Annotated in this window: 41 protein-coding genes, 1 tRNA gene and 1 pseudogene (1 of these 43 only partly in view); 31 read left to right on the plus strand and 12 right to left on the minus strand. The window is 45.2% G+C overall.

Annotated elements, in window-relative coordinates:
• A protein-coding gene (gene sixA / locus F0229_RS12245) for a phosphohistidine phosphatase SixA (RefSeq protein ID WP_019824826.1) crosses the window boundary here: on the plus strand, positions 1–362 show its 3' portion. 103 nt of this gene lie to the left of the window's left edge; 362 of the gene's 465 nt are visible here — the last part of the coding sequence; its start codon lies beyond the left edge, outside the window; its stop codon occupies positions 360–362.
• Positions 363–470: 108 nt separating this feature from the next.
• Here the strand turns inward: sixA and smrB are convergent, their stop codons facing one another.
• Entirely contained in the window at positions 471–1,001 is a 531-nt protein-coding gene (gene smrB, locus F0229_RS12250) for an endonuclease SmrB (protein ID WP_048661493.1), read from the minus strand.
• 62 nt (positions 1,002–1,063) lie between these two features.
• Between smrB and prmB the strand changes: the two genes are divergently transcribed.
• From prmB to F0229_RS12315, 13 genes are all read left to right on the plus strand, one after another.
• Positions 1,064–1,996, plus strand: a complete 933-nt coding sequence (gene prmB / locus F0229_RS12255; RefSeq protein ID WP_171732949.1) for a 50S ribosomal protein L3 N(5)-glutamine methyltransferase — start codon at positions 1,064–1,066, stop codon at positions 1,994–1,996.
• Between the two features lie 226 nt (positions 1,997–2,222).
• On the plus strand, positions 2,223–2,864 hold the full coding sequence (locus F0229_RS12260) for a LysE family translocator (RefSeq protein ID WP_017060639.1): 642 nt from the start codon (positions 2,223–2,225) through the stop codon (positions 2,862–2,864).
• A 535-nt stretch (positions 2,865–3,399) separates the two neighbouring features.
• Entirely contained in the window at positions 3,400–4,857 is a 1,458-nt protein-coding gene (locus F0229_RS12265) for a protein adenylyltransferase SelO (protein ID WP_065583674.1), read from the plus strand.
• Between the two features lie 159 nt (positions 4,858–5,016).
• Complete coding sequence (locus F0229_RS12270; protein WP_017060637.1) at positions 5,017–5,745, plus strand: response regulator; 729 nt, start codon at positions 5,017–5,019, stop codon at positions 5,743–5,745.
• 45 nt (positions 5,746–5,790) lie between these two features.
• Complete coding sequence (locus F0229_RS12275; RefSeq protein WP_017064094.1) at positions 5,791–7,236, plus strand: ATP-binding protein; 1,446 nt, start codon at positions 5,791–5,793, stop codon at positions 7,234–7,236.
• Positions 7,237–7,347: 111 nt separating this feature from the next.
• Positions 7,348–8,595 (plus strand): ABC transporter substrate-binding protein, encoded by a 1,248-nt coding sequence (locus tag F0229_RS12280; protein WP_171732950.1) that lies wholly within the window; start codon positions 7,348–7,350, stop codon positions 8,593–8,595.
• A gap of 143 nt (positions 8,596–8,738) precedes the next feature.
• Complete coding sequence (locus F0229_RS12285; RefSeq protein WP_171732951.1) at positions 8,739–9,677, plus strand: carbohydrate ABC transporter permease; 939 nt, start codon at positions 8,739–8,741, stop codon at positions 9,675–9,677.
• On the plus strand, positions 9,674–10,531 hold the full coding sequence (locus F0229_RS12290) for a carbohydrate ABC transporter permease (RefSeq protein ID WP_009848502.1): 858 nt from the start codon (positions 9,674–9,676) through the stop codon (positions 10,529–10,531). The genes F0229_RS12285 and F0229_RS12290 overlap by 4 nt, the downstream gene beginning before the upstream one ends.
• A 6-nt stretch (positions 10,532–10,537) precedes the next feature.
• A complete protein-coding gene (locus tag F0229_RS12295) occupies positions 10,538–11,650 on the plus strand; it encodes an ABC transporter ATP-binding protein (RefSeq protein WP_017068959.1) in 1,113 nt (370 codons plus the stop codon).
• Positions 11,651–11,920: 270 nt separating this feature from the next.
• On the plus strand, positions 11,921–13,288 hold the full coding sequence (gene hflX, locus F0229_RS12300; protein WP_171732952.1) for a GTPase HflX: 1,368 nt from the start codon (positions 11,921–11,923) through the stop codon (positions 13,286–13,288).
• Between the two features lie 366 nt (positions 13,289–13,654).
• Positions 13,655–14,650, plus strand: a complete 996-nt coding sequence (locus F0229_RS12305) for a TRAP transporter substrate-binding protein (RefSeq protein WP_128161586.1) — start codon at positions 13,655–13,657, stop codon at positions 14,648–14,650.
• Between the two features lie 66 nt (positions 14,651–14,716).
• A complete protein-coding gene (locus tag F0229_RS12310; RefSeq protein ID WP_171732953.1) occupies positions 14,717–15,442 on the plus strand; it encodes a TRAP transporter small permease in 726 nt (241 codons plus the stop codon).
• A 2-nt stretch (positions 15,443–15,444) separates the two neighbouring features.
• Entirely contained in the window at positions 15,445–16,806 is a 1,362-nt protein-coding gene (locus tag F0229_RS12315) for a TRAP transporter large permease (RefSeq protein WP_008218377.1), read from the plus strand.
• Between the two features lie 54 nt (positions 16,807–16,860).
• On the opposite strand, the gene F0229_RS12320 is transcribed toward F0229_RS12315, so the two are convergent.
• The 3 genes from F0229_RS12320 to F0229_RS12330 all read right to left on the minus strand — a co-directional run bounded on the left by F0229_RS12320 (position 16,861) and on the right by F0229_RS12330 (position 20,312).
• Positions 16,861–17,034: a hypothetical protein gene (locus F0229_RS12320; protein WP_171732954.1), complete on the minus strand. Its 174-nt coding sequence runs from the start codon at positions 17,032–17,034 to the stop codon at positions 16,861–16,863.
• Between the two features lie 78 nt (positions 17,035–17,112).
• Entirely contained in the window at positions 17,113–18,462 is a 1,350-nt protein-coding gene (locus F0229_RS12325; RefSeq protein ID WP_019824789.1) for a sigma-54 dependent transcriptional regulator, read from the minus strand.
• Positions 18,463–18,491: 29 nt separating this feature from the next.
• Positions 18,492–20,312, minus strand: coding sequence for an ATP-binding protein (locus F0229_RS12330; protein ID WP_171732955.1), 1,821 nt, complete (start codon positions 20,310–20,312; stop codon positions 18,492–18,494).
• Between the two features lie 175 nt (positions 20,313–20,487).
• On the opposite strand from F0229_RS12330, the pseudogene F0229_RS22065 reads away from it, so the two are divergent.
• From F0229_RS22065 to F0229_RS12370, 8 genes and pseudogenes are all read left to right on the plus strand, one after another.
• Positions 20,488–20,670, plus strand: a pseudogene (locus F0229_RS22065) (hypothetical protein); the annotation flags it as partial.
• Between the two features lie 294 nt (positions 20,671–20,964).
• The gene (gene tig / locus F0229_RS12340) at positions 20,965–22,263 is read left to right on the plus strand and encodes a trigger factor (RefSeq protein WP_017060621.1); all 1,299 of its coding nucleotides are present in this window, start codon (positions 20,965–20,967) and stop codon (positions 22,261–22,263) included.
• Positions 22,264–22,368: 105 nt separating this feature from the next.
• Complete coding sequence (gene clpP, locus F0229_RS12345; protein ID WP_004736080.1) at positions 22,369–22,995, plus strand: ATP-dependent Clp endopeptidase proteolytic subunit ClpP; 627 nt, start codon at positions 22,369–22,371, stop codon at positions 22,993–22,995.
• Positions 22,996–23,076: 81 nt separating this feature from the next.
• Positions 23,077–24,357 carry an ATP-dependent protease ATP-binding subunit ClpX gene (gene clpX, locus F0229_RS12350; RefSeq protein ID WP_009847283.1) on the plus strand — a complete coding sequence of 427 codons (1,281 nt, stop codon included), beginning with the start codon at positions 23,077–23,079 and terminating at the stop codon, positions 24,355–24,357.
• Positions 24,358–24,489: 132 nt separating this feature from the next.
• Positions 24,490–26,841, plus strand: a complete 2,352-nt coding sequence (lon, locus tag F0229_RS12355; protein ID WP_017060619.1) for an endopeptidase La — start codon at positions 24,490–24,492, stop codon at positions 26,839–26,841.
• Between the two features lie 168 nt (positions 26,842–27,009).
• The gene (locus tag F0229_RS12360; protein WP_012604504.1) at positions 27,010–27,303 is read left to right on the plus strand and encodes an HU family DNA-binding protein; all 294 of its coding nucleotides are present in this window, start codon (positions 27,010–27,012) and stop codon (positions 27,301–27,303) included.
• Positions 27,304–27,521: 218 nt separating this feature from the next.
• Positions 27,522–29,387, plus strand: coding sequence for a peptidylprolyl isomerase (gene ppiD, locus F0229_RS12365; protein WP_017060618.1), 1,866 nt, complete (start codon positions 27,522–27,524; stop codon positions 29,385–29,387).
• A gap of 224 nt (positions 29,388–29,611) precedes the next feature.
• Complete coding sequence (locus F0229_RS12370) at positions 29,612–29,911, plus strand: helix-hairpin-helix domain-containing protein (RefSeq protein ID WP_017060617.1); 300 nt, start codon at positions 29,612–29,614, stop codon at positions 29,909–29,911.
• On the opposite strand, the gene rrtA is transcribed toward F0229_RS12370, so the two are convergent.
• On the minus strand, positions 29,902–30,450 hold the full coding sequence (gene rrtA / locus F0229_RS12375) for a rhombosortase (RefSeq protein ID WP_017060616.1): 549 nt from the start codon (positions 30,448–30,450) through the stop codon (positions 29,902–29,904). The genes F0229_RS12370 and rrtA overlap by 10 nt on opposite strands.
• A 9-nt stretch (positions 30,451–30,459) precedes the next feature.
• Between rrtA and F0229_RS12380 the strand changes: the two genes are divergently transcribed.
• A complete protein-coding gene (locus tag F0229_RS12380; RefSeq protein ID WP_017060615.1) occupies positions 30,460–31,059 on the plus strand; it encodes a tRNA-uridine aminocarboxypropyltransferase in 600 nt (199 codons plus the stop codon).
• A gap of 26 nt (positions 31,060–31,085) precedes the next feature.
• Here the strand turns inward: F0229_RS12380 and F0229_RS12385 are convergent, their stop codons facing one another.
• The 3 genes from F0229_RS12385 to F0229_RS12395 form a co-directional block, all read right to left on the minus strand.
• Entirely contained in the window at positions 31,086–32,429 is a 1,344-nt protein-coding gene (locus F0229_RS12385; RefSeq protein WP_171732956.1) for an anti-phage deoxyguanosine triphosphatase, read from the minus strand.
• A gap of 55 nt (positions 32,430–32,484) precedes the next feature.
• Positions 32,485–33,069, minus strand: a complete 585-nt coding sequence (gene yfbR, locus F0229_RS12390; RefSeq protein ID WP_017060613.1) for a 5'-deoxynucleotidase — start codon at positions 33,067–33,069, stop codon at positions 32,485–32,487.
• Between the two features lie 169 nt (positions 33,070–33,238).
• A complete protein-coding gene (locus F0229_RS12395) occupies positions 33,239–34,471 on the minus strand; it encodes a pyridoxal phosphate-dependent aminotransferase (protein WP_017060166.1) in 1,233 nt (410 codons plus the stop codon).
• Between the two features lie 296 nt (positions 34,472–34,767).
• On the opposite strand from F0229_RS12395, the gene F0229_RS12400 reads away from it, so the two are divergent.
• From F0229_RS12400 to F0229_RS12430, 7 genes are all read left to right on the plus strand, one after another.
• On the plus strand, positions 34,768–36,075 hold the full coding sequence (locus F0229_RS12400; protein ID WP_065583685.1) for an isochorismate synthase MenF: 1,308 nt from the start codon (positions 34,768–34,770) through the stop codon (positions 36,073–36,075).
• Entirely contained in the window at positions 36,072–37,796 is a 1,725-nt protein-coding gene (menD, locus tag F0229_RS12405; RefSeq protein ID WP_171732957.1) for a 2-succinyl-5-enolpyruvyl-6-hydroxy-3-cyclohexene-1-carboxylic-acid synthase, read from the plus strand. The genes F0229_RS12400 and menD overlap by 4 nt, the downstream gene beginning before the upstream one ends.
• 9 nt (positions 37,797–37,805) lie before the next feature.
• Positions 37,806–38,603, plus strand: a complete 798-nt coding sequence (gene menH / locus F0229_RS12410; RefSeq protein WP_017065885.1) for a 2-succinyl-6-hydroxy-2,4-cyclohexadiene-1-carboxylate synthase — start codon at positions 37,806–37,808, stop codon at positions 38,601–38,603.
• A gap of 105 nt (positions 38,604–38,708) precedes the next feature.
• On the plus strand, positions 38,709–39,575 hold the full coding sequence (gene menB, locus F0229_RS12415) for a 1,4-dihydroxy-2-naphthoyl-CoA synthase (RefSeq protein WP_017064079.1): 867 nt from the start codon (positions 38,709–38,711) through the stop codon (positions 39,573–39,575).
• A gap of 75 nt (positions 39,576–39,650) precedes the next feature.
• Entirely contained in the window at positions 39,651–40,658 is a 1,008-nt protein-coding gene (gene menC / locus F0229_RS12420; RefSeq protein WP_004736101.1) for an o-succinylbenzoate synthase, read from the plus strand.
• A 64-nt stretch (positions 40,659–40,722) separates the two neighbouring features.
• Entirely contained in the window at positions 40,723–42,162 is a 1,440-nt protein-coding gene (gene menE, locus F0229_RS12425; protein ID WP_171732958.1) for an o-succinylbenzoate--CoA ligase, read from the plus strand.
• Positions 42,163–42,303: 141 nt separating this feature from the next.
• Positions 42,304–42,471: a hypothetical protein gene (locus F0229_RS12430; protein ID WP_017060175.1), complete on the plus strand. Its 168-nt coding sequence runs from the start codon at positions 42,304–42,306 to the stop codon at positions 42,469–42,471.
• A 133-nt stretch (positions 42,472–42,604) separates the two neighbouring features.
• Here F0229_RS12430 and F0229_RS12435 read toward each other — a convergent pair whose 3' ends face one another.
• From F0229_RS12435 to F0229_RS12445, 3 genes are all read right to left on the minus strand, one after another.
• Positions 42,605–43,525, minus strand: coding sequence for a YeiH family protein (locus F0229_RS12435; RefSeq protein WP_017060176.1), 921 nt, complete (start codon positions 43,523–43,525; stop codon positions 42,605–42,607).
• A gap of 146 nt (positions 43,526–43,671) precedes the next feature.
• A complete protein-coding gene (locus F0229_RS12440) occupies positions 43,672–45,546 on the minus strand; it encodes an MFS transporter (protein WP_171732959.1) in 1,875 nt (624 codons plus the stop codon).
• 17 nt (positions 45,547–45,563) lie between these two features.
• Entirely contained in the window at positions 45,564–46,154 is a 591-nt protein-coding gene (locus tag F0229_RS12445; RefSeq protein ID WP_171732960.1) for a TetR/AcrR family transcriptional regulator, read from the minus strand.
• Between the two features lie 200 nt (positions 46,155–46,354).
• On the opposite strand from F0229_RS12445, the gene F0229_RS12450 reads away from it, so the two are divergent.
• Complete coding sequence (locus F0229_RS12450) at positions 46,355–47,263, plus strand: Tim44 domain-containing protein (protein WP_017068945.1); 909 nt, start codon at positions 46,355–46,357, stop codon at positions 47,261–47,263.
• A gap of 491 nt (positions 47,264–47,754) precedes the next feature.
• Here F0229_RS12450 and F0229_RS12455 read toward each other — a convergent pair.
• A tRNA-Tyr gene (locus F0229_RS12455) sits at positions 47,755–47,839 on the minus strand.
• Positions 47,840–47,852: the final 13 nt, after the last annotated feature.

Consider the following 47,852-nt stretch of genomic DNA (forward strand, 5'->3'; position numbering starts at 1 on the left):
CACAAGCTGCAAATGAGCAGGGGATTAGTCAATTCGATAAAGTGCTGGTGAGTCCATATTTAAGGGCACAAGAAACGTGGTTAGAGATATCTCAGGCATTTTCTGGAAAGAAAGTCGAAACCTGTGATGATATTACGCCTTATGGTATGTCCGACGATGTGTTTGATTTGACCTTAGCAATGGCTGAAGTAGAAAAACTAGAGACCATTTTATTTGTTTCTCATTTACCTCTAGTGGGCTACCTAACAGCAGAGTTTGCAACGGGCATGGCACCGCCTATGTTTCCCACTTCGGGCTTAGCGTGTATCGACTTCAATCTTGAGACACAAAAAGGTGAGTTACTTTGGAACATCAATCCATAGTGAAAGTGAAGACAACCTTTCAATTGGAATACTAAAGTGAAAAGGGCATCTCAATGATTTGAGATGCCCTTTTTTGTTTTTGGTGATGGAGCGATTCGCAAGCCAGCATTACTTCTCAGGAATCGAAAGCAGTACCAACAACGCACCGTTACCGCCAAATTCTAATGGCGCTTGGTGAAAAGCCATCACATCAGGGTGTTGTGCTAACCACAACGGCACTTTCTGTTTAAGGATGTGTTTACCGATACCATGCTGAACACAGGCACACGCCACGCTCTCTTTTACGCAGTGCGCAATCATAGCGCCAAGTTCACGTTTGGCTTCTTGTTGAGTCATACCATGCATATCGAGATACACATCAGGAACGTAGACACCGCGACGTAGACGCTTTACCTCATATTTCGAGACATCATCACGCGCATAGCGTGTCGGACCCTCTTCGCTAAGGTGTGGAATGAACTCATCCGAGAAATAAAACTCGCTATCACTGGCTTGTCTTGCCGTTCGAGTAATTTCTTTTTGCTTGGCATTTCTTTTTGGCTGCTGGACTATGGTATCCTGTTGCAACTTTTTAACGCCCTTTACTGCATCGTTGAACAGGGCGAAATCGTCATCGAAGTCGGTGTCTTTTTTGCTCATCAGGTTATGAATTCTAATTAGAAACGTAATTAGCAGTATTGTAGCGCTTTTCGGAGACAATTTTGGATAAGATTTTTGTAGAAGAAGCGGTATCAGAACTACACACGCTTCAAGATGTGATTCGTTGGACTGTTAGCCGCTTTAACGCAGCGGGCCTATTTTATGGTCACGGCACTGATAACGCGTGGGATGAGGCAGTACAACTTATCTTACCTACTCTTTATCTGCCGATTGATGTTCCTTCGCATGTGATGAACTCTCGTCTAACGAGCAGCGAGCGTCTGCGTATTGTTGAGCGCGTAATTAAGCGTATTAATGATCGTACACCAACGGCTTACCTAACCAACAAAGCTTGGTTCTGTGGTCTTGAGTTCTTCGTTGATGAGCGTGTTCTCGTACCTCGTTCTCCAATTGGTGAGCTGATCGAAGCTCAATTCCAACCTTGGTTAACTGAAGAACCAGCTCGCATCATGGATATGTGTACGGGTAGTGGTTGTATTGCTATTGCTTGTGCTCACGCATTCCCTGAAGCAGAAGTTGACGCAATTGACATCTCTACTGATGCATTGCAAGTTGCAGAGCAGAACGTTCAAGATCACGGCATGGAGCAACAAGTGTTCCCAATCCGTTCTGATCTGTTCCGTGATCTGCCAAAAGAGAAATACAACCTGATCGTATCTAACCCGCCTTATGTGGACGAAGAAGATATGAATAGCCTGCCGGATGAGTTTACTCATGAACCAGAACTTGGCTTAGCTGCGGGTACAGATGGTCTGAAATTGGTTCGCCGTATCCTAGCTAACGCACCAGACTACCTAACTGACGACGGTATTCTTATCTGTGAAGTAGGTAACTCAATGGTTCACATGATGGATCAGTACCCTGAGATTCCATTCACTTGGATTGAATTCTCTAACGGTGGTCACGGCGTATTCATGATCACTCGCGAACAGCTCGTTGCTTGTGCTGATGAGTTCTCTATCTACAAAGACTAGTTAATAACGGCTAGTTTTTAGCTTCGTACTTGGTAAGACGTTCTATTTGAAACGTTTTAATTTAAACGCCATGCAGCAATGCATGGCGTTTTTTATTGCCGCCATTTTGGGATTAAGTAATCAACGCAGAATAAATAATGTTCAATATTTAGTTGCCTAATATGCATAGCTATTACATATTGGTGACTAATGTTTAGCCGATTTAGTGAGTTAAGGAGAATTCGCGATGAGCTTTGATACATGGATTTATTATTTGTTGGCAGTACTGATTTTAACGGCATCGCCGGGCCCAAGTTCTTTATTGTGTATGACCAAAGGTGTGCAATCGGGCTTTAAATTATCAATATTTACTGCCTTGGGGAGCTTAACTGCGATTACTGGTATTTTAACTTTATCGTTTACCGGGCTAGGGGTAATTATTGCTTCGTCTGAAGTGGTATTTAATGTCATAAAATGGACTGGTGCAGCTTATCTGATCTTCCTCGGTTGGAAGTCTCTGCGCTCTAGCCAACAAGATTATGACAAGTTATCGGATCAACAAGGCGGTGCTCAATCTGTCAAAGAAAGCGCTGCGCAGCATTACTTAAGTGGCTTTATTGTTGGCGCGAGTAACCCCAAAGCTATCTTGTTTTTTACTGCACTTTTCCCACAGTTTATTGATCCCTCAATTGCGCTATTACCACAGTTTACCGTGTTTGCTTTTACCTTCGCAGTGATGGAATTGTCTTGGTTATTGGTGTATGCCTACTTGGGGGCGAAGTCGTCAAATTGGTTGTTTGCGAAAGGTCGAGCCAAGGTCTTTAATCGTGTCACTGGAGGTGTCTTTATTGGGGCTGGCGCACTGCTTTCGACGACCAGTCGAGCATAACTTTCTGTTTTATCAGAGAGGTGAATGGTTACAGAATATTCTTGATGCTGTCATAAAAGGTTAATATTAATGTGCTTGCTGCTTTTGGCGAAAAGCCGATATATTGTAGTTACACCATCACGTTCTCAAGGAGAGACATATGCAGCATCAAGAAATGATTCAACACAGTAACTTTGGCGTAATCAGTCGTACTTGGATTTTCTCTACCCTTTCTCTAGTGGGTATTCTTGCTCTAATGTAGTCAGCTTCATGGCTCTATAGTTTTAGTTTTTATTATGAAATCACTTGTTAAAAAGTCTTCAAAGTCAGAACTCTTTCTCTTATAAATGTGGCTTTTCTCATCAGGCTAGCCACTTAACTTTTTCTTAGTCATCTTCTTCTAGCAAGCATCCCCCAGTAATTTACTCCTAGTCACCACTTTCTTCTTGTGGAATGGTTTATCACCTTACCTCTATAAACAAGCGCCATCGCACTTCTGAAGTTGTTACGAAACTGTGATAATCTTAAGTTATCTTTTATCTACAGTGTATCTCTCATGTCTGTCTGGGATTCTATTTCATTTAACAATCGATTTACTGCATTACCTCGACTGTTCTATACCCCAATTCAACCTACACCGCTCAGCAATGTCCAATGGCTCGCATGGAATCATAAGCTTGCGGATGAACTCGGTTTTTTGTCATTTGATGATGCTTCCGAGGAATTGCTTGAAACGTTATCTGGCAATGTTGAACCTGAGCAGTTTTCGCCTGTAGCAATGAAATACGCAGGCCACCAGTTTGGTTCTTATAACCCGGATTTAGGTGATGGAAGAGGGCTGTTATTAGCTCAAATTGTCGCGAAAAGTGGCGAAACGTTCGATTTACACCTTAAAGGTGCCGGTAAAACGCCCTATTCACGTATGGGCGATGGACGCGCTGTTATTCGATCAACCGTTCGTGAGTACTTATGTAGCGAAGCGATGGCAGGGCTCAATATCCCAACCACTCGCGCGTTGGCTATGATGACCAGCGACACACCGGTATATCGAGAGAAGCAAGAGTGGGGCGCATTGTTGGTGCGTGCTGCCGAATCACACATCCGTTTCGGTCACTTTGAACATCTGTTTTATACCAATCAGTTGGCTGAGCATAAGTTGCTGGCCGATAAAGTCATTGAATGGCACTTCCCTGAGTGTCTCGATGAAGAGAAACCCTACGCTGCTATGTTTAATCAGATTGTTGACCGTACCGCGGAGATGATTGCGTTGTGGCAAGCGAATGGTTTTGCTCATGGCGTGATGAACACCGATAACATGTCGATCATCGGGCAAACTTTCGATTATGGTCCGTTCGCGTTTCTTGATGAATATGACCCAAGATTGATCTGTAATCACTCGGATTACCAAGGTCGTTATGCTTTTAACCAGCAGCCAAGAATAGGGCTTTGGAACCTGTCGGCACTGGCTCACTCACTTTCTCCGCTGGTGGATAAGGCCGACTTAGAGGCGGCTTTAGAGCAGTACGAACCGCAAATGAACGGTTACTTTAGTCAGATGATGCGTCGTAAGTTGGGGCTACTTTCGAAACAAGAAGGCGACAGTCGTTTGTTTGAATCTATGTTCGAGCTGATGTCGCAAAACAAAGTCGACTACCCAAGGTTCTTTAGAACGCTATCGAACCTAGACACCTTGTCGCCACAAGAAGTGATTGATCTGATAATTGATCGAGAGGCAGCAAAACTGTGGGTAGATAACTACTTACAACGCTGCGAATTGGAAGATAGCTCAGTGGTCGAGCGCTGCGAAAATATGAGACAGGTAAACCCGAAATACATCCTCAGAAACTACCTAGCTCAGCTAGCGATAGACAAAGCAGAGCGCGGTGATAGCAGCGATATTGACGCTTTGATGGTGGTACTGGCAGACCCTTATGCGGAACACCCGGATTATGAATACCTTGCGGCTCTACCTCCTGAGTGGGGTAAAGCCATGGAGATCAGCTGCTCTTCATAACCAACCAATAGCGGATTAAGCCCTAAAGATTCAGATAGAGGTCACTAAGTTGTGATCTTTATCTGTTTGTTCTTCTAACTTTACAAACATGTCAATAATCAAACAATCGGCCAGCCTATACACTATGTGAATAAGTTGTAAATTTAATAGGTTTGGGCGATGCCAACAAATACTCGAATTCTCGTGGTGGATGATGATCAAGAAATCCGCGAGCTGCTGGAAGAGTACCTCACAAAATCTGGTTTCGATGTTTCTTCTGTGGGAGATGGTGTTGAACTAGAAGCTCATCTGCAAAACCAAGGTTATCCAGATCTGATTCTGCTTGATGTGATGCTACCCGGTGACGATGGTTTTACCTTGTGTCAACGCGTCCGTAAGCAATCGAATGTGCCTATCATCATGCTGACTGCCGTATCGGATGAAACCGACCAAATTATCGGCTTAGAAATTGGTGCTGATGATTACATTGCCAAGCCGTTTAGCCCTCGTCAGTTAATGGCGCGTATCAAAGCGTTGTTGCGCCGCGTTCAAGTGGTGGATGACAAGACAAGTGATGCATTGCCAAAACAGATTGTTTTTGGTGATTGGACGCTTGATACGTTAGCGCATCGAATTTCCCACAATGAAAACTCGGAAGAGATGGATTTGTCGGGCAGTGATTTTTCTCTGTTGATGTTGTTCTTAACTCGCCCTAACGAAGTTCTCGACCGTGACACTATCTCATTCGCGACCAGAGGCCGTGAAGCGTTGCCTTTTGAGCGAGGCATTGATGTGCAGCTTAGTCGTCTGAGAAGCCGATTGGGCGACAGTGGCAAGTATCCTCACTACATCAAAACCATGCGCGGTAATGGCTATATCCTCGCTGTGCCTGTTCAGTATGAACACTGATAATCAAGTGATGTTAATGAGCACCTCGGCAATGAAGTATTTCCTATGAACGGGTTGAGTCGGTTAAAGCCAAACTCTTTGGTTGCCAGAACATTGTTACTGACCTTGTTAGCTGTGGTGATAGCTCAAGGTATCGCAACGTCTATTTGGTATAGCGAATCCAAACACAAAGAACTGGAGGGGATTCGTTCTGCCTCTTCAAGCATGGCCAATATGTTTGCCTCGACGGTGACTTTCTTCCAGTCTCTGCCCGTTAAATATCGCCATATCGTGTTGGATCAAATCCGCAATATGGGCGGTACGCGCTTCTTCGTTTCTTTCAATAAAGAGGCGTTGATTGTCGAACCGATCCCTGATACCCGTTTAAAAACCGCCTCGATTGAAGCGATAGAAAGTGTTTTGAGTAGCAAGCTCAATAAAGTCGAATCAGTGCGGGTTGATTTCTCTCGCCCTGAACATCTTCGTTTGCTTAAAAATGACATCTACTTGAGCGATCTCCCACGATCGTGGGCACATCATACTTTAACCTTAGAACCTCTTAACCCTCCTATTCTGGTTGTTCAGATAGAATTAGCCAGTCATGAATGGGTGTATATCGCCGCGTTGTTGCCTGCGCCTTACGTCAAACTCGACGATACGATTCTCGGCAGAGAACAGGTGATCTTCTTAGTTTCCTCGACCCTCATTCTTTTGGTTTTGACTTACTTGATGATTCGTCGGCAAGTACGCCCTCTTAAAAAATTAGCAAGAGCGGCCAATGAGATGAGTATGGATATTCAGCAGCCGCCACTTAACGAAGAGGGGGCTACTGAGCTGGTGACGGCGACCCGAGCGTTTAATCGAATGCAGCAACGGATTCGTCGCTATGTTGCCGACCGTGAGCACCTTTTCTCTGCAATCTCACATGATTTAAAGACACCAATAACACGGCTTAGACTACGAGCCGAGCTATTGGAAAGCGAAGTAAAGAAAGACAAGTTCAATAAGGATTTGGATGAGCTTGAGATGATGGTTAAGGGCGCTTTACAAGCGGTAAGAGATACCGACCTTCACGAAAACAACGCCATTATCGACCTCAATGAGATGATGCTCTCCGTGATTGAACTGCACAACCAACATCAAACCTTGGTTGAGTTTGAGCCCATTGTGGTTGACCCGTTAGTCGCCAAACCATTAGCCATTAAACGTGTGCTGACCAATCTTATCGACAACGCTGTGAAATATGGGACATCAGCTGAAGTCGATATTAACAGTGATTCGGTGTGGGTTATCGTGACTATTCAAGATCACGGAAAAGGTATTCCTGAAGACAAGTTAGAGTTGGTGTTTGAACCTTACTTCAGGCTCGCCACTGACGACCAAGGACACGGTTTAGGGCTTGGAATCTGTCGAAACATCCTACACGGACACGGCGGAGATCTCATTATTCGTAACTCCCCTCAAGGCGGCTTAGAAGCTAAAGTCTATATTCCACGCGGCCTAGAAGTTTAATGTAACAATTGTGTTACATTGAGCTTACCTTTTGTTTCAATCTTACAAATCAGAATAAGTAGACTCTGTATTGAACCGGACGTCGAGTCCGCTAAAACATGGAAGATAATAATGAAAATCAATAAAACCCTACTTACTCTATCTCTTCTTGCTGCCTCAACATTTTCTCAAGCTGGTGAAGTGGAAGTGCTTCACTGGTGGACTGCCGGTGGCGAAGCGAAATCCGCAGCGGTACTGAAAGAGATGATTGAAGAACAAGGCCATACTTGGAAAGATTTCGCTGTTGCTGGTGGCGGCGGTGAAAGTGCGATGACTGTTTTGAAAACTCGAGCAGTGTCGGGCAATCCTCCATCTGCGGCGCAGATTAAAGGTCATGATATTCAAGAGTGGGGTGGTTTAGGTTTTCTAACGTCTCTCGATGCAACTGCGAAACAAGAAAAATGGGATGAGCTACTGCCAGAAGTGGTCACTAAAGTGATGAAGTGGGATGGCGAATATGTCGCAGTTCCTGTCAACGTTCACCGTGTTAACTGGCTTTGGGCTAACCCTGTTGTTTTAGAAAAATCAGGTGTGACGGTTCCAACTACCTTAGATGAGTTCTTTGTTGCTGCGGACAAGATCAAAGCAGCAGGTTTCATTCCTCTAGCGCACGGCGGTCAACCTTGGCAAGACGCAACAGTCTTCGAGGCTGTGGCACTTGATGTACTTGGTAGTGAAGACTACAACAAAGCGTTCGTTGATCTAGATATGGACGTGTTATCTGGCGATAAAATGGTCGAAGTGTTCACCAAGTTCAAAAAGATGCGTGATTACATCGACAGCAACTCTCCAGGTCGTGACTGGAACGTAGCAACCTCAATGGTTATCAATGGTGAAGCGGCAATGCAAATCATGGGTGATTGGGCGAAGGGCGAGTTTACAGCGGCAGGTAAGGTGCCAGGTAAAGACTACATCTGTGCACCAGCTCCGGGCACTGACGGCCAATTTACCTTCAATATCGATAGCTTTGCCTTCTTCGAGCTAGGCGATAAAGAGAATCAAAAAGCGCAACAAGATCTTGCGAAAACCATTCTTACTAAAGACTTCCAAGAGGTCTTCAACCTAAACAAAGGCTCGATTCCAGTACGTCTCGATATGGACATGTCTAAGTTCGACCAATGTGCGTTGGATTCAATGGCAACCTTCAAAGCAAGTGCGGAATCTGGCGACCTTGTACCAAGTATGGCTCACGGCCTAGCAACGACAAGCTATGCTCAAGGCGCTATCTATGACGTTGTGACCAACTTCTTCAATGAGAAAGATGCTGATCCTAAAGAGGCAGCAGCTAAGTTAGCGAAAGCAGTAAAAGCCGCTATCTAATCTCACTTGGTCTAGTACCAAACCCCCAGGGTGGGTAGGTTCGTAGGGAGCCTATCTGCTCTTCACCTCAATTCTGATATGCGTGATGCTGATGTGGTGCCGAGAGGTAAGCCATTGGCTCAATTGTGCAACAAGGAAAAGTTATGGAGCATGTTTTGACTGAGTCGACTCCAAAACCGACAAGGAGCCAGCCTGCACCAAAGCCCAGTTTTGCTGACAGGTTACAATATTGGTTACCTAAGATTGTGCTGGCACCGACCGCGTTGGTGACCGTGGTATGTATCTACGGCTACATATTCTGGACGGCAGCGTTGTCGTTTACTAACTCTCGATTTCTACCGAGCTTCAATTTTGTTGGCTTTACTCAATATGAAAAGCTGATGGAGAACGATCGCTGGATCACCTCAATCACCAATCTCGGTGTGTTTGGAATCCTATTCATGGTGATTGCTATCGTCTTGGGTGTCGGTTTAGCGATTTTGCTTGACCAAAACATCCGACAAGAAGGCGCGATTCGTACCATTTATTTATACCCAATGGCCTTGTCATTCATCGTGACGGGTACCGCTTGGAAATGGATTCTCAATCCGGGTCTTGGCATTGAAAAACTGATGCAAGATTGGGGCTTTACCGACTTCAAATTCGATTGGTTAGTCGACTCTGAAATGTCGGTCTATACCTTGGTTATCGCAGCACTTTGGCAGTCGTCAGGCTTCGTGATGGCGATGTTCTTAGCCGGCCTTCGTGGCATTGATTCTTCAATCATCAAAGCGGCTCAAATTGATGGGGCAAGCTTACCCACTATTTATCTGAAAATCATTCTACCTTGCTTGCGCCCTGTGGTTTTCAGCGCGGTGATCATCACCTCACACATTGCGATTAAGAGTTTCGACCTTGTGACCGCGATGACAGCGGGTGGCCCAGGTTATTCATCGGATCTTCCTGCGCTATTCATGTACGCACACTCATTTACGCGTGGACAAATCGGCCTTGGTGCTGCCAGTGCCATGATGATGCTTGCTGGTATCTTAGCGATTCTCGTGCCTTATCTTTACTCTGAACTTAGGGAGAAAAAGTCATGATGAATAACATCAATTTTGCTCGAATCTTTATTTATTCAGCACTGCTTTTCTTCTGCTTGGTGTATCTAATGCCATTGTTTGTCATGGCGCTGACCTCATTCAAAACTCTGCCAGACATCAAGGCAGGTAACTTGATGAGCTTACCGAAAGAGTGGGTGTTTGATGCTTGGTATAAAGCGTGGGACACCGCCTGTACGGGCGTGAAATGTGAAGGCATCAAAGGCTACTTCTGGAACTCGTTCCAAATGGTGATTCCTGCGGTTGCGATTTCAACATTGCTCGGTGCATTCAATGGTTATGTAGTGACGAAATGGCAATTCCGAGGCTCGAATCTGTTCTTCAGCTTACTGTTGTTTGGTTGCTTCATTCCGTTCCAAGTGGTGCTACTACCAATGGCAACCATGCTCGGCAAGATGGGGCTAGCGAACACAACCATCGGCTTGGTGATTGTGCACGTTATCTACGGCATGGCGTTTACAACTCTGTTTTTCCGTAACTTCTACATCTCGATTCCGGATGAATTGATCAAAGCAGCAAAACTGGATGGTGCAGGCTTCTTTACCATTTTCTTCAAGATCTTATTACCGATCTCTACGCCTATCATCATGGTGACGGTGATCTGGCAGTTCACCGCAATCTGGAACGATTTCTTGTTCGGGGTGGTGTATTCCGGCTCAGAGACTCAGCCAATCACCGTAGCATTAAATAACTTAGTCAACACCAGCACGGGCGTTAAAGAATACAACGTTGATATGGCTGCCGCGATCATCGCCGCGCTGCCAACGCTGTTGGTGTATGTCTTCGCAGGAAAATATTTTGTTCGTGGCCTAACGGCAGGATCAGTAAAAGGATAATTACCCATGGCAACATTAGATTTAAAACAGATCCGTAAAACCTATCGCAACGCGGACAACGAAACGTTAAAGGGCATCGACATCAGTATCGATTCGGGGGAGTTCTTGATACTTGTCGGCCCTTCGGGGTGTGGAAAATCCACCCTAATGAACACCATTGCTGGGCTAGAAAATATTAGCTCGGGTGAAATCGTGATTGATGGTGTTGACGTGGCCCAGGTTGAACCTAAAGACCGCGACATCGCGATGGTATTCCAGTCGTACGCACTTTACCCAAACATGACGGTACGCGGCAATATCGCCTTCGGCTTGAAGATCCGCAAGATGCCACAAGACGAAATCGACGCAGAAGTGAATCGCGTCGCTGAAATGCTGCAAATTGAGCAACTGCTTGATCGTAAACCATCACAGCTATCTGGTGGTCAGCGCCAGCGTGTCGCGATGGGACGTGCACTAGCGCGTCGTCCTAAGTTGTACCTGTTCGATGAACCGCTTTCTAACTTGGATGCCAAGCTGCGTGTTGAAATGCGTCATCAGATTAAACGCCTTCACCAAAAGCTTAACACCACCATTGTTTACGTCACCCATGACCAAATAGAGGCGATGACCTTGGCGGATCGTATTGCGGTGATGAAAGATGGTGAACTGCAGCAACTCGGTACGCCGCAAGAGATCTACACCAAGCCAAACAATATGTTTGTCGCGGGCTTTATGGGTTCACCATCAATGAACTTCATTAAGACCATGGTGGATTTGGATGATGATCAGAATCCGATCATCAAAGTAACGGGTACGTCTGAGCAAGAGCACCACATTCGATTACCACAAAGCATGCGTGAGCAAGATGGCAAAGAAGTGGTGATTGGCCTGCGCCCTGAACACATCACTGAGCAGGAAAGTGAAGATGTGTCGGCAACGACCAAGCTAGATTTACAGCTGGAAGTCTTGGAACCTACAGGGCCAGATACGATTGCGATGGTGAAAGTGAACGACCAAGAAGTGGCATGTCGCTTGTCGCCAGAATTTGAAGTGTCAGTTGGGCAAATGGCGCCGCTGCATTTTGACTTATCAAAGGCGGTATTCTTTGATGCTCAGACTGAAGCGAGAATTGATTTTTAGTTTTTGAGACAGTAGCTCAATGAGAGTCTAAGCTTAAGCAAAGGCAGTATCACTAATTACTAATAAGTAACGTGATGCTGTCTTTTTTGTTGTTTTAGCCTGTTTTATTTCCTCACGAAAACAGAGGGATAAACGAGATAAATGGATTAACTGCAATAATATCGCCAAATAGCCTCCGTTAGCTCTATAAAGCTGACCGAGAACAGCGTAGGATCGCGCTACTTTAGACCAAATACTAGGTTGCACATTAGTGCATAAACAGAAGAATACATGAAACTAACAGCAAAACCCTCAGCTAGTAACGCTTTACTTATTTCTATTACGACACCGGACTTCAAAGGTGACGAAGCAAAAGAGTCTCTTGCCGAACTTGCTCGCTTAGTAACAACCCTTGGGTTTAAAGTGGTCGGTACACAATCACAGCACCACAGTTCAACACAACGACAAAACGTGTTGGGCGCAGGTAAGCTTGCAGAAATTGCACACCTCACCGGTTACCAAGGTTCGATTGAAGAAGCAGAAGATGAAGATTTTATCGATGAATCTTTTGATTTTCGCGCTAGTATCGATGAATTAGATTTTGATGATCTTCCATCTGAAGACGTGGAGTTTGGTACTGCTGACGTAGTGGTATTCGACTGTGATTTGAGCCCATCTCAACTGCGTAATGTAGAAGCGCACTTGGGTGTCGAGGTATTTGACCGTACTGGTATCATCATCGAGATCTTTAGCCGCCATGCTCGTACTCGTACCGCACGTCTGCAAGTTGAAATCGCTCGCCTAAACTACTTAGTGCCTCGACTGCGTGAAACAGCCGACGGTGATAAAGAGCGTCAAATGGGTCAGGGTGCTGGTGAAACTTCATTAGAGCTAGACCGCCGTAAAGTACGTGACCAAATTGCTGCGCTTAAACGTGAGCTGGTTAGCTTACAGGACGAAATGAAGAACCGACGCACTCAGCGTTCGGAGCTTTTCACTGTTGCTCTGGTTGGCTACACCAACGCGGGTAAATCTTCGATGATGCGCGCTATGACCGCAACCGAAGTGAGCGGTGAAGATAAGCTATTCGCGACCTTAGATACCACGGTTCGTGCACTTCAGCCGATCACTCAGCCGCGTATCTTAGTGTCAGATACGGTGGGTTTCATCAAGAAACTGCCACACGATCTGGTTGCTTCATTCCACTCAACACTAGCAGAAGCGCATGATGCTTCATTACTGCTTTATGTGGTTGATGCTTCTGATGTTTCATTCCGCGCACAGCTTGATGTGGTACACGAAGTATTAGCGCAAGTGGGCGTTGAAGGCAGCGAAAAACTATTGGTACTGAACAAGTGCGATAGATTGAGCGAAGAAGAACAGTTAGAGCTGATTGAAGAATTCCCAGATGCAATGCTGACCTCGACTCGTGACCCGCTCGATATCACCAAGCTGCACAAGTACATTGTGGGTGTGGCTGAACAAGGCATGATCGAAGAAGAGATCACGATTCCTTATTCTGGACAAGGCATTATCGGTGAGATCCGATCAAACATGAGCGTGGTGAAAGAAGAGTACGACTACGAGTGCATTAAGCTGACGGTACGTTCAAGTGCTATTGATTTAGCACGACTTAAAAAGCGTATGCAGAAATCGTAATTATCTGACTCAGACAATATTTCAATATACTATTGAGATAACCAGCTCTATAGAATCTCTATATAAGGCTGTCACTTTGTTTACCGGAGTGGTGGCCTTTATTTTTCCTCCTTACCTCTATTTGTCCTCTAAACCTCTATTTCATCATTGATAGTTTGGTCAACTCTCACCCATTTATAAATAATCTATGGGTCATTTTCCACCCATTAATATTATTGGTTGAGCTCCCTGATGAGCGGCTCGATATTGCCAAGCCTTATGGTTAAAGGGTTGTTAATGATTTGTGTCAATATGGCGCGCTAATTGCCTTAGTGAAAGCACGCAGTTCCCATTGAAGGGCTGCTTTGTTTACTAAGGAGAATAATAATGTTTAAGCCTCTTACCCTGCTGTCTGTATCTGCTCTGGCACTCACCAGTTTTAATGCTGCTGCAAACTGTGACCCTGGTGAAATCGTGATTAAATTCAGTCATGTAACCAATACCGATAAGCACCCGAAAGGCATCGCCGCTTCTTTACTGGAAGAGCGAGTAAACACAGAAATGAATGGAAAAGCTTGTATGCAAGTTTTCCCTAACTCAACACTTTACGATGATAATAAGGTACTGGAAGCCCTGTTAAATGGTGATGTTCAAATGGCGGCGCCATCGCTGTCAAAATTTGAGAAGTTCACTAAGAAATACCGCATTTTTGACCTTCCTTTCCTATTTGAAGACGTAGAAGCCGTCGACCGTTTCCAAAACTCAGAATCTGGTGAAAAACTGAAGAATGCGATGAAGCGTCGTGGTCTTCAAGGCTTAGCATTCTGGCACAATGGCATGAAGCAGATGTCTGCAAACAAACCGCTTATCAGTCCTGAAGATGCGGAAGGCTTGAAGTTCCGTGTTCAAGCATCAGACGTATTGGTGGCTCAGTTTGAGCAGTTAGGTGCTAACCCTCAGAAAATGTCGTTCAAAGAAGTATACGGCGGCCTGCAAACTAAGGTTATCGATGGTCAAGAGAACACTTGGTCAAACATCTACGGTAAGAAGTTCTTCGAAGTACAAGACGGCGTGACTGAAACCAATCACGGCATTTTGGATTACCTAGTGGTAACGTCAAACGACTTCTGGAAAGACCTACCTGAAGATGTACGTACACAGCTTGGCACCATCGTCCAAGAAGTCTCTGAAACTCGTAACGCTGAATCTTCAAAAGTTAACCTAGCGAACAAAAACAACATCATCGAAGCTGGTGGTGAGGTTCGTACGTTGACGCCTGAACAGCGTCAAGCATGGGTAACAGCACTTCAACCAGTATGGAAGAAGTTTGAAAAAGACATCGGTTCAGATCTTATCGATGCAGCATTAGCTTCAAACCAATAACACCGCTATAGGGTGGCGGCTCCCTACCGCTGCCCTTTATTAAAACAATTATAAGCGGAGCATTTTATGGAACAGTCTCAAATGGAACAGTCTTTATTTTCCAAAGTCGGAAGAGTCACCGATTTAATTGAAGAGTCTTTAATAGCCTTCTTTCTGGGTGCAATGACCCTACTAACTTTTGCGAACGTGGTCTTTCGATACGCGTTCAACGACAACATTTTATGGGCATTGGAACTCACCGTATTCATGTTTGCATGGATGGTACTGGTTGGCGCTTCTTACGGCGTTAAAAAGCACTTTCACATTGGCGTTGATGTCATCATCAACCTTGCCCCTGAAAAGCTACGCAAAGTGTACGCGTTAATTGCCGTCACTAGCTGTCTTGCCTTTTCAATCTTACTTCTCATCGGTTCATGGAATTATTGGTACCCATTCGCGACTGATCGCGCATGGTATGAAACCGATGATATCCCAATGCCAGAGATGCTGCAGTTCTTAGCTGAGTGGCTGAATGAAGGTGAGCGATACGAGAAACTACCACGCTTTATCCCTTACATGGCATTGCCGATTGGTATGGCATTACTAACGTTCCGATTCATTCAAGTTGCTTACCAAGTTGTGACGGGCAAACTCGACCGCATGATTGCAGGTCATGAAGCCGAAGAAGAGTTGGATGCGTTGAAAGCGGATGTGCTTGCGGGTTCTGACGAAGACGCGACAGCAGTATTGGATTCGACTACGAACAACAAGACCAACGTGTCGGGTACAAAGCCTAACGGTAAGGAAGACTAATCATGGCAATGTTATTTCTATTTTTGATGGTAATTGCTTTTATGTTGGTCGGTGTGCCAATTGCGATTTCCTTAGGTTTATCAAGCATCTTGTTTTTGTTGATGCATTCAGATGCGTCATTGGCATCGGTCGCACAAACGCTGTTCAACGCCTTTGCTGGCCACTACACATTGTTAGCGATTCCTTTCTTTATCTTGGCCTCGAGCTTTATGTCTACTGGTGGCGTGGCGAAACGAATTATCCGCTTTGCTATCGCGATGGTAGGCTGGTTCCGCGGTGGCTTGGCGATGGCATCGGTTGTGGCATGTATGATGTTCGCAGCGTTGTCTGGCTCTTCACCTGCGACGGTAGTGGCGATCGGTAGTATCGTTATCGCAGGTATGATCAAAAACGGCTATTCGAAAGAGTTTGCTGCAGGGGTTATCTGTAATGCAGGCACTTTGGGTATTTTGATCCCGCCATCGATCGTAATGGTGGTATACGCGGCGGCAACCGATGTATCGGTAGGTCGTATGTTCCTTGGTGGCGTGATCCCGGGTTTGTTGGCGGGTGTGATGTTGATGATCGCTATCTACATTGCAGCACGCATTAAGAAGATTCCAGCGCAACCATTTGTGGGTTGGGGTGAGATGTTCGCAGCCGCTAAAGACGCAAGCTGGGGTTTGCTACTGATCGTCATCATTCTTGGTGGTATCTACGGTGGTATCTTTACCCCTACAGAAGCAGCAGCAGTAGCGGCGGTGTATGCCTTCTTTATTGCCAACTTTATCTATAAAGACATGGGGCCGTTTGCGGATAAGAGCAACACCAAGCCAGCGCTGGTTAAAGTGTTCCAAACCTTCTTCCATAAAGATACTAAAGACACACTCTATGATGCGGGTAAGCTGACGATCATGCTGTTGTTTATCATTGCTAATGCTCTGATTTTGAAGCACGTGCTGACAGAAGAACGTATTCCTCAGATGATTACCGAATCTATGCTATCGGCGGGCTTAGGGCCGATCACCTTCTTGATTGTGGTGAACGTACTGCTCTTGATTGGTGGTCAGTTCATGGAGCCATCAGGCCTTCTGATCATCGTTGCTCCGCTAGTATTCCCAATTGCTATAGCACTCGGTATTGACCCAATTCACCTTGGTATCATGATGGTGGTGAACATGGAAATAGGGATGATAACACCGCCTGTCGGGCTCAACTTGTTTGTGACCGCAGGGGTCGCGAAGATGTCGATGATGAACGTAGTAAAAGCCGCACTGCCATGGGTAGGGGTGATGTTCTTATTCTTGATTATCGTCACTTACGTGCCGTGGGTATCAACATGGCTACCTACAACATTGATGGGACCGGAGATAATAACTAAGTAGTTATTCGAACGTTTCATTGGCATGGAATTCAACCCATAAAAAATGAGGAGGTCTTTAGACCTCCTCATCTATATGTCTTCCTCGCTTAACATGAGGATTTATCTGCTCATACAAAGCGCGTTTTGCCTCTAATTCTGGCGTGTGTAGATCGACATGATTGTCAGCATAAAAAATACCATCTATCTCGAAAGTATCGGTAATCGATGGCACTTTTGTTTTCTCACCCATAACCACTTCCTTATTATATTTATTGCATAACATCCTGTTGTCGAAATAAGTATAGGTGATCTTGCTCCCAAATCTAATTTAGTTTGGTTCTACCTTATAAGATTCTTTCGTTAGCTGGTGCTTTTGCATCTTATCGTAGAGGGTTTTTCTTGGTAGCTGCAGCCTTTCCATAGTTTCTTTGATACTGCCATTGCATTCAATAAGTGCCTGCTTCAACGTGTTTTTTTCAAAGTCAGATACCAATTCTGCCAAAGACAGTTCTTGAGTAGTTTCAGTGGCGCTGTCTGATAAGTGAGAAAGCTTACCTAAAAGCACAAAACGCTCTGCAGTATTACGTAATTCTCGAACATTTCCTGGCCAATCATGAGCCAAAAGCGCGTGCAGCTCCTTTTGTGGAAGGGCAGGGGCTGTCTTGCCATAACGCGCCGCAGCGACCAGTAAGAAGTGGTGGAAGAGTGCTGGGATATCTTCTTGTCGGCTTCTTAACGGTGGCAAATCTAAGGTCACAACATTGAGTCGGTAATAGAGATCTTGGCGGAAAGTGCCTTCTTCAGCGGCTTTCTTTAGGTCGACTTTAGTTGCCGCAATCACTCGAATGTCTAGAGGGACTAAACCATTAGACCCAACCCTTTCGATGACACGCTCTTGCAAGACGCGCAACAAGCGAATTTGTGCCTGCATTGGCATGGATTCAATTTCATCTAAGAATAGAGTTCCGCCTTGAGCAAATTCAAATTTACCCACTCGCTTGCTTTCTGCGCCAGTGAACGCACCTTTTTCATGGCCATACAGCTCACTCTCAATTAGGTTTTCAGGAACCGCTCCACAGTTGACCGCGACGAAGTTTTGTTCTCGCCTACTGCTTTGTTCATGCAGAGAGCGTGCAACTAATTCTTTGCCTGTACCTGTCTCGCCAAATAACAATATGTCGGCATTGGTATCGGCAACGTGAGTGATGATAGATCGCAGCTCCGTCATTGATTGCGTGTCACCAATGATCCTTGGACCAAGTGCTTGGCTGGCCTTAAGTGAACGTTTTAACTCAAGGTTCTCAAGGGTGAGCTGACGTTTTTCTATCGCTCGCTTAGTGGTTTCGATTAGGCGTTCATTAGCGAAAGGTTTTTCAATGAAGTCATAGGCGCCGTACTGGATTGCTTGAACGGCCATTGAAATATCGCCGTGACCAGTAATCATGATCACGGGGATCTCTTTGTCTTTGTGCATTACGGTGTTGAGCAGATCATGCCCGGATAGACCCGGTAAACAGATATCAGTGATGATCACGTGAGGTAAGCCGTTTTCTTGAATCGCGAGCAGAGCAGACTCCGCGTCGGGAAAGAATTCGGCATCAATGTCGGCGAGCTCGAAGCTCTGTTCAATCGCCATTCTTAGATCGGATTCATCATCAATGAAATAGACGTGACACATAGTGATTCCTTTACTTCTTTGTATTCTGGTTATTGCTGAGCTTTTGTTTGTTGTTCATGTCCAACAAGGGGCAGCTCTATGCTGAATCGAGCACCACCTTGAGGGCTACTACCGGTAACGAGCTTGCCATTTATTCCGCTGATTATTTGTTGAGAAATTGATAGCCCAAGTCCAAGTCCGTTTTTCTTGGTGGTATGGAAGGGTTCAAAAAAGTTTCCGTTCGAAGGGGAGGTGAAGCCGGGGCCGTTATCATCGACATGAATCAGCAAGGTATTGGCTTGTTGATGGTCGGACTCTCTAATCTCTAACAGAATAGCTAATTGTTTGTCGTCTTGTTGTTCCATCGCCTGAATCGCGTTGGTCAGCAGGTTAATGATCACCTGTTCCAGCTGAATGGCGTTGGCGAGCACGCAAGCATCAAAGGTCTCAGGGAGTTCGTTGACCTTAACTCGCTCGCTCTTTAGTTGTGGCTTCATCAGCTCTTTCGATGAATGTAAAACTGGGAGTATTTGTAAGGTGTGTAGCTCTTCCGCAGTAGATTTTTTGGCGAACGAGCGAAGCTGGTGGCTGATTTTCGCCATGCGATCAGTGAGTGCCGAGATTCGCGATAGATTGTCATCGACACGATCGGTTTTTTCTTTGGCAAGAAACAATCGGCCGTTGTCGGCATAACTGCGAATCGCGGCAAGCGGGTTATTCAGTTCGTGACTGATGCTCGCTGACATCTGCCCTAGCACTGCTAGTTTGGCGGCTTGGATGAGCTCGTCTTGGGTTTGCCTCAGAACATGCTCGGTTTCGATACGGTGTTTGATCTCAACATGTAACTCCGATGTACGTTCAAGCACTTGAAATTCGAGTTTTTGCTTGGCTTCGGATTGCAGCCTGTCTATCTGTGCTCGTCTTTGTTGTCTATGGTGGTTGAGCTGCATTGTTAGATAAATAATCGCAAAGATTAGGCTCAAAACCACAAGGTAAGCAACCAAGTCCCACCAAACTAAGTGGGTTGGAGAAAATACCCGTATGGTGAGTCTTGGTTCGGCTAGGAAACGCGAAGAACTAAAGAACTGCTCTTGGACGAGTTTGTGTGGCGACTCAATACGACTGGTGGCACTGTCTAAATCGCCGGAGAAGTGCAGGCTTTCTATTTTTGTATCGAGATACTGCCTGCTTTCTTGAATTCGAGTGTGTTGTACTTCGCTTAGCGGCTGAAGGCTTTTGAACAGCCACTCAGGGTTACTCGACATAAATACAATTTGATCTTTATCGTCAGCAACAAAAAAACTCTGTTTGCCTTTCCAACTTGCTTCAATCAGCGATAAATCCATCTTTACGACAATGACGCCAATAATCTCGGCGGCATAGGAGACGGGGTAAGAATAATAATAGCCTCGCTTTCCAGAGGTTGAACCTAGCGCAAAATATTGATTTTCATTGCCAATAATCGCTTCTTGAAAGTAGGGGCGGAAAGCAAAGTTACGACGAATAAAAGAACGCGGTTGATTCCAGTTACTGGCTGCAATGGTGGTGCCGATACTGTCTAGTAGGTAGGTGTCGGATGCTTGAATCACCGAGTTTACGTGCTCTAGATAACGATTAGTGAGTTCGATTTGCGCAGAGTTACTTGGAGAGTGCAGGGCATCGACCAGCTCTTTGTCTTTTGAAAGCAGCTCGGGAATGTGCGCGAACTTATCCAATTGGCTTGAAATATGAACAGAAAAGCGGTCCAGCTTAGATTGATGATCATTTAACAAACTTTCATGGCTCGTGCTCCACACCCAATGACCGCCAAACACCATCAGTAAACTGTATGTGACCATTAACAGTATTGGGATTTTAAAAGCTTGAAACATGAAGGCTCTCCGCTGATTTCTTTGGTAAACAATCAAGCCTGTCTTCTCTCGTTTATGGTAGCAAATAGCGGTAGTTTTTGCTGAAAGCAGAGAGTGAACAGATGGATGTAGGTTAAGGGTTTGTAACGGGGATTGTAACGGGGATTGTTGAAAAAGTTATCGACTCTGAGGGGTAAAACAAGAGCAAGATCTCTTTTTAAGGTTTTTAGCAAAAAAAGCCCTCGATTCCCTTGAAAAAGTCGCTATTGTCCCCATTTCTGTTGTGCTAAGTGATGATTTGATCGTTTTTGTATCACTTAGTTGGACGAATTTAGAGCATTCATCATCATGCAGAGGTGAACGGCTCGACAGAGATTAAACAGATCGCTAGAATGTCGCGTCTAAAATTTCTGTCCTGAGGCTAATCGGAGATACCTTTCTTGTTTCTGAAAACAAGCTTTATTGCGTTTTAATCGACGTGTGAAGAACGAAGATATCGCTGATTAGTCTGGTGTTTGGTTGAATAATCAATTCAGACATCAATGCTCGATTTTAAATTAGGTGTTCGGATAGAGCACTACACAAGGATGCAGCCAACAACGTCTGCTTTTGAATTAAAGCTAAGTTACGGCTCATATGCTCAGATTACTGAGCCAGTTTTGAGGTTTATATAATGCAAGTTACTGTTGAAACGCTAGAAGGCCTAGAGCGCCGTCTTAATATTACTGTTCCTGCTGCTAACATCGAAGATGCAGTTACAGCTGAACTACGCAACATCGCGAAAAACCGTCGTTTCGATGGTTTCCGTAAAGGCAAAGTGCCAATGAAGATGGTTGCTAAAATGTACGGCAAAGCAGTACGTCAAGACGTGATGGGCGAAGTAATGCAACGTCACTTCATCGAAGCGATCGTTAAAGAGAAAATCAACCCAGCTGGCGCACCTACTTTCGCACCAGTTGAAAACAACGAAGGCGCTGACCTAGTATTCAACGCAACTTTTGAAGTTTACCCAGAAGTTGAGCTGAAAGGTCTAGAAAACATCACTGTTGAGAAACCAGCAGTAGAAGTTAAAGAAGCTGACGTTGAAGAGATGATCGAAACTCTACGTAAGCAACAAGCAACTTGGACTGAAGTTGAAGCTGCTGCTGACGCTGGTTCTCGTGCAACTATCGACTTCGTTGGTTCTATCGACGGTGAAGAGTTTGAAGGCGGCAAAGCTGAGAACTTCCCACTAGAGATGGGCGCTGGTCGCATGATCCCTGGTTTTGAAGACGGTATCGTTGGTAAAACAGCAGGTATGGAATTCGAAATCGACGTAAACTTCCCAGAAGATTACCACGCTGAAAACCTAAAAGGTAAAGCAGCTAAGTTTGCAATCAAAGTAAACAAAGTTGAAGCTCGTGAACTTCCAGAACTAAACGAAGAATTCGTTGCTAAGTTCGGCGCAACTGACGGCGTTGAAGGTCTTAAAGCTGAAGTTCGTAAGAACATGGAGCGTGAGCTTAAGCAAGCTGTTAAGAACCGCATCAAAGAGCAAGCTATCGACGGTCTAGTTAACGAAAACAACATCGACGTACCTTCTGCTCTAATCGATCAAGAGATCGGTGTTCTACGTCAACAAGCTGCTCAACGTTTCGGTGGCAACACTGAAGCTGCTGACCAACTTCCACGTGAGCTGTTCGAAGAGCAAGCTAAACGTCGCGTAGTTGTAGGTCTTCTACTTGGTGAAGTAATCAAGACTGAAGAGCTAAAAGCTGACGACGAGAAAGTTAAAGCTATCATCGAAGAGATGGCTACAGCATACGAAGATCCAACAGAAGTTATTGCTTACTACGAGCAAAACGAGCAAATGATGAACAACATGCGCAACGTTGCTCTAGAAGAGCAAGCTATTGATGCAATCATCGCTAAAGCTCAAGTTTCTGATAAAGAAGTTAGCTTCAACGAGCTAATGAATCAGCAACCTGCTTAATATAGTAATATCTGACGTAGAAGGTTGACGTACGGTCAACAATTCTGCTAACAATGGTCCGTATGATTTAATCATTCGGGCCATTTATTTTAGGGACATAAGAATATGAGCTACCAAGAAAAAAATACAATGCCATCGATTATGGACGCACTAGTTCCTATGGTGGTTGAACAGACTTCCCGTGGTGAACGTTCTTACGATATTTATTCTCGTCTATTAAAAGAACGTATCATTTTCTTAACAGGTCAAGTGGAAGACCACATGGCAAATCTTGTCGTGGCTCAACTGCTTTTCTTGGAATCAGAAAACCCAGACAAAGATATCTATCTTTACATCAACTCACCTGGCGGTAGCGTAACAGCAGGCATGTCTATCTACGACACAATGCAGTTCATCAAGCCAAACGTGAGCACAGTATGTATGGGTCAAGCTTGCTCTATGGGTGCATTCTTACTAGCGGGTGGTACTCCTGGTAAGCGTCACGTGCTTCCAAACTCACGTGTAATGATTCACCAGCCACTTGGCGGTTTCCAAGGCCAAGCGTCTGATATTCAAATTCACGCGCAAGAGATCCTAACGATCAAACAAAAGCTAAACAAACTATTGGCAGAGCACACAGGTCAGCCTCTAGAAGTTGTTGAGCGCGATACAGATCGTGATAACTTCATGTCTGCTGATCAAGCAGTAGAATACGGCTTGGTGGATTCAGTTCTTAATCACCGCGGTCAATAATTGCAGGGCAATTGTTTAACGCAAAGTGATTCAAATTGATATACACTCAAGCATAGAGAGTTAAGGCTAAGAGGTTAGCGAATGACAGATAAAAGCAAAGAGGGTGGTAGCGGTAAACTGCTTTACTGCTCTTTCTGTGGCAAAAGCCAACACGAAGTTCGCAAGTTAATCGCAGGTCCTTCTGTTTACATTTGTGATGAATGTGTCGATCTTTGTAACGACATTATTCGTGAAGAAATTAAAGATGTTCTTCCTAAGAAAGAATCGGAATCGCTGCCAACGCCGCGTGAGATTCGTGAGCATCTTGACGACTATGTAATCGGTCAAGAATACGCGAAGAAAGTGCTAGCAGTTGCAGTTTATAACCACTACAAGCGTTTACGTAATGGTGATACGACAGCTGAAGGCGTAGAGCTAGGTAAGAGTAACATTCTTCTTATCGGTCCTACTGGTAGTGGTAAAACACTACTGGCTGAAACATTGGCTCGTTTCCTAGACGTTCCTTTCACAATGGCAGACGCAACAACACTAACCGAAGCGGGTTATGTGGGCGAAGATGTTGAAAACATCATCCAGAAGTTGCTTCAGAAATGTGATTACGACGTAGCGAAAGCGGAACGCGGCATTGTTTACATCGATGAAATCGACAAGATTTCTCGTAAAGCTGAAAACCCATCAATCACGCGTGACGTGTCTGGTGAAGGTGTACAGCAAGCTCTACTAAAACTTGTTGAAGGTACAGTAGCTTCAGTTCCACCTCAAGGTGGTCGTAAGCATCCACAGCAAGAGTTCTTGCAAGTGGACACGTCTAAGATCTTATTTATCTGTGGTGGTGCGTTTGCAGGCCTAGATAAAGTGATTGAACAGCGTGTAGAAACAGGTTCAGGTATCGGCTTTGGCGCAGAAGTGCGTTCAAAAGATGAAACCAAAACTATCGGTGAATTGTTCACTCAAGTAGAACCTGAAGATCTAGTGAAATATGGTCTGATTCCAGAATTCATTGGTCGTCTACCTGTGACAACAACACTGACAGAGCTTGATGAAGAAGCGCTAATCCAAATCCTATGTGAGCCAAAGAATGCACTTACAAAACAGTACGCAGCATTATTTGAGCTTGAGGATACAGAGTTAGAATTCCGTGAAGATGCTTTACGTGCCATTGCTAAGAAAGCAATGAACCGTAAAACAGGTGCTCGTGGTCTACGTTCTATCTTGGAGGGTGTTCTACTAGAAACTATGTACGAACTGCCATCTTCAACTGATGTAAGCAAGGTTGTGATTGATGAGTCGGTAATTAATGGTGAGTCAGAACCACTATTAATTTACAGCAACTCAGATAACCAAGCAGCTGTTGCAGAGTAGGTCTTTTTTAGACAAGTCACTCAAATTGAAAAAGGAGGTAAGCAATTACCTCCTTTTTTTTATTCTTCCATTGAATCCAGTCGTTTAAGCCCCATATACTGCTTTATAAGTTAAAGCGGAAGAGAGAAATATATGAACTTGGAACGTTCCGAGCGTATCGAAATCCCCGTGCTACCTCTACGTGATGTAGTGGTTTACCCACACATGGTTATTCCATTGTTTGTTGGTCGTGAAAAATCGATTACTTGCCTTGAATCGGCAATGGAAGCTAACAAACAAGTACTACTTGTAGCGCAGAAAGAAGCGGACACTGATGAGCCTTCAATTGACGACCTATTTAAAGTAGGTACTGTCGCTACCATTCTTCAGTTACTAAAGCTCCCTGATGGTACTGTTAAAGTGCTTGTCGAAGGTCAGCAGCGTGCAAAAATTCACCAATTCAAAGAAAGTGAGTTTTTCTTAGCGGACGCAGAATACGTTGTAACCTCAGAACTTGACGAAAAAGAACAAGAAGTGGTTGTTCGCAGCGCGATCAATCAATTCGAAGGCTTTATTAAGCTGAACAAAAAGATTCCACCAGAAGTTCTAACATCTCTGAACGGTATTGATGAGGCAGCTCGCCTTGCTGATACGATTGCTGCACACATGCCACTTAAACTGGTAGACAAGCAGCACGTTCTAGAAATCTTAGATGTGACTGAACGTCTGGAATTCTTGATGGGCCAAATGGAGTCAGAAATTGACATCTTGCAAGTTGAAAAACGCATTCGTGGCCGCGTTAAGAAGCAAATGGAAAAATCTCAGCGTGAGTACTACCTGAATGAGCAAATGAAAGCGATTCAGAAAGAACTTGGCGAGATGGACGACGCTCCTGATGAATTCGAGACTCTGAAGAAGAAGATCGAAGACTCTAAGATGCCTCAAGAAGCTCGTGAAAAAACCGAGCAAGAACTGCAAAAACTGAAAATGATGTCGCCAATGTCTGCTGAAGCAACAGTAGTACGTAGCTACATTGATTGGATGGTGGGCGTTCCTTGGGCTAAGCGTTCAAAAGTGAAAAAGAATCTAGCGAAAGCGGAAGAGATCTTAAACGAAGACCACTACGGCTTAGAGCGTGTTAAAGAACGTATTCTTGAATACTTGGCAGTACAAAACCGTATCAACAAGCTAAAAGGCCCAATCCTTTGTCTTGTTGGTCCTCCTGGTGTAGGTAAAACCTCGCTAGGTCGTTCGATTGCTGCGGCAACGGGTCGTAAGTACACGCGTATGGCACTTGGTGGCGTTCGTGATGAAGCTGAGATTCGTGGTCACCGTCGTACGTACATCGGTTCACTTCCGGGTAAACTGATCCAGAAGATGTCTAAAGTTGGTGTTAAGAACCCACTGTTCCTATTAGATGAGATCGATAAGATGTCTTCTGATATGCGTGGCGACCCATCTTCAGCACTTCTAGAAGTTCTAGATCCAGAACAAAACAACGCATTTAACGATCACTACCTAGAAGTAGATTACGATCTGTCAGATGTTATGTTCGTGGCAACATCGAACTCGATGGACATTCCTGGGCCTCTACTGGACCGTATGGAAGTGATTCGTCTATCTGGTTACACAGAAGATGAGAAGCTGAACATTGCTAAGAGCCATTTACTGGACAAGCAAGTTCAACGCAACGGTCTTAAGCCTCATGAAATTGAGATTGAAGACTCTGCAATCATCGGCATCATTCGTTACTACACGCGTGAAGCGGGTGTACGTAGCCTAGAGCGTGAAATCTCAAAGATCTGTCGTAAAGCAGTGAAGAACATCTTGCTAGACAGCGATCTTAAGTCTGTAACGGTTAACATTGATAACCTGAAAGAGTACTTAGGTGTTCAACGCCACGACTTCGGTAAAGCGGATGAAAGCAACCGTATCGGTCAAGTAACAGGCCTAGCGTGGACTCAAGTGGGTGGTGATCTACTGACTATCGAGACCGAAGCAATGCCGGGCAAAGGTAAGCTAACGCAAACTGGCTCACTTGGCGACGTGATGAAAGAGTCGATTCAAGCGGCAATGACAGTGGTTCGTTCTCGTGCTGAAAAACTGGGTATCAACTCAGATTTCTACGAAAAACGTGACATTCACGTTCACGTACCAGAAGGTGCTACACCGAAAGATGGCCCGAGTGCGGGTATCGCAATGTGTACTGCACTTGTCTCTAGCTTGACGGGTAACCCGGTTAAAGCAGAGGTCGGTATGACAGGTGAAATTACCCTTCGTGGTGAAGTTTTACCTATCGGTGGCTTGAAAGAAAAACTGCTTGCTGCACACCGTGGCGGCATCAAAACTGTACTGATCCCTAAAGACAATGAGCGTGATTTGGAAGAGATTCCAGACAACGTAATCGCTGACTTGAAGGTGATCCCGGTTCAGTGGATTGATGAAGTACTCAAAGTCGCGCTAGAACGAGATCCGTCAGGGGTCGAGTTTGACGTGAAAAAATAGTGATGCATAGCAAAAATAAGTAAAGAATTACGCTGATAGGCCCGAAAAGGCTTGTCAGCGTTTTTTTTGGACGCTAAGTTATTGAACAAAGCGGCAGCCCTTTTGCAATAAGGCTTGCGGCTAAATTAAAACCAAAATGGAACGTACAGTCATCAGAAGTAGTCACAGATGACACATAGGGGAAAAACAGTGAATAAAACACAACTAGTAGAATCAATCGCAGAAAACGCAGACATCTCTAAAGCTTCAGCTGGCCGCGCTCTAGACGCATTCATCGAAGCAGTTGGCACAACGCTACAATCTGGTGACCAAGTTGCACTTGTTGGCTTTGGTACTTTCAGTGTTCGTACTCGTGCTGCTCGTACAGGTCGTAACCCAAAAACTGGTGAAGAGATCCAAATCGCAGAAGCTAAAGTACCTGGCTTCAAAGCGGGTAAAGCACTTAAAGACGCATGTAACTAATTTTCACTGCTGAAACCTCCATTTAAGAGGGGAAGGCAGTAAAATGCGTTTACTGTTTGAAAAATGATGTTTCATTCTTAAACAGTATGTGTACAAAGCACATTGAACTTATTTAAATTATGCGCATCCTACTGATGCGCATTTCTTTTTCTGATAATATCGCGTGAATAGATTTTTATTTTGAAGCCAATGCTTCATATCCGGAGAGCACTTAAATTATGATGGATCGATTACGCGAAGGCGTGAATAGCATCGCGGTAAAAATTATCCTTGGGTTGATTATCCTGTCATTCGTATTCGCAGGTGTAGGCAGCTACATCACCGGTGGCGGTAACAACGCAGCAGCTAAAGTTGGCAACACAGAAATTGCTCGTGGTGAGTTCGAACAGGCTTACCAAAACGAACGTAATCGTATGCAGTCTCAACTTGGCGATTACTTCGCGCAAATGCTTGCAGACCCTGCTTACGTAGAGTCTTTCCGTAAATCAGTACTTGATCGCATGATCAATGACGTACTGCTTGAGCAGCAAGCTGAGTCTCTAGGCCTACGAATCAGTGATTCTCAAATCCGCACCATGATTCTAGAAATGCCTCAGTTCCAAACGGCGGGTCAATTCGACCAAGAAGTTTACCAATCGGCACTACGTCGTGCAGGTTTCAGCGCAGAGAGCTTCGCTGAATACATGCGTCGTGACCTTATGCGCAACCAGCTTGTGACTGCACTTCAAGGCAGTGAATTCGTTCTTCAGGGCGAAATCGATACTCAGAGCAAGCTTATCGCACAAACTCGTGACATTCGCACAGTGACACTGTCTGTTGCTGACCTTGCAAAAGACATCGAGTTAACTGACGAGCAAATCGAACAGTACTACCAAGAGAACCCAGCAGCTTACACTCGTCCAGAGCAAGCTAAGGTATCTTACATTGAGCTTTCTGCTGAAGCGCTTAAGTCTCAGCTTGAAGTAAGCGATGAAGAAGCACAGAAATACTACCAAGAGCACCTAGACAAGTACTCAACGGAAGAGCAACGTAAAGTTAGCCACATCCTAGTTCAAGGCGATGACGAAGCGAAAGCTCAGGCAATCCTAGACGAGCTAAATGCAGGCGCTGATTTTGCTACGCTAGCGGAAGAGAAATCTGACGACTTCGGTAGTGCAGACGTTGGCGGTGACCTAGGTTGGATTGAGCGCGATGTTATGGACCCTGCATTCGAAGACGCGGCTTTCGCTCTTGAGAATATTGGCGATACTACTGGCCTAGTTAAATCTGATTTCGGCTACCACATCATCAAGCTAGACGAACTAAAAGCGTCTCAAGCTCAGCCTTACACTGAAGTAGCGGCAGAGATTAAGACAGAGCTTCTAGACCAACACGCAGTTGATCAGTTCTACGAGCAACAAACTGAGCTAGAAAAAGTAGCGTTTGAATTCCCAGATTCTCTAGATGATTCTGCAGAAGCTATCAACGCGAAGATCACAACGACAGATTTCATCTCTCAAGTTGACGCTCCAGAAGTTCTGATGACGCCTGCAGTTATGCAAGCTATCTTGAGCCCTGAAGTGAAAGAAGACGGTCTAAACTCGGAAGTTATCGAAGTTGCACCTGAGCACGTAATTGTTGTTCGTGTAGAAGAGACTCGTGATGAGACAGTTCTTCCTCTAGCTGAAGTGAAAGATCAAGTTGTCGCTGCACTGTCTGCTGTACAAGCAGAGCAGCAAGCGGTTGAGCTAGGTGTTTCTCTAGTGAACGAACTTGAGCAAGGCAATGAAGCAGTACTAGCGGACAACAACCTTGAGTTCACTGAACTTGAAACGATTGACCGTAACTCGCCATTAGCGGCATCTGTATTCGCTCTAGCGAAACCAGAAGCAGGTCAAGCTGTGTTCGGTCAATCTAAAGACCAAGACGGTAATATCGTTGTTGTTGAGCTTTCTAAAGTAACGGCTGAGATCAACCCAGCCTACAGCACTCAAATTGGTGCACAGTTGGAGCGAGTTGGTAACCAGCAAGACCTGACTAACGTATTAAACGTACTTCGTAAAAACGCAGACGTTGAATACTACGTAGTGGGTCAAGGTCAGTAAGCGTTTGATTACCTCAGTAGCAAGCTCAAGTTAGAGCTTACTACTGAAATCAACACGTGATTGTTAGGCTTTAATTCAGATTTGTGAGCCAACAAACACACTGATGAAAATAAGATGTATAACGAAGCGGGTCACTTAGGTGATCCGCTTTATTTTTATCTGGTGATTGTGTTATCTAGCGCGGCAAATGCATAAGTTACGTTTTTTGAACAAAGGAACTATTTATGCGCACGATATATTCAACACTAATTCTTTCATTTCTGATGCTCTTAAGCCCTGCCGTGTTTGCAGACAGCCCAACCAAGGCTGAGCTTTACGAAGGCATTGAGATTACGGTCAACATCAATACCGCGACGGCAGAAGAACTTTCAGCACTATTGGTTGGCGTGGGTGACAAGAAAGCCAAAGAAATCGTCGATTACAGAGATCAGAACGGGGCATTTACTACTGCTGATGATTTGGTGAGTGTCAAAGGGATAGGTGAAGCGACGGTTGAAAAGAACCGCGAAAGAATTCAACTTTGACCCGTTTTTCTACTTGTTAGAAATGAAGCGATAGATATGAAGCCTCCGGCCAATGCACCTGCTAGGTGGGCTTCAATCGCGATACGAGCATTAATCAGTTCACCAGTCGTGCTAGAAGGGCCAATAAGCTGCTCCCAAGCGATTTTAGCGACTAATCCGAATACTAACAGCCAACTAGACTTCCTGCCGTTTAAAGCCTCTCTGAGCGCGAATAAGCCAAACAACCCATGCAAAGTGCCCGATAGGCCAACGTAGATCTGAATACTTGAAAACAACAGAGCGACGCCAGTCACTAAACTGATCACAAGCAAAGCAACAACAAGCTGTTTTTTACTCGGTTGAAACAGGTAGCTGATGATCCACAAGCCTGCTAGATTCATCAGAAGATGCGAGTAGTTGGTATGTGAAAAGTTTCCTGTTAGGATTCGCCACCATTGCCCATCGGCAATCGCATTGCTATCCCAAACGACCCAAGCTTGTATTGGCTCAAATTGGAATAAGACGCATAAAAGTGAAATGAAAATTAAAACAGGGTACACATTAAATCCATGTCTCGTTATTGCCCCCAATGCAGCAAGGCTTTGAAAGCTTGTATTTGTCAGTGGGTTACACCACTCGAATCGAATGTTGAGCTTATCATTCTTCAGCACCCATCAGAAGAGCATCGTCCGATGGGAACAGCGCGTATTCTCTCGTTATCTCTTAATAACAGCGTGACGTTTGTTGGCGAAGACTTTTCAGACAACGAACAACTCAACGCATTGTTGTGCGATGAACAGTATCAACATGTGATTTTATACCCAAGCGAAAACTCCGTTTCAGTTGAGTCGGCGACATCTCCCAATAAGAAGCTGCGTGTGATTTTATTGGATGGCACGTGGAAGAAAGCATTCAAGATGTGGCAAGTATCGAGTAACTTGCATGCGTTGAACACGGTTCATTTACCGAAAGATCTCAAGGGTAATTACCGAATTCGCAAAGCACCCAGTGAAAATAGCCTTTCAACCGTTGAAGCTGGCTATCATTTACTTAGCTTGTTAGAGCGTGATGGCGACTTTAGCCCTTTGCTAACGGCATTTGACCAAATGATTCAGTTTCAAATCAATCAAATGCCGCCGGGCGTGTTTGAGAAAAACTACTTAGATTAAGCCGTTTTAGTAAAGTGAGTCAGGAATTAAAACTCGGTATGAGCTGAGAACAGTTGCTGATGCATTTTCTGCGCAAGATCATCAGTCATCGATGAAATGTAATCGGCTATCACGCGCATTTTTCGAGACTCATCTTGATGTTGTAGCCATTGCTTCTTGATGGGCAGTGGCAGCAAGCGTTCAGGATCTGCGCTGAATGCTTCAAACATATCCATGATGATCTGTTGACCTTTGTATTCGATGACCTGAACCTGTGGCACTTGAATAACGAACTCGCTGACAAAGTGTTTCAGCTTATCGAGTGTGCCGTCCATGCTCGGCTCGAGCACCGCATTGTAAGCCAACAGTACATTCTCAAAGTTAGCCTCCACTCGCTTAATCGAGATACTGGTCAACAGTGCGTTGACTATCCCACCAATCGCATCCTTTCGACGATACTGTTCACCAGAGAAAAGCATCTCTGTAATTGAATCTAGGTGTTCACAAATCCATGGGTCGGCCATCTCTTTCAGTTGAGGGTAAGCCGATTCGACCCACTGAGCTTTGGTCACAGAGCCAAGCACAATCGCATCTTCTAAATCGTGCACGCCATACGCGATGTCGTCAGCAAGTTCCATGATCGAACAATCCAGTGACTTATATTTGGTCTTGTTGTGCTCAAGTGGCTCGGTATGCGTTTTTCTTTTCTGTTTTAGGAGCGGTTGGTCGCTGCTTGAAAGCGGTTCAAGCACCCAGTTAAACAACTCTTCATCATGATCGTAGATGCCTTTTGCTGGCATCCAATCTTTAGCTCGGAGTTGTCGTTGATGCTTAACGGGTTCAGACTGCAATTTAGCTTGAACCTCACTCAGCAGAGAAGGGTACTTAATTAGACCTAACAAAGTGCGTCGAGATAGGTTCATCCCGTGATGTTCAGTGTAAGGTTCTAGCTGTGTGACTATGCGAAACGTTTGAGCGTTGCCCTCAAAGCCGCCGTGGTCGCGCATCATGTAGTTGAGTGCGACTTCGCCGCCATGTCCATAGGGTGGATGACCGATGTCGTGAGCCAAACACAGTGAATCAATCAAACTGTCTGAGGGTAATAGGTCTCGAAATTCGGGCTGCTTTTTCTTCAGTTGAGCGACGATACCGGTGCCAAGCTGAGCGGCCTCAAGAGAGTGGGTAAGGCGCGTTCGGTGAAAGTCGTTGACCGTGGTGCCATGGATCTGGGTTTTCGCTTGTAAGCGACGGAAAGCAGCAGAGTGAAGCACGCGCGCACGGTCACGCTGATACGGGCTGCGGTGGTCATCCCGTCTTATTTTATGTTCATCGTCATTTCGATGCTGCCATTCTTGTTCGAGTACAAAGGGTGGTTCGAGTTGAGAATTCAAAATAGCACCTATCAAATTGATTTTATTTAGCTAATTAAAAACAACTTATACCCAGCTAGCTTATCTCGTCTAGTGATAATTCAAAGCTCGGTGCGAATGTGGTGAGAAAGTAGTCCATTTCTGGGCTTTTGCGTTGTTCGAGTGTCTCTTCCAATCGGCGCTTGGCTTGCTCGTATTCATGATTGCCCGCACTGAGCTCTTCCAAGCATTTCAGGTACGCACAGATAGTATCTGCCTGCTTGACGATGCTTTGCTCTTCTTTACTCGCAGTACCAGATATTAAGAAGGGGGCGAAGTCGTCTCTGAACTCTTCTGGCAACATCGAAAGCAGTCTTTGTTCTGCCGCGGCTTCTATCTTCTTATACTCTTGTGCAATATCCGGGTTGTAGTATTTAACTGGCGTTGGCAAATCACCCGTCAGTACCTCACTGGTGTCGTGGTACATGCCAAGCAGAGCAATGTGCTCGGGGTTAAGCTGACCATCAAACTTCTTGTTTTTGATCAGTGCCAAAGCGTGTGCCACGAAAGCAACCTGTAGGCTATGTTCTGAAATGTTCTCGCTTGATACCGAACGCATCAGGGGCCAGCGTTGAATTAGCTTCATGCGTGCGAGATGGGCAAAGAAATGGCTCTGTTTCATAAATGTCCTTTTTAAACAATACTCCACTCGTATCTTGTGTTTGCACAGGGATACGAGACAGCGGATACAAAAAAGGCTCCTAAACAGGAGCCTTTTAAGCATAGAAGTGAATGAATACAAGTTAAAGTCTTTTAAAACAGCAAATTGTAGCCATCTTTCTTTGTGCTCATTAACCTTCGATGAGGTCGTCTTGGCTGTAAGTCTGTAAGAAGCGCTCTAAACGACCAATTGCGATTTCTAGATCTTCGATGTGCGGCAGAGTCACGATACGGAAGTGATCCGGTTTCGGCCAATTGAAGCCCGTACCTTGAACCAATAGCACCTTCTCTTGCTTAAGGAAGTCGAGTACAAACTTCTGATCGTCTTTGATGTTGTACATGTTGGTGTCGATTTTAGGGAACAGGTACATTGCACCTTTCGGTTTCACACAAGAAACGCCAGGGATCTTGTTGATCAGTTCCCATGCACGGTCACGCTGTTCAAGCAGTCGACCGCCTGGAAGAATCAGCTCATTGATACTCTGATAGCCACCGAGTGCGGTTTGGATAGCGTGTTGCATCGGAACGTTGGCACACAAACGCATTGAGGCCAGCATTTCTAGTCCTTCAACGTAGCCTTTCGCTAGGTGTTTAGGGCCTGTTAAGAACATCCAACCACCACGGAAACCACATACACGGTAAGCTTTAGATAGGCCGTTGAACGTGACCATTAATACGTCTTCAGCAAGCGTTGCCACTGAAGTGTGTACCGCACCGTCGTAAAGTACTTTGTCGTAGATTTCATCGGCGAAGATGATCAAACCGTGCTCACGAGCAATCTCAACCACTTGTAATAGGAAATCACGGCTGTATACCGCGCCTGTTGGGTTGTTCGGGTTGATAAGAACGATGCCGCGCGTCTTTGGTGAGATCTTCGCGCGCATGTCGTCTAAATCTGGATACCAATCAGCATCTTCATCACACATGTAGTGAACCGGTGTACCACCAGAAAGCGCAACAGACGCTGTCCATAGTGGGTAATCCGGAGCGGGAACTAAGATTTCATCACCATTATCCAGTAGCGCTTGCATAGACATAACGATAAGCTCTGATGCGCCGTTACCAATGTAAACGTCTTCTACATCAAGGTTACGTAGGCCTTTTTTCTGGTAGTGCTGAACAACCGCTTTGCGGGCTGAATAGATGCCTTTTGAGTCGCAGTAACCTTGAGATGTCGGTAGGTTACGGATTACGTCAACAAGGATTTCATCAGGGGCGTCAAAACCAAATGGGGCGGGGTTACCAATATTAAGCTTCAGTATTTTATGCCCTTCTTCTTCCATGCGCTTAGCATGTTTGAGTACAGGCCCCCTGATTTCGTAGCATACGCTGTTGAGTTTTGACGACATCCCGATATTTTGCATTGCCGATTTCCTGAAATTAATTTAAATACTTTATTAAAGTACCGCAAAATGGCGTTTGATAGAATAAAAATCTGATGAATGTCGCATTTCAGTGTCACGTTTAGCCTTTTTGTTGTCACTCTTTTCTAAATTTTAATTAATCGCTTTCTTGGTTATTGGCTAAGATGAATAAAGGGGCGGGATCGCTTAAAATCACAGGAATGTTGAAAAGATATAGTACATTCTTGATCTAAGTGGGTACTGCCCATAAAGTATCAAACTAATATAATAATAATTTAGATGTGAACGAGGTCGATTTGTCACATTTCCAGCAAACTATCTCCGCTTTGATTGAGCGAGTACAAAATGCCCAAGCAAGCGAAGTTCGTTGTGTTGAAGTTCTAACGCAAAAACCATCGTTTGCATTTATAGAATGGCTTCATGCTCAACCGCTCTTTCCTAAGTTCTACTGGCAGTCACGCGACACTCGTGAAGAGGTTGTTGCGCTCGGACAGTTACATACGTTTTCAGATCCTGCACCCGCGTACGCTATTCTTGGTGAAGACCAACGAATCTGGGGTGGACGCTCATTTGATGGGCACACCGCAAAGAACCGTCGCTGCATGGAGTCGTTTTTCTTCCTTCCTCAGGTTGAATTGATCCGCTTTGACAATACTTGGTCGCTGGCGGTTAATTTGTCCCCTGATCGCGTTTCTTCTATTAATGCTTTGAATAAGCTTTCTGTAGAAGCCGCGATATTGGCGCCTTTGTCTGCCCATATTGAACAGATCAATCACGTTCCAGAAAGAGAGCAGTGGGGCAACCTTGTCGATAAAGTGCTGCAAGGCATTAGCGATGAAGAGTACAAAAAAGTCGTTTTAGCACGTAAAACCACACTGCAACTCGATGCGCCTATCTGCGCAGCTCAATTACTTAAAGCCAGCTATCTGCAAAATCACCACAGTTTCCACTTTATGTTGGTGCTGGATTCTAAACACAGTTTCATTGGCTCGACACCAGAGCGCTTATATAGCCGACATGGTACGGAGCTTGATACCGAGGCGCTTGCTGGAACCATTGGTCGCGGAGAGAACGCTACTGAGGATATGGAACTGGCCAACTGGCTTTCTCAAGACAGCAAAAACCTCAATGAGAACCAGTATGTGGTCGACGACATCATTGAGCGTCTCACTCCTCATTCTCAAACGGTCCATGTTGAAAAGGATGCGCGTCTAGTGCGCTTGCGTAAGGTGCAGCATTTGAAGCGCAATATCCATGCTCAGCTCAACAATGGCGTTAATGGTGTGCAGTTGCTTGCTGCCTTACAGCCAACTGCTGCGGTGGCGGGTTTACCTCGTAAAGAGGCGATGGATTTCATTCTTGAACACGAACCGTTTGCACGAGGTTGGTATGCAGGCTCTGTAGGCTATATCAGTCATCAGCGAGCGGAATTCTGCGTGGCGATTCGAAGCGCCTTGATTGTAAACGATCAAGTACAACTGTTTGCTGGCGCGGGGATCGTGCCGGGATCGGTTGCCGAACATGAGTGGCAAGAGCTGAATAAGAAGATGTCGACTCTGCTCAGTCTCATTTCTGATCACCCACCATTAGGTGTGGCGTCATGAATCACGACCAAGCTGTATTAAACAGAGTTTGGTGTAACACATTACTTGAAGAGCTTGCCCGCAGCGGTGTTGAACATGTTTGCATCGCGCCAGGCTCTCGTTCAACACCATTAACACTCGAAGCCGAAGCTAACTCTAAGCTGACCTTACATACGCACTTTGATGAGCGCGGGCTTGGCTTCTTGGCTTTAGGTTTAGCTAAAGCGAGCAACAAACCCGTTGCGGTGGTTGTTACTTCTGGAACTGCCGTAGCTAACCTTCTACCAGCGACCGCTGAATCTGGATTAACGCGAGAAAAGCTAATCTTGTTGACCTCCGATCGACCGATTGATTTAGTCGACTGTGGCGCCAATCAAGCGATTCAGCAGCAGGGTATCTTTTCGTCTCACGTTGAAACGGCACTAAACCTTCCAAGTCCAACGACACAAGTTTCTTTGAATTGGCTTTTGACGTCGGTTGATAACGCACTGGCGAAACAGCGCAGCGTCGGTGGGGCTATTCATATCAACTGTCCGTTCCCAGAACCGCTTTATTCCGCTAATAGCGCCGAGATGTATGCGGATTATACAAAGAGCGTGGCAGCTTGGAGAGCTTCAACCTGCCTTTACTCGAACACTTATTTGCCCAGTCATTTAATCGCTCAGCCTGTTTCAGCAAGTGATTATGTCGCTCGTAAAGGCGCAGTGATTATTGGTTCTATCGAGAATGAAGCCGCAATTAAAGCCAAGCAGTTTGCGACAGCTTTGGGCTGGCCAGTATTCTGTGACCCTCAATCGGGTGTCAGTAGTGACTGGAAACACTATGATTTATGGATGCAAAGTGACGCAGCCAAAGCACAGCTTAGTCAGTGTGATTTTATTATCCAGTTTGGTGAGCGCATCGTATCTAAGCGTCTTAACCAATGGGTAAAAGAACAAGCTGCCACATTTTGTTCATCGCAGTACATCGTTGTTTCACCAGATGCACATCGTATTAATCAAGATCATCTGCCTCAAACTCATATTGTCGCTGATATCGAACATTGGTTATCAGAGCAACATCTACCAACGCTGTTGGGAGAACATGCTGGCTGGGCGGCATCTTTGGCGGAAGTCGCGAATACGGTTCAGCAGTTAGCGTTGGCGCAAATCTCTAATAACGACCAACTGACAGAGTTGAGCGTTGCCGTTGACTTGTCGTCTAGACTTAAGGGCAGAGAGCTTTTTGTGGGAAATAGCTTGATGGTAAGGCTGGTGGATATGCTGTCATCAATCTCTGCGACTCAAGTCTACAGCAACCGCGGTGCATCGGGCATTGATGGCTTGGTGGCGACGGCTGCGGGAGTGATAAAAGCCAACCAGAATCCTTTGATGATGCTGATTGGTGACACCTCTTTGTTGTACGACCTAAATTCGCTGGCGCTACTTACTCACAGCACAACACCAATGGTTATTGTGGTTACCAATAACGATGGTGGGGCAATCTTTGATTTTTTTCCGGTTCCTGAGCAACAAAAACAGTCTCTATATCAAATGCCTCATGGTTTCAATTTTGAACATGCTGCTGCGCAATTCCATCTTGGTTATGCGGCGCCAGAAACCTTGAATTGCTATCAAACGCTCATCGAACAACATTTTGAACTAGGTCAGGGTACCTTGCTCGTAGAAGTTAAGACGCCTCCCGAACAAGCGTCTACTTTGCTGAAGCAATTCAGCTCAATGCTCACCGAGGCATTAGCCTAAGGACTTTACATGCTTTACTCCAATTATTACCCAGCAGTACAAGAATCTTCTGACAAACCTTTGCTTGTTTTTTTACATGGTTTACTCGGAAGCGGGGATGATTGGAGTGCATGCCACCCCTTCCTCGAAGACTTTCCTCGTCTTTGCATAGATTTGCCCGGACACGGACAAAGCCGGTTTATCGACCCTGTAGGCTTTGATCATTGCTGTACCAAGATAGTTCAGTGCATCACATCTCAGCTGGCTCTCAACGATCTTCCTGTCGATTATCCTATCGTGGTGATTGGGTATTCTATGGGGGGAAGGCTTGCCATGTATGGGGTAACAAGCCCTTGCTTCGAAACTCTTAACTTAGAGAAAGTCATCATTGAAGGTGGCAACTTTGGCTTGGAATGTGATGAAGAAAGAGCACAAAGGTTAGTACACGATACGCAATGGGCTGTTCGCTTTGCACAGCAGTCGATTGAAGATGTTTTAGACGATTGGTATCAACAAAGCGTCTTTTCTTCACTAAATCATGAGCAAAGACAAACTTTGGTCATAAAGCGTAGTGGTAACCTTGGAGTATCCGTAGCAAATATGTTGTTATCTACTTCGTTAGCTAAGCAACCGGATTTACGTGCCACATTGAAATCTCATGAGCATTTATTGCATTATGTATGTGGAGAAAAAGATCGTAAATTCATGGAGCTAGCTGAGAATAGTGGCTTTGAATATAGTCAGGTGGATTACGCGGGTCATAATGTTCATTTTGAGCAACCAGAGATGTTTTCAAATCTGATCATCCAATGTATCGCCAGTCGTTGATGAACTGACTGAGCGAACCTCTCGTATCAAGCGCTATAGAAAGCAGAGCAACACCGTCGCGACCCTACGCTAGTCGCGCTCTCTAATAGAACAATGGGAATCATCATGGCTAAAACAGTAGGCATCACAGAAGAAGAACTTTACGCAGCCGTTAACTGGCGCGATGAAAGCAGTCAATATGAAGATATTCAATACCACAAGTCTGATGACGGTATTGCGAAAATCACGATTGCTCGCCCTCAAGTGCACAATGCGTTCCGTCCACAAACCGTAAAAGAGATGATCAATGCACTGGCTGATGCTCGTTATGACGAGAAAGTTGGCGTAATCATTTTGACTGGTCTTGGTGAGAAGGCGTTCTGTTCTGGTGGTGACCAAAGTATCCGTGGTGACTACGGCGGTTACCAAGATGACTCAGGTACGCACCACTTGAATGTACTTGATTTCCAACGTCAAATTCGTACTTGTCCAAAACCAGTTATCGCAGCGGTATCGGGTTGGGCAGTCGGTGGCGGTCATGTACTTCACATGATGGCAGACCTTACTATCGCAGCTGAAAACGCTCAGTTCGGTCAGACGGGTCCTAAAGTCGGTTCATTCGATGGCGGTTGGGGTGCTTCTTACATGGCTCGTATCGTTGGTCAGAAGAAAGCACGTGAAATTTGGTTCTTGTGTCGTTTCTACGATGCTCAAGAAGCATTGGACATGGGCCTGGTAAACACCGTAGTGCCTGTTGCCGACCTAGAAAAAGAGACCGTTCGTTGGTGTCGTGAAGTGCTTCAACATAGCCCAATGGCGCTGCGTTGCTTGAAAGCTGCACTGAACGCAGACTGTGATGGCCAAGCCGGCCTACAAGAGTTGGCGGGTAACGCAACCATGATGTTCTACATGACAGAAGAAGGCCAAGAAGGCCGAAACGCATTTAACGAGAAGCGTCGACCTGATTTCGACAAATTTCCGCGTAACCCATAGTCTTTCTCTTCTTTAAAATGAGTCGCTAATAGCGGCTCGTTTTGTTTTGATGTTCCCCGTTTTTTAGGAAACTTTATGAACTCAGTGAATTCTCAGCGTCACGCTAAACTCTACCGTTATCAATTGCCTATGGATAGTGGCGTGATTCTTCGTGACAATAAGTTGAACGAACGCGTTGGCTATATCATCCAACTAGAGTGTGATGGTAAAACTGGCTTTGGCGAAGTCGCACCTTTGCCAGGTTTTAGCCAAGAAGATGCCGAACAAGCTGGCATTCAGCTTCAACACGAATTAGAGCTTTGGAGCCACAATAACCCTCAAACGCCTTTTGATGAGCTATATCCTTCTGTTGCCTTCGGCTTTTCAATGGCGATGATGGAATTACGAGGCGAACTCAACGCTGAAGGTAACTACCAAGCTGCGCCGTTGTGTACAGGCGACCCAGATGAATTGATCCCTGTGCTGAATGAGATGAAAGGCGAGAAGGTCGCGAAAGTGAAAGTCGGTCTCTACGAAGCGATTCGTGATGGCATGCTTGTCAGCTTATTTCTTGAGTCGATCCCTGATTTAACCTTAAGACTTGATGCTAACCGTGCATGGAAGCCGGAAAAGGCTAAGCAGTTTATCAAGTACATTGCGCCTTCACTGCGTCAGCGTATTAGCTTTATTGAAGAGCCTTGCCAAAAACCAGAAGACAGCTTGGCATTTGCCATTGACCATGGCGTAGCGATTGCTTGGGACGAAACATTGCAAGAAGCGGTGCGAAGCCCAGAGTTTGATCTTAGCGACCTTACTGGTGTTAAAGCTGTCGTGATCAAGCCAACTCTTATTGGTTCTGTCGAACGTTGTGTGGCAATCATTGAGCGTGCACAGCAACTCGGTATCAAACCAGTACTAAGCTCAAGCATAGAGTCTAGCCTTGGCTTAACTCAGATTGCTCGATTAGCACAACAATACTTGCCTAATGAAGTTCCAGGACTTGATACAATTGGCTTGTATCAGCAACAGCTAGAGGTTTCTTGGCCGGGTTGTCAGCTTCCGGTTTCTACTCTTGAACAGCAACAATTGATTTGGTCTTCTTAGACCGAGCTATTTGAATGGCTATTTAGTTAGCTTAACAAGTTCTTAATCTATTTTTGGTTATCATATGATGCGCCCACAATCTAATCATCCCCCGCTCTGGGTAAAGTGGGCGCAGCAAAACCCACTTCAACCAGCGTTAGTGACCACTCACCGCACTTATACTTGGCAGCAAGTGTTTGTGTTGGTTAGTGAGTACCAACAACAGCTATCTCATCAAGGCCTATCTGAAGGTGATGTACTGACGATTGTTGGTAAGAATCAAGCTGAAGTGATCCCTGTTTATCTTGCCGCACTCAATTTGGGTGTGGTTTGTGCGTTTACGATGCCTCAGCCTAGTTTACGCCTGAAGCAAAAGCTCGATTCCTTATATCAAGCAGATCAACAGAGCTACCTTTGGCTCTTGGGCAATAGCGGAATAGAGCAATCAGAGACTGCCGATTTGAATACTCAGTTGGTGACCTTGCCTTGCCTAAGTGAACTGAAGTTTGATGGTGATGATGAGCAGATAACGACACCTCAAGAATCCAATTTCAATCCGCAAAATCTAGCGAGCATCGTATTCACTTCAGGTTCTACCGGAAACCCAAAAGCGGTCGCTCATACACTTGAGCAGCACCTATGCTCTGCGTCAGGGCTGCTTGAGGTGTTTCGTTATCAACAAGGTGACACGTGGTTACTGAGTTTACCTATGTACCATGTGTCGGGGCTGGCGATAGTTCATCGTTGGTTGGCGGCTGGTGGTTGCATCAAAATAGGCACAGGTCAGCTTGAAACCGATATAGAAGGTTGCAGTCATGCCTCATTGGTGGCTACTCAGTTACATCGATTGTTAAAGAGTAAGCAAGCACTTACTTTAACTCATGTACTTTTGGGTGGTAGCCATATTCCAGAGGCGCTTGGCCTTGAAGCTCGGCAAATGGGGATTGAGACTTGGCTTGGTTATGGGATGACGGAAGCAGCCTCAACGGTGACGGCAAAGCCTGTAGATGCGAGCAGCACTGCTGGTTTTGTGCTTAATCATCGTCAATTGAAAATTGAAAACCAACGTATCTATATTGGAGGCAATACCCTCGCTTCTGGTTATTACCATCAAGGTAAATTAACACCATTGGTGGACGAGCACGGTTGGTTTGACAGTAAAGATCTTGGTCAGTGGGATGGCGTTCAAGTGTCGATTATTGGCAGAGCCGACAATCAATTTATTTCTGGCGGTGAGAATATTCACTGTGAAGAAATTGAGCGTGCACTCAATCAGCTGCCCGAAGTTAAGCAAGCCTTTATTGTGCCCATAGAAGACAGCGAATTTGGTTTTAGACCAGTAGCTATTGTGGACTGTGATGAAGTTCTAACCAAAGAATGGTTTGCAGAGCAGCTACAAGGAAGCCTAGAGCGATTTAAGTTCCCAATTGAGTACTACCGCATGCCTCAGCAAGAACAGTTAGGTATTAAGGTATCGCGCGCGGGATTAGCGCAGTGGTTGTTGCAACACCGGCGCTCTAACTAATTGAGCCGGAGGTCTTTTTGTTCACTTGGCCTGCAGTTAGTTAATTTAGCAATTAGATAGTTCAAAACAGAATTTATTATCTTTATAACCATCCATCATAATAAGCCATATAAATAACGGATTATAGAATAAGGTCTTATTATGAAAATTGCCCTCACCATTGCGGTTTTACTGCAGATAGGCCAAGCAATCATCTCGTCAGGGTTGACTCGTTCGTTGGCTGAGCTCACCGCATTTGTGTTGGTTGTGGTACTTGTTTTAATGAAAAGAGAGAGCAAGAAGAGTGATAAGCCCCTGTTTGATTCGTGATTGTTACAACAAAGAATACCCTTACCACAAACGATAAAGGCAAAGCCCATTGGAGCTTTGCCTTTTTGTTTTGTTGCTCGCTAACTTGAGTGTCTAGTTCACCGAACAAACATCTAAAGCGTTTCTATGCGGGCTAAGCGAGAGTTAACCACGCCAATGAACCCGTTGAGATCATGACCCACATTGTAATACCAAACATCAGTGGTTTCGGCCCTGCCGCTTTTAACTTTTCAACTGAAATACCACAGCCAATTAAGAACAAACACACGACCAGTGCTCGCTTAGACACATCAAAGATTCCTTGATAGACCATCTCAAATTGTGGCAGTAAGTCACTCACCGCGATAGCGGCGCAATAGAAGAAAATGAAGTAGGGAACCGTAATCTTCTTTTGATCGTTCTTGAAGATCATCGCACTAATTAAAGCGATAGGGATGATCCAAAGTGCGCGAGCGAGCTTCAATGTTGTCGCTGTCGTCAGTGCTTCTTCGCCATACGCTGAAGCTGCACCTACTACAGAAGACGTATCGTGAATCGCTATCGCTGCCCAAGTACCAAATGTTTGTTGGCTGAGCTCAAGCGCGTGACCAATCATCGGGAATAAGAATAGAGCAACCGAGTTCAACACGAATACGGTGGCTAATGCCAAGCCAATCTGTTCATCGTCTGCTTTGATCGCGGGTGCCACTGCTGCTATCGCGCTACCACCACAAATCGCGGTACCAGAAGATATAAGATAGCCCGTAGTGCGGTCTAGCCCCATTTGTTTCGCCAAGAACCAACCAATGACTAATGTACCGATAATCGTCGTTACAATGAGCCCAATACCATCGCCTGTTACTGCTAATGCTTTTTCAAACTGAATACCAAAACCCAAGCCAACAATAGAGTAGGCCAGTAGCTTTTTGGTAAGCTTGCCGACTTCCAAGTGTTCAGGGACTAATCCTAAACTAGCAAGCAGGAAACCGATAACCAGGGCTGTCGGTGAGCTAACCCAAGGCGTTAAGCAAAACAGTGCAGCAAGATAAAATGGAACGGACTTTTTTAGGTTCATTGTATTTAGAGTCTTGTTTTGTTGTGGCGTTATTGTGATGAGACCACTATACGTTCAATAAAATGATAAGTAAGTCTAAATGAATTGAACAAACGTTAAGGAAAACTTAACGCTTGTTCAACTGATATGAATAAAGGGCTGGTTAACTAGCGTAATGATCCGCGAAGGTCAGAGACTGACTGTCGAAGCGTTTCACAAGAGGCTTGTTTAGGTGAAATCGGCTCGCCAGCTTCTATCTCTAGCTTAGTCCAGAAGCGAGTGGGTAACCCTTTACAGGCACGGCCTTTGTAACGACTAAAGTAGCTACCCCATAATCCTTTAAGAGCCATAGGAATCACTGGGACAGGGGAACGTTTGATGATCAGCTCCATACCACGCATGAACTCAGCCATTTCGCCATCAGAGGTGAGCTTTCCTTCTGGGAAAATACACACGATGTGATCTTCATGCAGGGCACGCTCTACTTCTTTGAAAGCGTTTCGAATCGAGTTGCGGTTGGTCGCGGAGATTGGAATCACCCCAGCTCTTTTCAAGAAGCCTCGAATTGGCGGCAACTTGGTGTAATCCTCTTCCATCACAAAACGGATCAAGCGAGGGCAAACCGCACTCAGCAGCAGTGCATCCATATAACTCACATGGTTGCAGACAATCAACGCACCGCCCTTTTCTGGCAGGTGATGTAAGTTCTTATGTTTAACTCTGTACATGGTGTGAGTGACCACCCACGTAAAGAAGCGGAAAGCGTAGATAGGCACCTGATAAAACAGGTACAGCATCACCAAAGTGTTGCCCACTGCGAGCAAGATAAACAGCTGCGGAATTGAAAGATCTAGAACACTAAGGCAAACAATACCTAATACCGCACTTCCCACCATGAACAGTGAGTTGTAGATATTGAGCCCGGCAATCACTTGGGCACGCTCGTCGGGCTTGGCACGTAACTGCATCAGTGAATACAGAGGAACAATAAAGACACCGCCAGAGATACCCAGAAGCATAAGGTAAGCAAACAGTGGCCACAGCTCTGAGTAGGTTACGAATTGATGGAAAGAACTAAAGTCAGGCAAAGACTCCGGGATGGATATCGCCATCAGAAGACCGAAGATCGAGATACCTAAGCTGCCCATTGGCACGATGCCGATTTCAATTCGGTGATTAGATAACTTATCACAAGCTAAAGAGCCGATTGCAATGCCTACCGAGAATAGTGCCAGTAAAAAGGCGACGGAGCTTTCAGTGCCGTTTAGATGCAGTTTAGTGAAGTTGGGAAACTGAGTTAGGTAAGCCGCACCAAGGAACCAGAACCAGCTGATAGACATCAGAGCTTGAAAGGTCGGGCGATCTTTTTTTGCAATCGCCAGTGTCGCGCGGGTCAGTTTTACAGGTTGCCACTTTACTTTAAGGTCTGGTGCATTACTTGGCGCTTGTGGGATAAACCAGCTTGATACATAGCCAAGCACGGCGAACGAAACAATACACACCGCAGCAATGAGCTTCGCGCCTTCTTCAGATGCAATGATGCCTGCGCCTAGAGTACCAATCAGGATCGCTAAGAATGTACCTGTCTCGACGAGAGCGTTACCAGATACCAGTTCTTTTGTTTCTAACTGCTGTGGAAGCAGGGCATACTTCACCGGGCCAAAGAAAGCACTCTGCGTTCCCATAAGGAACAGGAGCAGAAGTAATATTCCGTAGCTTTCGTAGATGAATCCGATCGCACCCAGTGACATGATCACTACTTCGAGGAGCTTAACTTTACGGATAAACCACGATTTTTCGTATTTGTCGGCCAGTACACCAGCTAAAGCTGAAAATAGGAAGAAGGGCAGAATAAAAAGGCCAGCGGCCAAATTAATGAATAGATTGCTGGAAATAGGCAGCGTGTCTACGCTTGCGAAAGCAACAAACAGTAACAGGACATTTTTGAATATGTTGTCGTTAAAGGCTCCTAGAAATTGGGTAATAAAGTAGGGTAGGAACCTTTTTTGCGTTAACAGCGAAGATTGGCTGCTGTTGTTCATTGTCTTTCCTTGGATGATTACCAGTTGGTTAAGTAGTTTGATACTAGGTTATTGATCAGCTCTTTACCATCAATAGGCTCAGAGGCGAAAAATTTATCATCAACGCTAAGTAAAGTAATTCCGTGTACTCCAGACCATAATACACGGCTGGCTTTAACGACTTCGCTTTTCGTATGTTCAGGAGCAATCGCTACTAGCAACTGCTCTAGCATGCCTGTCATTCTATCGATGCGGTTCGATTGCCATTCAGGAAGGTTTTCACCGTTCATGTTGTGCTCAAAGATAAGTTGCCAACGGTGAGGGTGTCTCTGTGCAAAATCGTGGTAGCAGTAGGCAAGGTTGAATAGAGCTTGTTGAGGGTTGCTCGATTGTTCAACAGCTGCAGCCGATTCTGACGCCAGTTCATCTAATGTTTGAGCGACCACATGCAAAAGCAGTAGGTTGTAGTTACCAAATACATTCACTAAGGTACTTGGTACGTAACCAATCATATTGGCGATTTTACGTAGACTTAGCTCGTGATAAGAGTGCTCTTCTAAGAAGTCGCTCACCGTTTTTAAGGTTAATTGCACTAATTGTTCGCGAGTATGATCGTTTCGTCTTGCCATGGGTACTTTCTATTAAATGAACATCGTTCAATATTTTAATGCTGCCCCTGAGTGCCGTCAATCCCTTCGCTAGTTTAGTAATCAATTAATAGCTGCAATATTATGATACATGTGTAAGCACGGTGAATATTTCATTGTTCTTTGTTAACGAGTATGATTAAGGTGTCGAAAGATAAAGAACCCTATTATAAAGGATAATAATGAAACGATTTTTCTCACTAGTCGCGATCCTGTTGGTAACAGTCGCGGTGACGCCAATCGCGGAAGCGAAAAAGTTTGGTGGTGGTAAGTCATTTGGCAAAAGCTTTAAAACGGCTCCAGCACCAAAACAACAAAACACGAATTCGATCCGTCAAGATCAAACAGGTAAGAACACAGCAGCTAACTCTAGCAAGAAAGGCCTTATGGGCGGTCTGCTAGGTGGTTTACTTGCTGGTGGTCTTTTAGCTGCATTCTTTGGTGGCGCATTTGAAGGTATCCAGTTCATGGATATTCTGATTATGGGGCTGATTGCTTTCCTAGCGTTTAAATTCCTACGCGGAATGTTGGGCGCGAAGCAGGGCTCAATGAATCAGCAGAATGCACGTGGCCAACAGCCAGCATTCGGCGGCATGGGTCAGAACAAGTTTGAACAACCTAAGCAACAACCAAATGTTCATAACTTCGAGCAAACACAACCTCAATCACAAGGCGCTGCTGGTGGTTTCGGTTTTGGTGCACAAAGCGATGTTCCACATAACTACCCACCGGGCTTTGATCAAGCGGCATTCATCAATGGTTCTCGTGAGCACTACCGTACACTGCAAGGTGCATGGAATCACAACGAGCTAAACACGATTGAAGAATACGTATCTCCAAGCCTATTTGAAGACCTAAAAGCTGAGCGTAATAAGCTAGACGGTGATCAGCACACAGACGTAATGTACGTTGATGCTGAAATCGTTCGCGCAGACCACGATGGTAGCAAAGCACAGCTAAGCCTTCAGTTTAGCGGTCGTTACCGTGACACAGCGGATGGCGTTGAAGAAGATATCACTGATATCTGGCACCTAGAGCGTGACCTAACAACTAACAATGCACCATGGTTAATTGTTGGTATTCAAGGTTAATTCCAGGATTTAACTCAACATCAATAGGATGTAGTTATTCGGAATAACACCAAATAATAGAAAGCCCCTGCTGAGAAATCAGCAGGGGCTTTTTTGCGTCTAATGATATGTATCTTAGTTAAAGATTGGATTAACCTGAGACTAACTAACTGATTTTATTTGGATGTAATGAGTAATGACAAAGTTCTTTGAACCCGTATTGGAGCCTGAGGTTACTTTGCAGCAGAAACAGATAATTGCGAACGAATGCGAAGAACATATATCGACCCATTGTTTAGGCTGCGCTGCTTATCTGGCTTGTGAGCGTCATGCAGAAGTATGGGATCACTGATGTTTGAATGGGCTAGATCGCTTAGTTATTTGTAGGAGCGGGTTAGTGTTTAGGAAGTTGAGGGTTGTTTTAGAAGACACGTTTAGTAAGAGATAAAGCTCAGAAACGAAAAAAGCCAACTCAATGAGTTGGCTTTTCGATTTTCCAATTAAGGAGAATATGGTGGAGGGAGACGGATTCGAACCATCGAAGGCAGTGCCGGCAGATTTACAGTCTGCTCCCTTTGGCCACTCGGGAACCCCTCCAGGGTGTGTCTTA

Source organism: Vibrio sp. AIC-3, from assembly GCF_013114515.1.
Lineage (GTDB): Bacteria > Pseudomonadota > Gammaproteobacteria > Enterobacterales > Vibrionaceae > Vibrio > Vibrio crassostreae_C.

Excerpts from the sequence above, each read along its gene's own strand:
- F0229_RS12270 (WP_017060637.1), top strand. The coding sequence starts at position 5,017 with ATGCCAACAAATACTCGAATTCTCGTGGTGGATGATGATCAAGAAATC.
- F0229_RS12305 (WP_128161586.1), top strand. The coding sequence starts at position 13,655 with ATGTTTAAGCCTCTTACCCTGCTGTCTGTATCTGCTCTGGCACTCACC.
- F0229_RS12450 (WP_017068945.1), top strand. The coding sequence starts at position 46,355 with ATGAAACGATTTTTCTCACTAGTCGCGATCCTGTTGGTAACAGTCGCG.
- F0229_RS12290 (WP_009848502.1), top strand. The coding sequence starts at position 9,674 with ATGATGAATAACATCAATTTTGCTCGAATCTTTATTTATTCAGCACTG.
- F0229_RS12330 (WP_171732955.1), bottom strand. The coding sequence starts at position 20,312 with ATGTTTCAAGCTTTTAAAATCCCAATACTGTTAATGGTCACATACAGT.
- F0229_RS12370 (WP_017060617.1), top strand. The coding sequence starts at position 29,612 with ATGCGCACGATATATTCAACACTAATTCTTTCATTTCTGATGCTCTTA.
- lon (WP_017060619.1), top strand. The coding sequence starts at position 24,490 with ATGAACTTGGAACGTTCCGAGCGTATCGAAATCCCCGTGCTACCTCTA.
- menE (WP_171732958.1), top strand. The coding sequence starts at position 40,723 with ATGATGCGCCCACAATCTAATCATCCCCCGCTCTGGGTAAAGTGGGCG.
- F0229_RS12435 (WP_017060176.1), bottom strand. The coding sequence starts at position 43,525 with ATGAACCTAAAAAAGTCCGTTCCATTTTATCTTGCTGCACTGTTTTGC.
- F0229_RS12445 (WP_171732960.1), bottom strand. The coding sequence starts at position 46,154 with ATGGCAAGACGAAACGATCATACTCGCGAACAATTAGTGCAATTAACC.
- F0229_RS12280 (WP_171732950.1), top strand. The coding sequence starts at position 7,348 with ATGAAAATCAATAAAACCCTACTTACTCTATCTCTTCTTGCTGCCTCA.
- F0229_RS12310 (WP_171732953.1), top strand. The coding sequence starts at position 14,717 with ATGGAACAGTCTCAAATGGAACAGTCTTTATTTTCCAAAGTCGGAAGA.
- clpP (WP_004736080.1), top strand. The coding sequence starts at position 22,369 with ATGAGCTACCAAGAAAAAAATACAATGCCATCGATTATGGACGCACTA.
- F0229_RS12325 (WP_019824789.1), bottom strand. The coding sequence starts at position 18,462 with ATGTGTCACGTCTATTTCATTGATGATGAATCCGATCTAAGAATGGCG.
- yfbR (WP_017060613.1), bottom strand. The coding sequence starts at position 33,069 with ATGAAACAGAGCCATTTCTTTGCCCATCTCGCACGCATGAAGCTAATT.
- F0229_RS12285 (WP_171732951.1), top strand. The coding sequence starts at position 8,739 with ATGGAGCATGTTTTGACTGAGTCGACTCCAAAACCGACAAGGAGCCAG.
- F0229_RS12275 (WP_017064094.1), top strand. The coding sequence starts at position 5,791 with ATGAACGGGTTGAGTCGGTTAAAGCCAAACTCTTTGGTTGCCAGAACA.
- F0229_RS12260 (WP_017060639.1), top strand. The coding sequence starts at position 2,223 with ATGAGCTTTGATACATGGATTTATTATTTGTTGGCAGTACTGATTTTA.
- F0229_RS12430 (WP_017060175.1), top strand. The coding sequence starts at position 42,304 with ATGAAAATTGCCCTCACCATTGCGGTTTTACTGCAGATAGGCCAAGCA.
- F0229_RS12360 (WP_012604504.1), top strand. The coding sequence starts at position 27,010 with ATGACACATAGGGGAAAAACAGTGAATAAAACACAACTAGTAGAATCA.
- menD (WP_171732957.1), top strand. The coding sequence starts at position 36,072 with ATGAATCACGACCAAGCTGTATTAAACAGAGTTTGGTGTAACACATTA.
- F0229_RS12395 (WP_017060166.1), bottom strand. The coding sequence starts at position 34,471 with ATGCAAAATATCGGGATGTCGTCAAAACTCAACAGCGTATGCTACGAA.
- hflX (WP_171732952.1), top strand. The coding sequence starts at position 11,921 with ATGAAACTAACAGCAAAACCCTCAGCTAGTAACGCTTTACTTATTTCT.
- ppiD (WP_017060618.1), top strand. The coding sequence starts at position 27,522 with ATGATGGATCGATTACGCGAAGGCGTGAATAGCATCGCGGTAAAAATT.
- menC (WP_004736101.1), top strand. The coding sequence starts at position 39,651 with ATGAACTCAGTGAATTCTCAGCGTCACGCTAAACTCTACCGTTATCAA.
- F0229_RS12380 (WP_017060615.1), top strand. The coding sequence starts at position 30,460 with ATGTCTCGTTATTGCCCCCAATGCAGCAAGGCTTTGAAAGCTTGTATT.
- F0229_RS12320 (WP_171732954.1), bottom strand. The coding sequence starts at position 17,034 with ATGGGTGAGAAAACAAAAGTGCCATCGATTACCGATACTTTCGAGATA.
- tig (WP_017060621.1), top strand. The coding sequence starts at position 20,965 with ATGCAAGTTACTGTTGAAACGCTAGAAGGCCTAGAGCGCCGTCTTAAT.
- F0229_RS12295 (WP_017068959.1), top strand. The coding sequence starts at position 10,538 with ATGGCAACATTAGATTTAAAACAGATCCGTAAAACCTATCGCAACGCG.
- clpX (WP_009847283.1), top strand. The coding sequence starts at position 23,077 with ATGACAGATAAAAGCAAAGAGGGTGGTAGCGGTAAACTGCTTTACTGC.
- menB (WP_017064079.1), top strand. The coding sequence starts at position 38,709 with ATGGCTAAAACAGTAGGCATCACAGAAGAAGAACTTTACGCAGCCGTT.
- smrB (WP_048661493.1), bottom strand. The coding sequence starts at position 1,001 with ATGAGCAAAAAAGACACCGACTTCGATGACGATTTCGCCCTGTTCAAC.
- F0229_RS12315 (WP_008218377.1), top strand. The coding sequence starts at position 15,445 with ATGGCAATGTTATTTCTATTTTTGATGGTAATTGCTTTTATGTTGGTC.
- F0229_RS12440 (WP_171732959.1), bottom strand. The coding sequence starts at position 45,546 with ATGAACAACAGCAGCCAATCTTCGCTGTTAACGCAAAAAAGGTTCCTA.
- F0229_RS12265 (WP_065583674.1), top strand. The coding sequence starts at position 3,400 with ATGTCTGTCTGGGATTCTATTTCATTTAACAATCGATTTACTGCATTA.
- menH (WP_017065885.1), top strand. The coding sequence starts at position 37,806 with ATGCTTTACTCCAATTATTACCCAGCAGTACAAGAATCTTCTGACAAA.